The following is a 56,071-nucleotide window of genomic DNA, read 5'->3' on the forward strand; positions in this document are numbered from 1 at the left end:
CCCCCCGCTTCGACCTCACCCCCGGCACCCCGGACGTCTCCGCCTTCCCCCGCGCCGCCTGGCTCGCCGCCGCCCGCCGCGCGCTGCACGCCGCCCCGAACGACGCGCTCGGCTACGGCACCCCGCAGGGCCGCCCCGAACTGCGCGCGGTCCTCGCCGACTACCTCGCCCGGGTCCGCGGCGTCCGCGCCGACCCGGACCGCATCGTGATCTGCGCCGGATTCATGCAGGGCCTCGCCCTCGTCGCCCGCGCCCTGACCGCCGTCGCCGGAAGCCCGACCACCGTCGCCACCGAGGGCTACGGCCTCGACCTCCACCGCGGCGTCCTCGCCCGCGCCGGACTGCGCACCGTCCCCCTCACCGTCGACGCCCTCGGCGCCCGCACCGCCGAACTCCGGTCGTACGACGGGGTGTCGGCGGCGCTGCTCACCCCGGCGCACCAGTTCCCCACCGGCGTCCCGCTCCACCCCGACCGCCGCGCCGCCGCCCTCGACTGGGCCGTGGCGCAGGACGGCTGGATCCTGGAGGACGACTACGACGGCGAGTTCCGCTACGACCGGCAGCCGGTCGGCGCGCTCCAGGGCCTCGACCCGGACCGGGTGGTCTATCTGGGCACCGCCAGCAAGAGCCTCGTCCCGGCGCTGCGGCTGGCGTGGCTGGTGCTGCCCGACCGCCTCGTCGACCCCGTCCTCGCGGTCAAGAGCGGCGGCGAGTGGCAGTCCGGCGCCCTCGACCAGCTCACCCTCGCGGAGTTCCTGACCGGCGGCGGGTACGACCGCCATGTCCGCGGATCGCGGCAGCGCTACCGGCGGCGCCGCGACCGGCTGGTGGCCGCCCTCGCCGAGCACGCCCCGCACATCGAGGTCTCCGGCATCGCCGCCGGGCTCCACGCCGTCCTCGAACTCCCGCCCGGCACCGAGCAGTCCCTTGTGGAGGCGGCCCGCTGGCAGGGCCTGGCGCTCAACGGGCTGCACGCCTTCCGCGATCCGGCGGCCCGCACGATGCCCGCCCGCGACGGCCTCGTCGTCCCGTACGGCAGGCCCCCGGAACACGCCTTCGGCGGCGCCCTGGAGGCCCTGCTGCGGGCCCTGCCCCCTGACCCCGGCGCGGCCACCGTCTAGGGTTGGCACATTCATACGACTGCTCCACGGGGGAGACGGAAGATGGCTGAAAAAGCACGCCGACGGCTGCGCTCGGGCACGGTGGTCCTCGGCGGGATGGGCGTCCTCGCGGCGACGCTGACCGCCTGCGGCTCGGAGCCCGACAAGCGCTGCGTGGACCGCAACAGCTACGACGCCGCCCGCGGCTACCGCGTCGTCGACGCCAAGTTCTGCCGCTCCGGCAGCGAGACCTCGTCCCACTACGGCACCGGCAACCGCCGCACCGGCAAGCAGTCCGTCAAGGGCCAGTGGTACTACGGCCCCGGCAAGTCCGGCTCGTACGCCGACGGCGGCTCCTTCAGCAAGGGCGGCTCGGTCAGCCGCGGCGGCTTCGGTCACTCCGGCTCCAGCGGCGGGTGAGCGCAGCGTGGAGCGCCACACCCTCACCCCGCGCCCCGGCTGGCAGCAGACCGTCGAGGCGCAGGGGCTGATCTATCCGCTCACCCGCCACCCGGACGGTGAGCTGCGCCCGTACTGGGACGAGAGCGCGTACTACTCCTTCACGCTGCCCGAGGTCGAGGCGCTGGAGGAGACCGTCGAGGAGCTGCACACGATGTGCCTGGCCGCCGCCGAGCACCTCGTCACCCACGACCGCCTCGCCGACCTCGGCATCCACGACCCGCGCGTCGCCGAACTGATCCGCGAGTCCTGGCACCGCCGCGCCGAACTCCCGTCCCTCTACGGCCGGTTCGACCTGCACTACGACGGCACCGGCCCGGCGAAGATGCTGGAGTACAACGCCGACACGCCGACCTCGCTGGTGGAGGCGGCGAGCCCGCAGTGGTTCTGGATGGAGGAGCGCTTCCCCGGCGCCGACCAGTGGAACTCCCTCCACGAACGCCTCGTCGCCGCCTGGAAACGGCAGGCTCCGCTGCTGCCGCCCGGCGCCCCGCTGCACTTCGCGCACTCCGCCGGGGACGAGTTGGGCGAGGACCTGATGACCGTCGCCTACCTGGAGGAGACCGCGCGCCAGGCGGGTCTGGAGACCGTCGCGATCCCCGTCGAGGAGATCGGCTGGGACGATCTGAGCGGCCGCTTCGTCGACCAGCGGCTCCGCTTCCTCCGCGCCTGCTTCAAGCTCTACCCCTGGGAGTGGCTGACCACCGACGCCTTCGGTCCGCACGTCCTGGACACCCTCGACAACGGCGGCGGCACCGGCACCACGCTCTGGATCGAACCGGTCTGGAAGATGCTGCTCTCCAACAAGGCGCTGCTGGCCGTCCTCTGGGAGCTGTACCCGGACCACCCGAACCTCCTCCCCGCCCACCTCGACGGTCCCCGCGAGCTGGCCGACACGACCGGCTACGCCGCCAAGCCGCTGCTGGGCCGCGAGGGCGAGGGCGTCACCCTCCACCCGCCGGGCACCCCGGCGCCGCCGCGCGACCCCCAGGACCCGTGCTGCTACCAGGCGTTGGCGCCGCTCCCGGACTTCGACGGCAACCGCACCGTCCTCGGCGCCTGGGTCGTCGAGAACGAGGCGGCGGGCCTGGGCATCCGCGAATCCTCCGGGTTGATCACGGACGAGTACGCGCGGTTCCTGCCGCATGTGATCCTCTGAGCCGCACCGGCGACGCGCGGGGGAGCGGGACCGGGGCGGGGCGCCGCACGGCGCCGGGCCCGCCCCACCCCGCCGCGCTCCCGGGCGCGCCCCGCGGTCACCGGGGTGCGCCCCCGCGCCCGCCGTCCGGAGCCGCGCGCCCCGGGTGCCGCCGCCCGCCGCCGACCTCGCGCGGGAGAGTTTCCCGGACCTGAGACAATCGACGGCATGGCTCACGATCTCCCGCGGGTGCTCTCCGGCATCCAGCCCACCGCAGGCTCGTTCCACCTCGGCAACTACCTCGGTGCCGTCCGCCAGTGGGTGGCGCTCCAGGAGTCCCACGACGCCTTCTACATGGTCGTCGACCTGCACGCGATCACCGTCCCGCAGGACCCCGCCACGCTGCGGCAGAACACCCGCGTCGCGGTGGCGCAGCTGCTCGCCGCCGGGCTCGACCCCGAGAAGTGCACCCTCTTCGTGCAGAGCCATGTCCCCGAGCACGCCCAGCTCGGCTGGGTGATGAACTGCGTCACCGGCTTCGGTGAGGCGTCCCGGATGACGCAGTTCAAGGACAAGTCCGCCAAGCAGGGCCAGGACCGCACCACCGTCGGTCTCTTCACCTACCCCGTGCTGATGGTCGCCGACATCCTGCTCTACCAGGCCGACCAGGTCCCGGTCGGCGAGGACCAGCGCCAGCACCTGGAGCTGACCCGCGACCTCGCGGACCGCTTCAACACCCGCTTCGGCGACACCTTCACGGTCCCCAACCCGTACATCGTCAAGGAGACCGCGAAGATCTTCGATCTTCAGGACCCGGCGGTGAAGATGAGCAAGTCGGCGTCGTCGCCCAAGGGCATCGTCGACCTGCTCGACGACCCGAAGGCCACCGCGAAGAAGATCAAGAGCGCCGTGACGGACACCGACACCGTCATCCGCTTCGACCGCGAGGCCAAGCCCGGCGTCTCCAACCTCCTCACCATCCTCTCCACCCTCACCGGCACCGGCATCCCCGAGCTGGAGAAGGAGTACGAGGGCAAGATGTACGGCGCCCTCAAGACCGACCTGGCGGGTGTCATGGTCGACTTCGTCACACCCTTCCGGGACCGTACGCAGTCCTACCTCGACGACCCGGCGACGCTCGACGCGATCCTCGCCAAGGGCGCCGAGAAGGCCCGCGCGGTGGCCGCCGAGACCCTGGCCACCACCTATGACCGGCTGGGATTCCTCCCCGCCGCTCGCTGACCGGCACCCCGCCGGGCCGGTCACACCCCGGCCCGGCGGGCCCCCGGACGGACCACCGAAGCGGCCCCGCCGGGCCGCCCCGCCCCGCCTGCCCGGGGCCCGCACCGCCGCCGGGCGGTGCCCACACGCGTCACACTGGTAACGGTGCGACGCCTCGGACGAAGCGGCGCACCCCGTCGTGCGGCCCCCTGCGGGGCGGCCGTCGGCACAGCGCACACAGTGGAGGGAGAACACAGTGGGGACCGTAACGCTGGGCGTTTCGATCGCGGTCCCGGAGCCTTACGGCAGCTACCTCCAAAGGCAGCGCGAGGGCTTCGGCGACAGCGCCGCACAGGGCATCCCCACCCACATCACCCTGCTGCCACCGACCGAGGTCGACCGGGACGCGCTGCCCGCCGTCGAACGCCACCTCGCCGAGGTCGCCGCGGGCTGCCGCCCCTTCCCGCTCCGCCTGGAGGGCACCGACACCTTCCGCCCGCTGTCGCCCGTCGTCTTCGTGAAGGTCGCCGAGGGCGAGGAGGGCTGCGCCGCCCTCCAGGCCCGCGTCCGCGCCGCCGACGGCCCCTGCGCCCGTGAGCTGCAGTTCCCGTACCACCCGCACGTCACCGTCGCCCACCACCTCGACGACGCCGCGATGGACCGCGCCCAGCACGCCCTGCGCGACTTCCGCGCCACCTGGACCATCGGCGGCTTCGCCCTCTACGAACAGGGCGCCGACGCCGTCTGGCGCCTGGAGCGCGAGTACCCCTTCGGCCCCCGCACCGCGACCGTCCCCCGCCAGGCGGACCTGACCCGCCCCCCGGCCCCGTCCTGCTGAGAGGCCGTACGGCGCCCGTACGGGGGCGCGGGCGCGGGCCCATGATCATTTCCCCGCGCCGGGCCCGTACGGGCCGGAGAGCCGCGTTCCGGGCCCGCGGCGGCTACAGCGCCAGCCGCCGGAACGTCCGCCGCGGCACATGCCGCAGCGCCGCCATCACATACCGCAGCTTCCCCGGCACCCACACCACCTCCGAGCGGCGGCGCAGCCCCTCCTCGACCGCCTCGGCGACCTCCTCCGGCGTGGTCACCAGCGGCGCCGCCGCCAGCTCCGGCGTCATCCGCGTCCGCACCCGGCCCGGCCGCACCACCATGACGTGCACCCCCGACCCGTGCAGCGCGTCGCCGAGCCCCTGCGCGAACGCGTCCAACCCCGCCTTGCTCGACCCGTAGAGGAAGTCCGAACGCCGGGCCCGCTCGGACGACGCCGACGACAGCACGACCAGGGAGCCGCCCCGCTGGTGGCGCAGCTCCTGACCGCAGATGAGGGCGGCGGAGACGGCGCCGGTGTAGTTGGTCTGCGCGAGCCGGACCGCGTGCCGGGTGTCGCGTTCGTCGCGCGGCTGGTCCCCGAGCACCCCGAACGCCAGCAGCACCATGTCCAGCTCACCCTCGGCGAAGACCGCCTCCAGCGTCTCCCGGTGGCTCCCCGTCTCCAGCGCGTCGAACGCGACGGTCCGCACCTCCGCGCCGTACGCCCGCAGCCGCTCCGCCGCCTCCTCCAGGCCCGGTGACGGCCGTCCGGCCAGCCAGATCGTCCGGGTGCGGCGGGCGGCCAGCCGCTCCGCGGTGGCCAGGGCGATCTCGGAGGTCCCGCCGAGCACCAGCAGCGACCGCGGGCTCCCACACGCGTCGTCCATGCCGCGACCGTAGACGGTGTGACATCCCTACTAGTCGTCCGAACCGCCCGCCCCGACCGCGTCTCGCCCGAACGGGTGGCCGCCTCCGTACGACGGGCCGGAACCGGCAGCCGTACCCACCGGATTCCGGGGTACGCGGAGGCTAAGGTTCCGGATCACCCGGCCTGACGACGTGCGACGAGGGGAACGCCATGGACTGGCTGAGCAGGCTGCCGCTGATCGGACCGGCGGTGACCTGGCTGATGACCACTCACCTGTGGCGCGCCTGGACCCGGATACAGCGGGTGCACTGGACCCGGCTGGCCGCCGCGATCACCTTCACCAGCTTCGTCGCGCTCTTCCCGCTGATCACCGTCGGCGCCGCGATCGGCGCCACCGTCCTCAGCAAGAGCCAACTCCACTCCCTGGAGACCCGGCTCGCCGCCCAGATCCCCGGCATCTCCGGCCAACTCGACCTGGGCGCCCTGGTCGACAACGCCGGAACCGTCGGCCTCATCGCGGGCGCCGCCCTGCTCTTCACCGGTATCGGCTGGATCCAGGCGCTCCGCGACTGCCTGCGCGCCGTCTGGGAGCGGGCGGACGACGAGACCAACTTCTTCCTCGGCAAGCTCCGCGACGGCGCCGTCCTCATCGGGCTCGGCGGCGTCGCCCTGCTCTCCGTCGCCTGCTCCGTCTTCGCCACCGCCGCCGTCGGCCGCGCCGCCGACACCGTGGGCCTGGGCGGGGGCGGCGTCGGCGGCGCCCTGCTGACCGCCGCCGGCTTCTGCATCGCCGTCCTGGCCGACTTCCTGCTGCTGGTCTACGTCCTGACCCGGCTGCCCGGCGTCCACCCCCCGCGCCGCGCCGTCGTGCTCGCCGGCCTCATCGGCGCCGTCGGCTTCGAACTGCTGAAACTCCTGCTCAGCGGCTACCTCAAGGGCGTCGCCGCCAAGAGCATGTACGGCGCCTTCGGCACCCCCATCGCCCTCCTCCTCTGGATCAACTTCACCGCGAAGCTCCTGGTCTTCTGCGCGGCATGGACGGCCACCCAGGAATCGACGGCGGGAGCCGAGAAGGACGAGGCCCCGGAGACGGACCCGAAACCGAAACCGGGAAACCCCCTCGGCCCGCCCCCGGGGAAGCGTTGAATCCGCCCCTCCGACGGGTAGTTGGCCCGCAAGGGGGCCACTGAACCCCTACGGGATCCTCCGTACGGGATTCGCCCTACGGGGCCGCCCTTACGGGTTCAGCGGGTACGGGCGCGCCCCTACGGGTTCAGCCGTACGGGCCCGCCCCTACGGGATCAGCGGTACGGACTCGCCCCCACGGGATCAGCCGTACGGACTCGCCCCTACGGGACCAGCCCTACGGGCCCGCCCTCACAGGGTCGGGCCCGTACCGGCTCACAGGGGCGGCCCCACGTCACCGGCGCCGCCGCGACCCCCGCCGTACCGCCTCCGGCAGCGGCCGACGGCGGCGTACGAAGAGGGCCACCGCCCCCACCACGACCAGCGCCCCACCGGCCACCCCGACCGCGGTCCACGCCCCGCTCGACGTATCCGTCGCGTTCAGCGCGGACGGGTCCTGGCCCTTCCCGGGCTTGGCGTCGTCACCGGCGGCGCCGTGGTGCCCGGCGGCCGTCGCGTCCCCCTCCTCGCTCCGCGGCCCGACCAGCCGCCCGACCGGCGCGACCTTGCCCGCCGCCGAGAACCCCCAGTCGAAGAGCGCCGCGGTCTCCTTGTACGCCTCGTTGTGCTCCTTCTTCTCCGGGTTCATCACGGTGACCAGCAACTTGCGCTCACCGCGCTGGGCGACCCCGGTGAACGTCGACCCGGCGTTCGTCGTCGACCCGTTCTTCACCCCGGCGATCCCCGGATACGGCTTGATGTCGTAATCGCCGCTCAGCAGCCGGTTGGTGTTCTGAATGCCGAACGACTCCCGCTTGCCGTTCTTGCCCTTGTCCCCCGGGAACTGCGCGTTCGCCGTCGAGCAGTACTCCCGGAAGTCGGCGTTCTGCAGCCCGGCGCGCGCGAAGAGGCTCAGGTCGTACGCGCTGGAGACCTGGCCCGGCGCGTCGTAGCCGTCCGGGGTGACGACATGGGTGTCGACGGCGTTGAGGTCCTTGGCCCGCTGCCGCATCTCCGCGACCGTCGCCGCGGTGCCGCCGTTCATCGCCGAGAGCGTGTGCACCGCGTCGTTCCCGGACCGCAGGAAGACCCCGAGCCACAGATCGTGGACGGTGTACGTCAGGTTCTCCTTTATCCCCACCAGGCTGCTGCCCTCGCCCATGCCCTGCAGGTCCGCCGGCTTGACCGTGTACTTCTCGCCCTTGGGGAACTTCGGCAGAACCGTATCGGCGAACAGCATCTTCAACGTGCTGGCGGGCGGCAGCTGCCAGTGCGGGTTCTTCGCCGCCAGCACCTCACCCGTCTCCGCGTCCGACACGATCCACGACCGCGCCGTGATGTCCCGCGGCACCTTCGGCGCCCCGTCCTTCAGCTGCACCTGCACCCCCGGCACACCCAGCCGCTCACCCCCGACCCGCGACATCACCGCGGGCGGCACGGGCTCCTTCGCCCGCTCCTCCCCGCCACCGTCCGCGGCATACGCGCCACCACCGGCCACCACGGGCGGCACCAACAGCGCGGACAGCACAAACACGGAAACGGCACGACGCCCACGGGGGGCGGGGGGCGCCGTACGGGGGCCTGGGACGTGGGAGGCGGCGGGTGCTGTACGGGCACCCGGGACGTTGGACGCGGCGCCCCGGCGGGAGGCCCCTCGGGGCGCGGGCGGGGGGAGCGGGGAGGAGGACATCATCGACACGCCCGCGAACGTACCCGCCGCCCCTGTGCCACCGCCCGCCACCCTGCGAATTCTTGCCCCCGCCGCCCGCTTCCCGACCGCCCCGCCCATACTGGAAGCCATGAAGCTCTCTCGCCCCGTCTCCTGGTTCCTGCTCGCCTTCGGGGTCTGGAGCTGGTTCATCTGGATCACTTTCGTCAAGAATCTCTGGCAGGACGGCAGCGGCCTCGCCTTCAACGACATGGGCGACCCGACCCCCTACTTCTGGATCCACCTCCTGCTGGCGGTGGCCTCCTTTCTCCTGGGGACGGCAATCGGCGTACTCGGGTTCCGCTCCGTCCGCACCCTCCACCGCGAACGGACGAAGGGGGACGGCTCCGGCCCGACCTCGGCGGAGTAACGGACTCTCCAGGCATTTCTCAGAAATGCTGTTGCTCGGCCCCGGGCGGGAGAAAACATGGGGTGCTCACCGAGAACCGGAGGAGATTCGGCGGTTTCACGGAGTCGGCGATGAGACTGAATCGCTCCTTTTCGTGGTACCCGTACAGCAGCACCTCAGGGCGCGCGGGCCGTTCCTCGTAGCTCGTGATTTTTACGGCATGCTCCTCCAGAGCATGCCGCACCTTCCGCACCGCTTCGATGTGCTTCCCCTGCGGTAGGTGCGCGTAGACGGTGTAACTAAGGGTGAAACGACCGTCGTCGGCCACCTCGTCGTTCTGCCCGACACAGTCCTCGAAAGACTCCAACGGTGGCGGCGCATCGGCGACGGAAACCCCCGCGTAATGCGCCATGACATTCGTGTACTGCTTTGCCCAACTCAACGCGGCCGTGCGAATTTTACGTGGCAGTGGCTTATTGAGAGCGGCATCATTCTGAGACATACAGCCTCCGGTGAAGAGCGTGACCGAGAAGGTCAGCAGTAGCGCGAACGAGCGAGACGGACGCAGTCGGGACATAAAATTCTCACTGGGCGAATGCGGGCCCACCGGGCGCGACTGGCACCACGGGGGTCACGGGGTGGTCCTGGCGTTTGGAGGGGAATCGACAGACTGGCTGGGGCGTGACCTTGATGGGAAGCGCGAATCCCATGAGCGAACTGCCGTAGATCCGGCCGGCATCTCCTGCACACCCTTTAATCGCGACGCCCAGATTTCCGGCTTCCGATCCAGGAATCTCCGGAGCGTCGCAGCCGAGCCAGTAGATCATTGAAGTGTCTGCCCATGGGTCGGCCCTCTGCACTGCCCACCCCGTAATGACCTGTCCAGTCTGAGTTACTTACGCATCGAACAAGTCAAATATCTGCTTTCTGGTGATTGGGGTGACCAGTGACCGCTCGGCGGTGTGCCCCAGTTGTGCGACTTGGTCGCCGTGGGTGGACGAGGCTTTGAAGGGAAGGGTTGCCTCGGGTTGGTAACAACAGGTCTACGGAGCGTGGCGCAATCTGCTGCTAAATCGGACACATCAGGACTTTCGATGTTGCCCTGGCAGGACCTAACTCCCTAGTATTGACACTCTTTGACGCTGCTCTGGCTGGACGCTCGCCGGGGCGCGGAGGGCAGGGCAACGGGGGTAGTGATGACTGAAAAGTTCAAGGTCGATCTCGATGAACTGGATGACGTGGTGCGCCAGCTCAAGCGTCTCCGGAAAGAGATGGACGAACCCAGTCAGAAGGTGAAGTTCAGCACGCACATCCCGGATTCGGCCTTCGGCGGGGACTTCATCGAGCGCGGAAAGCTCGCCGGTGCGCACGACCGCATGCAGGGCTACATGACGGATGTGATCGACGCGCTCCAGGACGTGATCCACGAATTCGGCGAGAAGACCGAGGCCAGCCGTGGCGGCTACGAGGACCAGGAGCACAGGACCAAGACCTCGATGAACGGCTGACCAGGAAGGTCGAGCAAGGACGTATTCACGCGACGTTGACGAGGGGGAGTCTGCATGGTTGACGCGGCAGAGGAGCACAGGAACGCCCAGGCGATGGAGAGAAACCGGAAGGCTGAGGAGCGGTCGGACCGCCTCAAGTCCTTCCAGGGACATCGGCTCACGCCGACCTCTCCGTCGGACTTTCACCACCGAGGTATCAACGAGCTTCGTTCGCTGGTCGAGCATGCCAAGCCGGGTGCCATCGAGTCGTCCGGCGAGCACTGGCGGGCTTCCGCGGACCGGCTGGCGGGGCATGACGGCACGGGCGGCATCCGCAAGGCGTTCATGGCCGCTGTCGACCACGCTTCGGAGCATTGGGAGGGCACGGCGGCCAACGCGTTCCGCCGTGAAGCCGCCAAGGTCCTGAAGAAGATCGACAAGACGTACCAGCACGCGCGTGTGGTGGAGCGCACCCTCATCGGCACGCGCGGGACCGGGCCGGAAATAGGGGTGGCGCACAGCCTCCGTAAAGCCCAGCAGGCCATGGCCAAGATCAAGGATCCCGGAAAGGTCGAGAGCGCCTTCAACGCCTCCGGGGACGACGCCCAGTTCCACAAGGACATGGCGAATCCCAAGATGGATGCGCGCATGGCGCTGGAGCTCAACCGCGATGAGCTTTCCCTGAGCAAGGAGCGTCAGGTGGAGGCCGTCATCGTCATGGACGAGTTGGCCGCCAACTACGACGCTCACTCAAAGGTGTTGGAAGAGAGCGTCGACCCGGGGGGCGTGCACGGAGACTGGCCGAAGGAGCCTTCCACCAGGCATTCTCCGCCGCCGGTCAACATGCCGGACACCGGCGGCCACCGGCCCACCCCGTCCGTGGTGCAGCCGAACATGCCGAACGGCGGAGGCGGACACGCCGTCCCCCCTGGCTTCGACGGCCCCACGATCAAGCGTCCGGAAATCCCTGTGCAGACCGGTCTGGACGGTCTGCAGGGCGGAACTCTCACTCCTCCGCCGGTCGCTGGAGGCACCATCGGAGGCGGCGGCGTCCCGGGCGGACATTCGACCGGGACGCCCGGGGGGACCTCGGGTGGCATGGTCCCGCCGGGCTTCATCGGCATGCCGGGCGGCCGTGGTGCCTCCGGCGGTGGCCGGGGCGCGAGTGTGCCCGGCGGCATGGGACGTCCGGGCGGAGCCGGAGGTCTTGGAGCCGGAGGCAAGGGCGCGGCCGCGGGGGCTCGCGGCGGAGCGCAGGCCCGTACGCGGGGCGGAGTGGTCGGCAAGCCGGGCGGTCCCGCAGGCGGAGCGAAGCAGGGCGGCTCCGGTCTGCATCGCAGTCGAGGCGGCTCCCAGGCGGGCAAGGGTATGGCCGGTGCTGGAGCCGGTGGGAAAGACAAGGGCAAGCGGAAGAACGAGGGTCCCACCAACCAGCGTCCCGACTACCTTGTCGAGGACGAAGAGACGTGGAATTCGCAGCGTAAGGTGGCGCCTCGCGTCATCGAGTGAGTCCAAGTCCCGGTTGTAAACGTGACGGTCGGGCTCGAAGCTCCGCATGTGGGGATCGAGCCCGACCGGTGTTGCCGTCCAGACAGCAGAGCGAGAGGGAGCGAAGATGAGGGTCACCCGGACATTGCGCGCCACGGTGGGCGCCGCGTTGACGGGAGCGCTGCTGCTGTCCGCCGGCGGAGCCGCGTACGCGGACTCCGTTCGGAGCAACCAGTGGCCGCTGACGGCCTTCGGCGCGGAGAAGCTGTGGGAGTCGGCCACCGGCAAGGGGGTCACCGTCGCCGTCCTCGACGGAGGGTTCCGGGAGAGCCACCAGGACCTGACCGGTCAGTTCGTCACCGGGAAGAACTTCGCGAACACCTCGCAGGGGGACGGCTCCGACTCCCTGGCCGACGGGGAGGACATCCGCGACCACGGCACGGCGATGGCCGGGATCATCGCGGGCCACGGGCACGGGCCCGGTGGCTCCCAGGGCGTGAAGGGGTTGGCGCCGGGGTCCAAGATCATGCCGGTGCCGACGTACAAGAACGCCGCGGCGGCGGTCCGGTGGGCGGCCGAGCACGGCGCGGGCGTCATCAACATGTCCTTCATCGAGACGCAGTCGACGGACATCTGCCCGGCGATCCATTACGCCCTGGAGAAGGGCGCGGTGGTGGTGGCCGGTGTCGGCAACGACGCCGTGGCGGACAAGGAGTATCCGGCCGCATGCCCGGGGGCGATCGGCGTCGGGGCGGTGGACGAATACGGTGAGGCGTCCGACTCGAACAACTACAACGCCACCCTCGACCTGCTCGCTCCCGGGGTGAAGATCCCCGTCGCCATGGGCAAGAGCGACACCGACTACCGCACCGCGGACGGCAGCTCGGCGGCCACCGCCTACGTCTCCGCCGCCGCCGCTCTGCTCAAGGAGAAGTTTCCGGACCTCACGCCCGGGCAGATTGCGAACCGGCTGGTGAAGACCGCCGGGCTGGCGCAGGCGGAGAAGGACAGGAGTCTCAAGCTTCCCGACGACCACTACGGTTACGGGTACATCCAGCCGGGGCCGGCGCTGCGGCGGGACATTCCCGCCGGGCCTGTGGCCGGGCCGTTGCCGATGCCGGCGGGGAAGGCGTCGAAGACGCCGGTCGTGGCCGGTGCGGACAAGGGGCAGGACCCCGATCCGCCGATGGGTGGGAAGCAGGCGGTGCTGCTGTACGGCGGTATCGGGCTGGGCGTGGTCCTCGTGCTCGGCGTGATCATCGGCGGGGTGGCCCTTGTGCGCCGTAAGGGGAATGCGGGCAGCCAGTCCTGGGGCTGATCCCGGAGCGCCCCCCCCGCGAACACACGAATACGGCTGAGGCCGCCGCCCGACACCGGGCGGCGGCCTCAGCCGTTGTGCGGGGCACAGGCACGGGCACGCGCCCACGCACCCACGCACAGAAAAACCCGGACGACACGCCCAGGCTGTCGCTGTTACGTTCCTGGTCATGGAGCCCGTAGGTGAAAAAGAGATCCGTGCGTCCTTCGTGAACTGTTCGAAGGGGGAGGCGAGCAGGATCGCTCTGCCCCGGGAGAGGGAGGAACTGCCCTGGGCGGACCTCGACTTTCTCGGATGGCGGGACCAGGGGGCGCCGGACCGGAGTTATCTGGTGGTGCCGCGGGCGGACGGGCTGGTCGGGGTGACGCTGCGGGTGCCGCAGGGGGTGCGGCGGAGTTTCACGAAGACGACGGTCTGCTCGGTGTGCCTCACGGGGCACCCCGGCTCCGGCGTCAGTCTGCTCGCCGCCCGCCGTGCGGGCGCCTCCGGTCGCGAGGGGAACACCGTGGGCGCGTATTTCTGCGCCGATCTCGCCTGTTCGCTGTACGTCCGGGGGAAGAAGCGGTCGCAGCTCGCCGCCCGGTACGAGGAGACGCTGCCGGTCGAGGAGCGGATCGCCCGGATGAAGGGGAATCTGGACGAGTTCCTGGAGAAGGTGACGGCGAGGAAGTGAGGGGAGCGTCCCCGCCCCGCACGCAAGAGGCCCCATATGCGAGAAGCCCGCATGCAAGAGGCCCCGCACGCAAGAGGCCCCGCACCCATCGAGTGGGTGCGGGGCCTCTTGCGTAAGCCGTGAGCCCGAGACCTGCCGTCACCGGGTGACGGCAGGCCCGTAGGGGGTCAGAAGCGCCGGGTGATCAGCGCGCGCTTGACCTCCTGGATGGCCTTGGTGACCTCGATACCGCGCGGGCAGGCGTCCGTGCAGTTGAAGGTCGTACGGCAGCGCCAGACGCCGTCCTTGTCGTTGAGGATTTCGAGACGCTGCTCGCCACCCTCGTCGCGGCTGTCGAAGATGAAGCGGTGCGCGTTGACGATCGCGGCGGGGCCGAAGTACTGACCGTCGTTCCAGAACACCGGGCAGGACGACGTGCACGCGGCGCACAGGATGCACTTGGTGGTGTCGTCGAACCGCTCGCGGTCCTCGGGGGACTGCAGGCGCTCGCGGGTCGGCTCGTTGCCCTTGGTGATCAGGAAGGGCATCACATCGCGGTACGCCTGGAAGAACGGCTCCATGTCCACGACCAGGTCCTTGAGGACCGTCAGGCCCTTGATGGCCTCGATCGTGATCGGCTTCTGCGGGTTGATGTCCTTGATCAGCGTCTTGCACGCCAGACGGTTCTTACCGTTGATGCGCATGGCGTCGCTGCCGCAGATGCCGTGGGCGCAGGAGCGGCGGAACGTCAGGGTGCCGTCCTGGTCCCACTTGATCTTGTGGAGGGCGTCGAGGACACGCTCCTTCGGGTCGATGTCGAGCTCGAAGTCCTGCCAGCTCGCCTCCTCCGAGACCTCCGGGTTGAACCGGCGGATCCGGAAGGTGACCTTGATCGTGTGGGAAGCGGTGTTCTCGGCCGCGTCCAGTGCCGCGGAGTGCTTGTCGAGAGTCGGGGTGCTCATCAGTACTTACGCTCCATCGGCTGGTAGCGGGTCTGGACGACCGGCTTGTAGTCGAGACGGATCGACTCCTTGCCGTCCGCGCCGACCTCGCGGTACGCCATGGTGTGCCGCATGAAGTTGACGTCGTCGCGGTTCGGGAAGTCCTCGCGGTAGTGACCGCCGCGGGACTCCTTACGGGCCAGGGCGGAGACCGCCATGACCTCGGCCAGGTCGAGGAGGTTGCCCAGCTCGATGGCCTCCAGCAGGTCGGTGTTGAACCGCTTGCCCTTGTCCTGGATGGACACGTTCAGGTAGCGCTCGCGCAGCTCGCCGATCTTCTCGACCGCGGTCTTGATCGTCTGCTCGGTGCGGAACACCATCACATTGGCGTCCATGCACTCCTGCAGCTCCTTGCGGAGCTCGGTGACGCGCTCGGTGCCGGTGGAGTTGCGCAGCCGCTCGACCTGGTCGATGACCTGCTGCGCCGGGTCCTCGGGCAGCTCGACGAAGTCGTGGTCCGCGCAGTACTCGGCGGCGGCGATGCCCGCACGACGCCCGAAGACGTTGATGTCGAGCAGCGAGTTGGTGCCGAGGCGGTTGGCGCCGTGCACGGAGACGCAGGCGACCTCACCGGCGGCGTACAGACCCGGGACGACGGTGGTGTTGTCCGAGAGGACCTCACCCTCGACGTTGGTCGGGATGCCGCCCATGGCGTAGTGCGCGGTCGGCTGGATCGGGATCGGGTCCGTGTAGGGCTCGATACCGAGGTAGGTGCGCGCGAACTCCGTGATGTCCGGGAGCTTGGCGTCCAGCTGCTCCGGCGGCAGGTGCGTGAGGTCGAGGTAGACGTGGTCGCCCTCGGGACCGCAGCCGCGGCCCTCACGGATCTCCGTGTAGATGGAGCGGGACACGACGTCACGGGACGCGAGGTCCTTCATGACCGGCGCGTACTTCTCCATGAAGCGCTCGCCGTCCTTGTTGCGGAGGATGCCGCCCTCACCACGGGCGCCCTCCGTCAGCAGGATGCCCATCCGCCAGATGCCGGTCGGGTGGAACTGGAAGAACTCCATGTCCTCCAGCGGCAGACCCCGGCGGTAGCAGGCGGCCTGGCCGTCACCGGTCAGGGTGTGGGCGTTCGACGTCACCTTGAAGAACTTGCCGGTGCCGCCCGAGGCGTAGATCACCGACTTCGCCTGGAAGACGTGGATCTCGCCGGTGGCCAGCTCGTAGGCGACGACGCCGGCGGACTTCTTGACGCCGTCCTCCTCGACGACCAGCTGGTCCAGGACGTAGAACTCGTTGAAGAACTCCACGCCCTCCTTGACGCAGTTCTGGTAGAGCGTCTGGAGGATCATGTGGCCGGTGCGGTCGCCCGAGTAGCAGGCACGGCGGACCGGGGCCTCACCGTGGTTGCGGGAGTGACCGCCGAACCGGCGCTGGTCGATCTCGCCCTTGGGCGTACGGCCGAACGGCAGGCCCATCTTCTCCAGGTCGAGAACGGCGTCGATGGCCTCCTTCGCCAGGATCTCGGCGGCGTCCTGGTCGACCAGGTAGTCGCCGCCCTTGATCGTGTCGAAGGTGTGCCACTCCCAGTTGTCCTCCTCGACGTTGGCCAGGGCGGCGGCCATGCCGCCCTGCGCCGCGCCGGTGTGGGAGCGGGTCGGGTAGAGCTTCGTCAGGACCGCGGTGCGGCTGCGCTTCGTCGACTCGATCGCCGCGCGCATGCCCGCGCCACCGGCGCCGACGATGACGGTGTCGTACTTGTGGATCTTCATAGGTCTCGTCAGCCCCGGCGTTAGCGGATGTTCGGGTCGAAGGTGAAGATCACCAGCGTGCCCAGGAGGACGGTGAACACCGTGGCGGTGTACAGCAGCATCTTCAGCCAGAAGCGGGTGTTGTCCCGCTGGGCGTAGTCGTTGATGACCGTACGCAGGCCGTTGGCGCCGTGCAGCATCGCGAGCCACAGCATCAGCAGGTCCCAGACCTGCCAGAACGGCGAGGCCCAGCGGCCGGCCACGAAGGCGAAGCCGATCTTGGAGACGCCGCCGTCCAGCACCAGCTGGATCAGCAGGTGGCCGAGGACCAGGACGACCAGCACGATGCCGGACAGCCGCATGAAGAGCCAGCCGTACAGCTCGAAGTTGGTCCGCGTCGACTTCGGGGTCTTCTCGGTGCGCTTGCGGGGCGGCTCGATGACGGGCGCGGGGTTGTCGACGTCGTAGAGGGTGACGTCGGACGCGCCGGCGGGGGAGGTCGTTTCAGCAGACATCTCGCGTCATCAGCTCCCGAACAGCGTGCGCAGGGTGTGCTGCAGCACGGGGTAGAAGGCACCGGCCATCAGTACGACCCAGACGCCCACAACGGTCCACAGCATCTGCTTCTGGTACTTCGGGCCCTTGGACCAGAAGTCCACGGCGATGACGCGGAGACCGTTGAGTGCGTGGAAGAGGATCGCGGCGACGAGGCCGTACTCCAGCACGTTGACGATGGGTGTCTTGTACGTCGCGACGACGTCGTCGTAGGCCTCGGGCGAGACGCGGACGAGAGCGGTGTCGAGGACGTGCACGAACAGGAAGAAGAAGATGAGGACGCCAGTGACTCGGTGAGCCACCCAGGACCACATGCCTTCCCGGCCGCGGTACAGCGTTCCAGCCGGCACGGAAAAACCCTCCGGGAGCGGGGATTGGGGCCTGCCGGCTTCTCTGTCGGTCTGGCCCGGCCGGATACGGTCCACCGGCCCTGGTCATCGTAGCGACGCCTTGTCGGTTCATTGCCCCGGGGCCCTACAGGTGTGATCAAACAGCCACCAACGGGCTATCACACAAGAGCAAAACGGGATGTTATGCGCATCCCGTGATAAAGCGCGCCAAACGCCCGCGAACGGTGCGGCGCAGCTCATCTGCGGCGACCGCCCGCTCTTCGTCCGGGTCGTGGCCCAGCCGGGTGCGGATACCGGCCAGCATCTGGTCCAGGACCTCGTCCTCGCCGTAGCCGTCGAGGCAGATCACGAAGGCGTGGCGGAAGCGGCGCTCGTACTCGGCGTGGGCGGCGCGCAGCGCGGTGTGCGCGGCGAGGGTGCCCGGGCCGCGGGCGCCGAGCGGCGGCATGGGGGAGGCCGACTCGGCGGCCAGCGCCTCGTCCAGATCGGCGGCGGCGAGGTCGTAGCAGCCCTCGTCGGAGGCGGCGAGCAGCGCGCCGAGGTCCGGATACGGGCGGTGCCGGGCCAGCCGCTGGGCCCAGCGGAGGCTTCCGCAGCAGGTCAGCAGCGCGGCCCGGGCTTCCTCGGGCGGCAGCGCGTTGAAGGCGGTGGGCACGACGGTGTCCGAAAGCGGGGGCCGGGCGCCGTGGCTCTGCGAGGGTATGCCGCGCCAGGGGGCGCACGACGGGCGCAGCATCGTCGGCCGGGCGGCCGGGGTGTCACCGGACAGCGGAGGCTCCTCGGGAGGATCGGACGAGCGGGGTGGTGCGGGCGGGCCGGGGTACGGCGGCTGACGGAGGCGGTGCGGGCTTCGGATCGCTGGCGCGGCGGCCGGGGCGTGTCATGGCGACGGAGGCGTCGGCCGGGGCCGTCCGGAGATCCGGACACCCTGCGCGCGGTGTGATGAACCGAAACGCCACCGTAACGACGCCGGGTGGCCCCTGTCCGACGGATGCGCGAATTTCACCCGGATGAGAGAGGTTTTCCCTAGGGCATGTCCCTGATCTTCCGCCGGGTCCACGACGGGATGTCAGGGACACACCCCAGGGACCGCCTCCGGCGCGACGGTGCCCGCCCGCGGGCCGGTGCGCCGGGGGCGGCCCGCCGCGCCGGGCGGGCGCCGCCGCCGGGGTCCGCCCCCGGGAGCGGCGCCCCGGGACGCGGCGGGACCCGCGCTCCCCGTACCGGCGCGTCCGGCCGCGGGGAGCCGCGGTACAGCGAGCAGAGAACCGAGCAGCAGAGGAGCGCGCGATGCCCTACCCGAGTCGGTCCGGACGCCCCGAACGGCCGAAGGCGGCACCGGAGAATGCGCCGCCGGGCGAGTGGCCCGGGCGGCGGCCCGGGAAGCAGCCGGTGCGGCGGTCCGGCGGCCGGTCGCCGGTGGCCCGGGCGGCGCTGCCCGCCGCGCTGGTGGCCGCCGCGCTCACGCTCTCCGCCTGCTCCGACGCGGCGGACTCCCGGGCGCCGGGCGCTACCGGCCGCGGCGCCTCGCCGCTGCCCACCCCCACCTGGCAGAAGGTCACCGGCACCCCGCGCACGGTCCCCGCCGTACGGGACTTCCGGCCGGCCGACGGGCAGGGCTGGCGGCCGTCCAAGGGCGCCCGGATCGTGGTGCCCGCCGGGGAGAAGAGCAGCGTCGCCGACGAGGCGCGGCTGCTCGGCCAGGATCTGGGCGGGATGCCCGTCGTCTGGGGCGACGAGCCGGTGCGCCCCGGGGACGTCGAGGTGAAGCTGGCCGGGACGAACGGCAAGGGGCTGCCGGAACGGCCGAACAACGCGCCCACGGGCGACACCGCCGACGAGGCGTACACGGTGACCGCCCGCGGCTCCCGGCTCACCCTCGCCGCCCCCACCGACGCCGGGGTCTTCTACGCCACCCGGACCGTCAAGCAGGCGGTCCGCGCGGCCGGCGGGCTGCCGGAGGGCACGATCGAGGACCGGCCGGACCGGGCGCAGCGCGGGATGCTGCTGGACAACGCCCGTAAGCCGTTCACCGCCAGCTGGATCGAGGACCGGGTCCGGGAGCTGGGCGATCTCAAGCTCAACCAGCTCCAGCTGCACTTCTCCGACGACCAGGGCTTCCGCATCGAGAGCGAGAGTCACCCGGAGATCGTCTCCAAGGACCATCTGTCGAAGGACGAGGTCCGCCGCATCCTGCGGCTGGCGCACTCCCGCCACATCAGCGTGATCCCCGAGATCGACTCGCCGGGCCACCTCGGCGCCGTCCTCGACCACCACCCCGACCTCCAGCTGCGCAACGCGGGCGGGACGGTGCTGCGCGGCGCGATCGACATCTCCAAGCCCGCCGCCGGGAAGCTCATCGACGACCTGATCGGCGAGTACGGCAAGCTCTTCGAGGTGCCCAAGGGCGCCGCCGCCTACTGGCACCTGGGCGGCGACGAGTACCAGGCGCTGACGGTCGCGAACCCGGCCGCGTCCTACCCGGGTCTGGCCCAGGCGGCCCGGAAGAAGTACGGGGCGAACGGCACCATCGAGGACCTGGCGACCGGCTGGCTCAACGACCGGCAGCGCGCCGCCGAGAAGGCCGGGCGCGACCGGATCGAGGCGTGGAACGACGGCTTCTTCAAGGACACCCACGTCCAGGCGGACAAGAACCGCACCGTCGGCTACTGGACCGGCAAGGAGATCGGCGCCAACGACCCGGCCCGCTTCCTGCGCGAGGGCCGCAAGGTGGTCAACCTCAACGACGAGTACCTCTACTACGTCCTCGGCGAGCCGAATCAGTTCACCTATCCGACCGGTGAGCGGATCTTCCGCGAGTGGACGCCCGCGGTGCTGCGTCACACCTCGCCCGTCGACGTCCCGGCGAGCATGACCACCCCGGACCGCATCCCGGGCGCCCGCTTCGCGATCTGGTGCGATCTGGCGCACGCCCAGACGCCGCAGCAGATCGCCCAGGGCATCCGGATGCCGCTGGCGGCGCTGTCGCAGAAGGTGTGGGACCCGCGGAAGCCCGCGATGAGCTGGACGGACTTCAAGGAGCTGGCGACGAAGGTGTCCGGCAAGAGCTGAGACGGAGGGGGCGGAAAGGCCCCGGGCGAGCCCGCCGACCGGGCGCGAGGGACGGCCGAGGCCGCCACCCCCCACAGGAGAGGCCCCGGCCGTCGTTCGCGGGAGAGGTCGTGGACCCCTCAACCGATACAGCGCCGTACGCGCCAAAAGCGTCACAGGGGGTGTGGAAGGCCGCACCCCAGCGGTCTGGACGGCGGCCGTGCGGGGCCCGTAACGTGCCACTTCGCGCCGGTCGGCGCGCTTGTCGTACGTCTGCCGCGGCCGGAGTCGGGCCGCCGTCAACGGGGGGTTCGATGGATCGATGCGCGCGATACGCGCGGTACGTCCCGGGCCGCCCGTGGCGGATTCCGGGCCCGGGGACCGCCGCGGTGATCAGCCGGTATACCGTCTGCGGAACCATCGGGGTCACCGGGGGTTTCGCGGCTGTCGCCAGAGGCGGCGGCCGGTAGCGGGCAGTGGGGCAGCAGCAAGGACCGGGCAGCGGAGATTCCGCACGTGACAGGAATGGACCCGTGCGAGGGGACGACACTCAGCCGGACGACACTCGGCTGACCGCTGCGGTGCAGGCGGCACAGGACGGCGACGAGACGGCGTTCCGCGCGGTCTACCGTGCGGTGCACCCCCGGCTCCTGGGCTATGTGCGGACGCTGGTGGGCGAGGCGGACGCGGAGGACGTGGCGTCGGAGTCCTGGCTCCAGATCACCCGGGACCTGGGCCGGTTCAAGGGGGACGCCGACCGGTTCCGCGGCTGGGCGGCCCGGATCGCCCGTAACCGTGCCCTGGACCACATCCGGATGCGTGGCCGCCGCCCGGTGAGCGGCGGCGACGAGAGCGAACTCGTCGACACCCCGGCGCTCTCCGACACCGAGGGCGAGGCGCTCGCCGCCCTCGGCACCGGCCGCACGCTGCGGCTGATCGCCACGCTCCCGCAGGACCAGGCGGAGGCGGTGGTGCTGCGGGTCGTCGTCGGACTGGACGCCAAGAGCACCGCGAAGGTCCTCGGCAAGCGGCCCGGCGCGGTCCGTACCGCCGCCCACCGCGGGCTGCGCCGCCTCGCCGAACTCCTCGGCGACCGGGCGGAGGACGAGGACGGGGCGGACGCCGGACCCGTCACCGAGGGCGACGGCGCGGCGGACGGTGCCCCCGGCCGCCGGGCGCGCGGCGGGCCGCGCGGGGGTGGTGGAACGATGGGCGGGGTCCCCGTACAGGGGCGAAGACGCCGTGACGGCGTGGCGGAATCGTACGTACCGGGTGTGACGGAAACGGCCGCGCGAACGCAGAAGGACATGTGATGGCCGACGACCGGTACAACTGGCTCGACAACGATGCCGCGGAGCGCCTGCTGCGCGGCGAGCCGGTCGGCACCACCGCAGACGGCGCGCGGGAACTCGCCCTGCTGCTGGAGGGTGCGGCCCCCGCCGAGCCCGCCGCCGGTCCGCTGCCCGGCGAGGAGTCCGCCGTCGCCGCCTTCCGCCGGGCCCACCCCGCCGCACCGTCCCGCCCGGTGGCGCGCGCCGGTCTCGCCCGGCCCTTCCGGCGCGGTTTCGCGGTGGCGCTGGCGGCCTGCGCGCTCGGCGGGGTGGCGGTGGCCGCCGGTACGGGCGTGCTGCCCAGCCCCTTCCGGCCCGGCCCCGATCCGGCCTCCAGCGTCTCCACGGACGTCAGCCCCGGCACTCTCGAAACCCCGGACCCCGGCACCACCGCGCCCGGTTCGCCGGACGCGACGGCGGGGGAGCGGCCGACCGACGACGCGACGGTCTCCCCGACCCCGGACGCCTCGCACACCACCACCACCCCGCCGCCCTCCGCCACCACCCGGGCCCCCGGCCGCGGGGTGCCCGGCGTGCCCGGCAACGGCAACGGCAAGAACGGTTCGGCGGACCGTCGCGAGGTGGTGCTGGCGCTCTGCCGCGACTACGAGGCGGGCAAGCGCGGCGACATGGACCGCGACACCCTCCAGCGGCTGGAGCGCGCCGCCGGGGGCCCGGCGAAGATCCACGCGTTCTGCCGCCGCTATCTCCAGCAGCAGGGCAACGGGAACGGCAACGGCGGCGGGGACGGCAAGGGCGACGGCGGGGGCAACGGCGACGGCAACGGCAACGGTGACGGCGGCGCGGGCGGCGGTCAGGGCGGCGGCCACGGCGGCGACGACGACGGTGACGGACAACCGTCCACCGCGCCCGAGCCCCCCGAGTCCGGCGACCCGGACCCCGTCCCCACGTCCCCCGAGCCCTCGGACACGGTGACGCCGACGCCCACCACCAGCACGGACGACACGGCTCCCGCCCCGGTGTGACGTTTTTGCGGCGCCCGGCGCAGTACTGAGTGAGCCGACTGGTCATCGGCGGCGCGCGGGCCGGGTTCCCCCCGTACCCAGGCACCTCGCGCACCTGGCGCGGGCGGGGCACGTTCCCCCGGCCCTGCCCGCGCCCCCCACTTCCCCGCGCCCCGCGGGTCCCGCCGCCTCGTGTCCGGTGGCGCCGTTCCCGCGGCGCCCGGTGGGGGACGGTCCGGCCGCCGGGCGGGGCGTGCGGGGGCTACGTCACACTGGTGGCATGTCGTCACCCCGCCGCGCGTGCCCCGTCTGCACCCGAGAGATCGCCGTCGTCGGCGGCCGCTTCGCCCGCCACGACCCGCCCGGGCGGCGCACGGTGCTGGAGCTGGTCTCCTGCCCGGGGTCGCGGCGGATCGCCCCGATGATGGCACCGGCGGAGAAGCTCTTCGACCCGGAGGAGCCGCCGTTCCCCGGCCAGCAACCGCTGTTCTGAGCGGTACGCGCCGGAGCCGTCAGGGCGCCAGTACGTCCAGTTCGGCCATGGCGCCGACGGTGATCTGACGCGTCAGCTCCTCGGCGCGCGCCGCGTCCCCGACCCGTACCGCCTCGGCGACCTGGACGTGCAGCGAGACCGCCGCCGGGTCCGGGTCGGTGAACATCACATGGTGGGCGGTGCGGCCGGTCAGGACGGCGGCGACGACATCGCCGAGCCGGGCGAACATCTCGTTGCCGGAGGCGGTCAGCACCACGCGGTGGAACGCGGTGTCGTGCACCAGGTACGCGTCGAGCTGCTGGCCGCGGGAGGTGGCGACCATGCCCATGGCGTGTTCGGTGAGCGCGGCGCACTGGGCGGGGTCGGCGTGGACGGCGGCGAGCCCCGCGGCGACCGGTTCCACGGCGGAGCGCAGCACGGTCAGCGAGCGCAGCTGCCGGGGGCGGTCGCGTCCGGCCAGCCGCCAGCTGATGACCCGTGGGTCGTAGACGTTCCACTCCTCGGTCGGCAGGACCGTGACGCCGACGCGGCGGCGGGAGGTCACCAGCCGCATGGATTCCAGGACCCGGATCACCTCGCGGACGACGGTGCGGGAGACGTCGAACTCCGCCGCCAGCTCCTCGGTGCGCAGGACCGTGCCCGGCGGATGATCGCCCGCGGTGATCGCCGGACCGAGGGCTTCGAGCACCCGTGTGTGCGGCCCCTGCCCCTGGTTCTCCATGGGGATCACCCTACGTTCCGCCCGACTGCCACTTTAAGTATGACGTTTGCGCCACACTCTCTTGAATAAGTCGTACGTAATGGGTTTCAGTGGGGTGTCCTACCGAGGTCGAAGAAGACAGCGAGGTACCCGGGAATGAGCACGCCCCACGTCATCGTCGTGATGGGAGTTGCCGGCACCGGCAAGACGACGATCGGCCCGCTGGTCGCCGAGGCGCTCGGTGTGCCGTACGCCGAGGGCGACGACTTCCACCCACCGGCCAACATCGCCAAGATGACCGCCGGGACCCCGCTGGACGACGCCGACCGCGGCCCATGGCTGGATGCCATCGGTGCCTGGGCCCATGAGCGGGCCGGGCACGGCGGCGTGGTCAGCTGCTCCGCCCTCAAGCGCGGCTACCGCGACCGGCTGCGCGCCGCCGCCCCCGAGGTGGTCTTCCTCCACCTCACCGGCGACCGCGCGCTGATCGAGCGTCGGATGGCCGAGCGCAAGGGCCACTTCATGCCGACCGCGCTGCTCGACTCGCAGTTCGCCACCCTCGAACCCCTCGGCGCCGACGAACGCGGCGTCGCGGTGGACGTCTCGGGCACCCCCGAGGAGATCGCCGCCCGCGCCGCCGACGCGCTCCGCGCCCCGGCCGTCTGACCCCTGGGCCCCCGGGCCCGCCCCTCCCTCCCCTCCTCTTCCTCCTAGGAATCGCCGTGACTCATCTCAGCGTCGAGATGCTCGCAGCGGACGCGGTCGAGCCGATCACCTCGGCCGGTCATGCGCAGCTGGGCATCGCCGTTCTGGCGGGCATCGCCGTCATCGTTGTGCTCATCACCAAGTTCAAGCTGCATGCCTTCCTGTCGCTGATCATCGGTTCGCTGGTGCTCGGTGCGGCCGCCGGGGCGCCGCTCGATGCGGCCATCGCCAGCTTCTCCGCCGGACTGGGCTCGACGGTCGCCGGTACGGGCGTGCTCATCGCCCTCGGCGCGATCCTCGGCAAGCTGCTCGCGGACTCCGGGGGCGCCGACGAGATCGTCGACACGATCCTGGCGAAGGCGAAGCGGCGGTCGATGCCCTGGGCGATGGTGCTGATCGCCTGCGTCGTCGGGCTGCCGATCTTCTTCGAGGTCGGCATCGTGCTGCTGATCCCGGTGGTCCTGCTCGTCGCCAAGCGCGGCAACTTCTCCCTGATGCGCATCGGCATCCCGGCGCTGGCCGGACTCTCCGTCATGCACGGCCTGATCCCGCCGCACCCCGGGCCGCTCGTCGCGATCGACGCGGTCGGCGCCAACCTCGGCATCACCCTCGCCCTCGGCGTCGTCGTGGCGATCCCCACCGCGATCGTCGCCGGGCCGCTCTTCTCCCGCTACGCCGCCCGCTGGGTCGACATCGAGCCGCCCGAGAACATGGTCCCCGAGCGCGCCTCGGCGGAGCTGGCGAAGCGTCCGCGGTTCGGTGTCACCGTCGCCACCGTGCTGCTGCCGGTCGTGATGATGCTGGCCAAGGCGCTGGTGGACATCGTCGTCGACGATCCGAAGGACTCCGTGCAGCGGGTCTTCGACGTGATCGGCTCCCCGATGATCGCGCTGCTGGCCGGTGTCGTCGTCGCGATGTTCACACTGGGCCGCGCGGCCGGATTCACCAAGGGGCGGATCGCCACCACCGTCGAGTCGTCGCTCGGCCCGATCGCCGGGGTGCTGCTGATCGTCGGCGCCGGTGGCGGCTTCAAGCAGACGCTGGTGGACGCGGGCGTCGGCCAGATGATCCTGGACATCTCCAAGGGCTGGAACATCTCCGCGCTGCTGCTGGCCTGGCTGATCGCCGTCGCCATCCGCCTGGCGACCGGCTCCGCGACGGTGGCCACCATCTCCGCGGCGGGCCTGGTCGCCCCGCTCGCCGCCGATATGAGCAGCACCCATGTCGCCCTGCTGGTCCTCGCCATCGGCACCGGCTCGCTGTTCTTCAGCCACGTCAACGACGCCGGATTCTGGATGGTCAAGGAGTACTTCGGCATGAACGTCGGCCAGACCCTCAAGACCTGGTCGGTGATGGAGACGCTGATCTCGGTGGTCGGCATCGCCTGCGTGCTGCTGCTGTCGCTGGTGGTCTAGCGGACAGGCGCTTCTCCCGAGGGGCCGTACGGGCGGATCGCCGCCGGTACGGCCCCGTCGTATGTCCGCGTAATCGCAGGTCAGGCCGTGGTCGACGGCCGTTTCAGGAGGACGATGCCGTCCTGGTCGGTGATCTGGCGGTAGCCGTGGGCGCGGTAGAGGTCGAGCATGCGGGCCGTGCCGGCCGCCGGGCAGGGTGTCTTGACGGTGGGGTCGTGCCGGTCGGAGATCACCCAGTCCGGCAGCCGGGCGGGCAGCCCGGTGGGCGCCGCGGGGTCCGGGCCGGTGCCGAAGCAGACCAGGCTGACGGTGGTGCGGCCGGTCAGGAACGGCGCCAGCCGGTTGGACGAGGCGACCCGCGCACCGTCCGGGATCCGCGCCGCCACCTCCTCGGCGGTGCGGACGTGCGCCGGGGTGCGCCAGGCCGAGGGGAGCACCAGGTCGTGGAAGGGGTAGACGGCCGCGGCGATCAGCGTGAACGTCGCGGAGAAGGCCAGCACCCGGCGGCGCCGACGGGCCGGGAACAGCTCCGGCCTGCGGTGCAGCACATCGATCAGACCGGCGAAGACGAGCGGCATCAGCACGGCGTTGTAGTGGAAGTTCGGCTGCCAGTAGTGCTCGTTCCCGGCCACCAGCCGCCAGCCGAGGGTGGGCAGACAGAGCAGCGTCAGCGGGGAGCGCAGCCCGAAGAAGGCGGTGGGCGCGGCCAGCATGAACAGCAGCAGCCACTTCATCGGCGGCCAGAAGAGGTGCAGCGCCGCCGACACGAGGCCGGTCCCGCCGCCGGACGGCGCCCCGCCCGGCAGCTGCTGCCAGTAGTCGAAACCGCCGTGCGGATTCATCGCGGGCAGCAGGACCAGCATCTCCACCGCGGTGCCCGCCACCCCGACCACGACGGCGGCGAGCCCGAGCCACCACGGTCCGCGCGACCGCTCCCCGGGGCGGGCGCGCCGTTCGCGCCCCGTCTGCCACATCACATAGCCGCCGACCGCGGCCAGGGTGAGCCCGAGGTCCTCCTTGACCAGCAACAGCGGGAGGGACCAGGCCAGCGCCGCCCGCCACCGGCGTTCGCCGAGCGCCGTGACGGCGAAGGCCAGCAGCGGGACGGCGAAGCAGATCTCGTGGAAGTCCTTGGTGACCGCCGTGGCGATGCCCCACGAGGCGCCCATGCCGCAGCCGATGACGAGCCCCGCGACCGGCCCGGCCGCGCGGTGCGCCCACCGGGTGAGCGGATAGCACGCCGCCGCCATCAGGGCGGCCTGGACGACGAGCAGGGTGGTGGCGTCGGGGAAGAGCCGGTAGACGGGGGCGACGAGGACCAGGATCGGGTGGAAGTGGTCCCCGAGGAGGTTGAAGCCGGGGCCCTTCAACTCCACGACCGGCGCCCGGCCGTGGGCGTAGGCGCGGATCGCCTGCTCGAATATCCCCAGGTCGTAGCCTGCGTTGAGCATCTGGCCGTGGCGCAGCAGCGAGACGACGGTGTAGAGGACGAAACAGGCCACGGAGAGCGACCAGGCCAGGGCCCGCGGGCCGGGGATGCGGTCGCGCAGCGCCGGGAGGAGACGCCCGGGGAGACGGGCGAGGCGCCCGCCGGATCCGTCGTCCCCCGGCGGCCGTTGCGCGGCGGCGTCCGCCGGTTTCCGGGCCCCCGGTAGGCGGCCGGTGTCCGCCGCGTCCCGGGCGGTGCGCCCGGTCGTCACGGGTATGCCGTCGCTCCGCTCCGCCGACTGTGTCATCGCCCCACCTGTGCTCGGCCCGCCGGACGCCGCCCCGCCGCGGGCGGGCGGAAGGTGCGGCGCGCGGCGGGGACGCCGGGCGCCCGGGCGGCCACGGGAGTGTAGACCGGGCGGTGCGCCCGGCGGCCCGGCCGCGGCGCGTCGGGGAACCGGTGGCGCCCGCCCGCCCGCTGACGGGCCGGTGGCACCCTCAGCCGCTCAGCTCCACCCGGGCGAGGACGTTCACCCCGTCCGCCCACCGTGTCGAGGCGTTGGCGCAGCGCACCGGCAGGCCCCGGTCGGGGAAGTCCGGGTCGGGGAGGGCGAGTCCGAGGTGGTGGACGCCGCGGGTGCCGCGGGGGACGGGGAGGCGGGCGCGGAGGGTGGTGGGCGCCGGGACGCCGTGGTCGTCGTCGGTCTCCGTACGGCCCCGCGGCTGCCAGCCGCGCCAGTCGGCCCGGGTGTCCACCGCGGACACCGGCCGCCCGGCCGCGTCCAGGAGCAGCAGCCGGACCGGCCGCGGATGCTTGGGCGGGGCGAAGCCGCGGTTGACGACGTCGACCTCCACCGGCAGCCGCCCGTCCCGGCCCACGCCCGCGGCGGCGTACCGGGCCTCGCGTATCTCGATCCGGTAGCCGAGGTGGTCGCGGAGGTACTCGAAGGCGGTACGGGGCACCGCGCGGCCCGCGCGGTCGCGGAAGTAGCCGTCCGAGAGCGGTAGGTGGGCCTCGCCGATCTGCGTCTCGGTGAGGTCCGTGGTCCGCCAGGCGGGGAGGGTCACGGTGGCGTTGTGGACCAGCGACAGGCTGTCGAAGCGGAGCGTCTGCAACCGCCGCGCCGCGGTGAGCGGCGGGATGACGGTGCTCCAGGCGTACGGATCGGTGCTCTGTCCCTTGTCCCAGGGCATCTCGCCGTCGGTCATCCGGTCCCGGGTGACGTCGAGATAGGTCGGCCAGCCGGGATTGCCGGGGACGTAGTAGTCCCATTCGCCCTCGCCCAGCGTCACATAGTCGTTGTGGAAGCCGATCCGGTCCAGGAGCGCCGTGTCGGTGATCAGTTCGCGGTGGGCGGCCTGCCGGAGCTGGGTGTGCAGACCCGGCGGCAACGCGTTGACCAGCGTCGTCATGATCGCGGTGACGGCGTCGGGGTAGGTCTCGTGGGCGTGGTAACTGCCGTGCCACTCGCCCCAGTCGCCGAGGAAGCCCGCCTGCCAGACGGCGACGGCGTCGCTGTTGCGGGCGATCACGGGCGCCAGCTGTCCGATGTGGCGCCGGATGTCCTGCACGGTGTAGCGGCGCTGCTCGCGGACGCCGTCGTCGTAGGCGAAGCGGAGGACCGCCGCGTACCCCCTGCCGCGGAGTGCGCGCAGGACGCGTTCGATGTTGTCGAGCGCGCTCCGCGGGATCTCGGAGGTCGCGAAGTCCCAGAGGTAGAAGTAGAGCTGGGTGAGGTGGGCGCCCCGCCCGTACCGGCGTTCCAGCAGGTCGAGGGTGCGGGCGGCGTCGGGGGAGTGGTCCTGTTCGTTCTCCCAGGGGCTGGTGAGATCCACGGCGTTGTACGACATCTCGTAGCGGAAGCCGCGCCGTGGATTGGTGAGCGGGGCGCGGCCGTCCGGGTCGTCGGGCCGGATGCCGCGGTGCGGGACGCGGTGCCAGACGGTCCCGGTGCGCGCCGGGACCGCGAGAGCCGGGGAGACGCCGAGCGGCACGGCGGCTGCCGCGCCCAGCGCGGTCGTCAGCAGGTGGCGGCGCGGCAGCGGCATGGGGGTCTCCCTACGGGCGGGGGCGGACGGTGGCGCCGAGTGTCGCGGCCGTCCGCCCGGCGGGCCATGGACGGAACGCGGCGGCGGCTGGACTTTTCCCGCCTCCGGGCGCCCGCGGTCCCCGCGTTCCGCCGGACGTCCCTACCGCAGCTGGGCGAGGAGACCGTCCAGAGCCTCCTTGAGGGCCGCGGTGTTGGCGGGGTCGAACCAGGTGGTGCGGATGCGCTCGTTGTTCCCCCGGGGCGTCTCGTGGTCGGCGGCGAGTTGGTGGAGGGGGCGGGTCTCGTCGCTCAGGGAGCGGCCGACGTTCCGGAACAGGCTGCGTACATACCGGTCGGCGGCGTCGGAGGCGATGCCGTGGTCGGTGGCCCAGGAGGTGAGCGTGGCGAGGTAGGCGTAGTGGGCGGTGAGCGTCCCGGTCAGGGCGGAGAAGACGTTGAAGGTGTCCTCGTCCGGGACGGGGAGTGCCCCGCCCAGCCGCTCGAAGAGGGAGTCCACCACCGGGTGCGAGGGGCAGGTCACGGTGGTGGAGCGGCGCTCGCGCACCGCGGGCAGCGGGATGGCGCGGATGATCGGGGCGCCGGTGCCGAGGGTCCGGCGCAGGTCGTCGGTGGCGACACCGGCCATCAGGCTGATCACGATCTTGTCGTCGTCCCACCGCAGCCCGGCGAGGGCTCCGTGGTGGTCCTGGCGGCGCACGGCGATGATCACCACCTCGGAACGGTCCACCACCTCCTGGTTGTCGGCGCACACCCGCACGCCCTCGAAACGCTCGGACAGCCCGGCCGCGGTGCGCGCCCCTCGGGGCGAGAGGAAGACCTCCGGTGCCGCACCGCCCCCGCTGCGCAGGCCCTCGACGACGGCCTGGCCGATCTCGCCCACTCCGATGATGCCGATGCTCTGCACTCTGTCTCCTCCATGGTGTGCGGTGGTCGTGAACCGTCTCGGCACGGATCCGTACGGTCGCCGTCGGCTCCTCGTACGCGGATTCGTCGGGAGCCGGTCGTGTCGGTTTGCGGTCGTGCTCGTGCAGGTGGGGCCGGGGCGGGAGGCCGCTCGGCCGTGGGGCCCGAGGGCGGGGTGCGTCGCTCTCCGTCAACTCGCCAGGGCCGCGCGGAGGAACTGGCAGATCTCCGCCCGCGCGGCCTCGGCCTGCGGTTCCACACCGGGCAGGGTGAGGAACGCGTGCCTTGCGCCCGGGTACGTGGAGAGCCGTGTGGGTGTCCCGGCGGCGCGCAGCCGCTCGGCGTAGCGGCGGCCGTGGTCGGCGACCGCGTCCTGGGTGGGCACCACCACGAGCGCCGGGGCGAGCCCGCTCAGATCGTCCGCGTACAGCGGCGAGACGGCGCGGGCGTCGGCGCCGGGCGGCACGGCGAGCCGCTGGAAGAGCCGCAGTTGCGGCAGGGCCCGGGTGGGGCGGTACGCGTACTCGGTGACCGAGGCGTGGTCGAACATCGTCCCGGTCACCTCGACCGCGGGGTTGACCAGTATCTGCGCGGCCAGCCCCAGGCCGGTGTCCCGGGCCCGAAGGGCCGTCAGGGCGGTGATCAGCGCGCCGCAGCTCTCGCCGAAGACGGCGGTGCGCGCCGGGTCGACGCCCCACCGCGGGGCGTGCCGGAGCACCTGGGCGAGCGCGTCCCAGCCGTCGTCGGCGGCGTCCGCGAGCGGGCTGTCCGGGGCGAGGAGGCGGTGCTCGACCGAGACGACGACGGCGGGCAGCCGGGCGGCGAGGTGGCTGTTGGCCCAGTCGCACTGCGCCGCCGTGCCCACGAAGCCGCCGCCGTGGACATGGAGGACGAGCGGCAGGCCGTCCCGGGCCGCGGCCCCGCCGTCTCCTGCCCGGGTCGACCGGTACACCCGGACCGGGAGGTCGCGGCCGGGCAGGGCGATCTTCCGCCAGTCGATCGCGGCTCCGGGATCCGGCTCTCCGAGGATCGCGCGGGCCGCGCCGGAGGACCGGAAGCGGTTCTCCGCGTCGCGGTAGGCGAGCAGTTCCGCAGTCGTGATCGCCGAGAAGTCCGGCTCCGGCGGCCGGGTGGCGGCGGTGGTCTCGCTCATGTCTCCCCTTCTCCCCGCCCGGCCGGATGCCGGGCGTGCGGTGCGGTCGGAAAGCGCCTTGCCCGCATTATGCACGCACCGCGTGCATCGGCGAGTGCATAGAATGAGGCGGAGTGCGGACGAGAGGGGCGAGATGACGGGCCGAAGGCGATGGTCGACCGAGGAGATCCTGGACGCGGCGGCGGAACTGCTGCGCACCGGCGACGCCGAGTCGTTCAGCGTGCGCAGACTCGCCGCGGCGCTCGGGACCGACTCCTCCAGCCTCTACCGGCACTTCCGCAACAAGACCGAGCTGCTGCGTGCCGTCGCCGACCGGATCCTCCTGGCCGCCATGGACGGCCACCGCCCCGAGGGTGACTGGAAACAGCGCATCACCGCCCTGGCCCTGCGTCTGCGCGGGGCCTTCGGTGAGCAGCCCCAACTCGCCGCGGTGTGGGGGCGCCACGCCTCCGGCGGCACCGGATCCCGCCTGGTCATGGAGGAGTTGCTACAGGCCCTGCGCGCGTCCGGCCTGCCCGACGAGGAAGTCCCGGTGCGCTACCACCGCATCGTGATCCTCCTCGCCGCGCTGATCGCCTCCGAGGCCGGTATCAGCACCCTCACCCCCAAGGAGTACGAACAGGGCATGGAGCAGTTCCGCGTCGCGGTGCTCGGCGCCGACCCCGAACGCTTCCCCGCCCTGTCCCACTTCGCCCGCGACATCCGCCCCCTCGGAGCGGACCGCGGCGCCGCCTTCGAGGAGATCCTCGCCGCCCACCTCGCCCATATCGAGGCCCGGATCCCCTGACGTCCACGGATCACGGGAGCGATGCGGCCGGGCCGCGCCGCTGCCGCAGGCGCGGGCGGGAGCCGCCACCGGCCCCGCCCGTGCCGATCCCCGCTCAGCCCACCGGTCGGAGCGCCCCGTCGCCCAGGAACGGTCGCAGGGCTTCCGCCACGCGCCCCGGTGCGCCCTCCGCCGGTGCCGCCCAGGTGATGTAGCCGTCCGGGCGTATCAGATAGAGCGCGGCGTCCGGGCCGTAGGCGTCCCGGAGATGGCCGTGTGGGTCGAGGAGATCGGGGGACGGGCCCGCGGCGCGGACGGTGCGGAGGAGGGTCGGGTCGGCCGGGAGTGCGGCGGTGTCCAGCTCGACGTCGCCCAGTGCCAGCAGCGTGAAGTGCGGGCCCCGCAGCAGGTCGAAGAGGCGGACGGGGGCGCCGTCGGGGGTGGTGCAGGGGGCGTCCGGGGCGCGGTCACCGGCGTGCGGGACGGACTCGGGGACGTGCGGGCGCAGCTCCTGGGTGAGGGGGCTGTCCGGGTAGCCGATGCCGAGTTGGTGGAGGTCGCGGCTGCGGCGCCAGTTGCGGTCGCGGTGGAGGCGGGTGCTGGTGTCGAGGATGTGGTCGGCGATCGGCAGGCGCTCGGCCTCGTAGCTGTCGAGGAGGGTGTCGGGGGCGCCGTGGCGGAGCACCTGGCCGAGCTTCCAGCCGAGGTTGTAGGCGTCCTGCACACCGGTGTTGAGGCCCTGACCACCGGCGGGGGAGTGGATGTGCGCGGCGTCACCGGTGAGGAAGACACGGCCGGAGCGGAAGGTGTCGGCGCGGGCGGCCCGGGGGCGGTAGACGGAGGTCCACCGCACCTCGCGGATCTGCTCGGGGGTGAGATGGGTGTGGCGGGCGAGGGCGGCGCGGGTGCCTTCCTCGCTGGGGTCGGGGGTCTCGTCCGGGGCGATGACGAACACCTGGAAGAGGTCGGTGCGGGCCAGCGGGAGCATCATCACCCCGCCGAACTCGCCGGGCAGCACCCAGCGGTGCCAGTGGTCGCGGTCGAGCCCCTCGACGCGGACGTCGGCGAGGAGCGCCGCGCCCTCCTCCAGGGACGGCCCGCTCATGGTGATGCCCAGGGCGCGGCGGACGGTGCTGCGGCCGCCGTCGGCGGCGACCAGATAGCGGGCGCGCACCGGCCGTGAGACGCCGTCGGGCCCGCGGAGGGTGGCGGTCACCCCCTCCGTGTCCTGGGAGAACGTGGTGAGTTCGGTGCCGAAGCGGACCTCGCCGCCCAGCTCCCGCAGCCGGTCGTGGAAGAGCTTGACGGTGCGGAAGAGCGGCACCATCAGGATGTTGGCGTACGGGGTGGCGGGCGTCGGCTCGTAGCGCTCGACGGCGGTGAGGGATTCGACGAGGCGGCCGTCGCGCCAGACGCCGATCTCCGGGTAGGGACCGCCCCCCGCCTGCATGGCGTCCAGGAGCCCGAGGTCGTCGTAGACCTCCAGGGAGCGCGGCTGGTGGCCGGTGCCGCGGGCGCCGGGGGAGAGGGTCTGCTGCCGCTCGACGACGAGGGCGCGCAGTCCGCGGCGGGTCAGGTCGATGGCGAGGGCGAGGCCGGTCGGGCCCGCTCCGGCGATGAGGACGTCGACCGCGTCGCCGGGGTCCTCGGAGGTGGGCAGGGCTGCGGCGGTGGCCGCGACGGAGGTGTCCTTAACGTTGTTAAGTGCCATGCTTCCGAGACTGCGCTTAACGGTGTTAAGTTGTCAACATGGTTTCGCGCATCGACCGGAAAAAGATGGTGGACACCGCCCTCCGGCTGCTCAACGAGGTCGGTCTCGACAGGCTCACCGTCCGCCGCATCGCCACGGAGCTGAACGTCCAGGCACCCGCGCTCTACTGGCACGTCCGCAACAAGCAGGAGCTGCTCGACGAGATGGCCACCGAGATGATGCGCCGGATGTCCACCCCGCTGCTGGCGGAGCCCGAGTCCGCCGCCCCGTGGCAGGAGCAGCTGGCCGAGACCTGCCGCGGGATGCGCCACGGACTGCTCGGCTACCGCGACGGCGCCAAGGTCTTCAGCGGCACCCGGATGGTCGGCCACGGATACGCCGAGCCCTACGACGTCTTCCTGCGGCGGCTCGTCGGGGCGGGCTTCGCCTTCCCGGACGCGGTCCGGGCGTGGTGGACGGCGTACAACTTCACCGTCGGTCTGGTCATCGAGGAGCAGTCGGTCCACCCGGATCCGGCCCACCCGGAGTTCCGCGACCCGGCGTACGACGACGCGGACCGCACCGCGCGGCTCGGCGACCGCTATCCGTACGCGGCGCGCGCCGGTGCCGAGCTGTTCGGCGACATCGAGCGGAACTTCGAGGCGGGGCTGCGGATCATCATCGCCGGGATCGAGGCGACGACGGAGATACGGCCGACCGCGGGCTGACGGTGCCTTTTCGGCCGGGGCGCGCCACGCAAGCGCTTCCGGTCGGCCGCGCGCATACTGGCCGACATGCCTTTGGCGCCGCACCACATCGTCATCGACACCCATGATCTGCCCGCCCTGGCCCGGTTCTGGGCCGCGGTCCTGCGGTGGCGGATCCTGTCCGAGCGGGAGCGGGAGGTGGTGATCGGGCCGGACGAGAACGCCCCGGTGGGCATCTGCTTCATGCCGGTGACCGACCGCAAGACCGGCAAGAACCGTCTGCACCTGGATCTGACCACCACCGCGGAGGACCGGGAGGACGAGATCGCGCGCGTCCTCGCCCTCGGCGCCCGCCGGGTGGACGTCGGCCAGCGCGGCGACGAGTCGTGGACCGTCCTCGCCGACCCGGAGGGGAACGAATTCTGCGTGGTCCGGCCGAAGCGGACCCTCATCGGCTGAGGGCGCCCGCGCGCCGCGCGGGCGCCCCGGCCCCTCACCGCCTGGGGTCGATCGCCCGTTTCAGCAGCGGTGTCAGCGGGCGTTCCACCAGGCGGTGCAGGAGCCACGCCAGCAGCAGCATGGCGGTGACGGTCAGCGCCAGCGTCGCGGACGACGGCAGTCCGGCGCCGACGTGCAGGGCGTGCACGACGACCCAGCCCAGATGCTCGTGGACGAGGTAGAAGGGGTAGGTCAGCGCACCGGCGACGGTCAGCCAGCGCCAGTCCGCCCAGCGGAGGTGGCCCAGCGCGATGGCCCCGACGAGGACGAAACCGGCGGTGACGACGGCGACGATGCCGAACTGCGAGCGGTAGGAGAAGCCGCCCGCGGACGCCGGGTGCCAGAGTCCGGCCACCGCGAAATGCTGGCCGATCAACCAGCTGACCAGCACGATCGACCAGGCGATCGGATCGCGGGCGCCGTAGCGGTGCAGCAGGTACAGCCCGATGCCGCCGATGAAGAACGGTGCGTACTCCGGCATCAGCACGGTGTCCAGCAGCGGTTCATGGGCCGCCTGCGCCAGCGCGGCGGCCAGCGTCCAGCCCGCGCAGAACAGCACCACCCGGCGCCGGGTCGCCCCCGGCAGCACCACACAGAGCGCGAAGAGCGCGTAGAACCGCATCTCCGCCCAGAGCGTCCAGCACACCCCCAGCACCCGGTGGGCGCCGAGCGGCATCTGGAGCATCGTCAGATTGGTCAGCACCTCGCTGGGCTGCACGGTCTTGTACACCACGCCCGGCAGCGCGAAGACCGCCGTGACCAGCAGCACCGCGACCCAGTACGCCGGATACAGCCGCGAGATCCGGGAGGCGATGAACGCCCGCAGGGTGCGCCCCCAGCCGCTGAGACAGATCACGAAACCGCTGATCACGAAGAAGATCTGCACGCCCAGACAGCCGTACGCGAAGAAGCCCGAGGCGGTCGGGAACTGCGCGGCGGGCGAGGAGCCCCACGCCGTGCCGATCTCCCCGTCGCGTCCGCCGTAGTGGTACGCGGCGACCATCAGCGCGGCCAGCAGCCGCAGCCCGTCCAGCGCCCGCAGCCGGGACGGCGCACGGCGCGTCCGCTCCGGGGCGGCGGGCGGTGCGTCCGCCCCGGCTGCGGGCGCCGGGGCGGTCAGCTGCCCGGTCATCCGGTCGCGACCCGCTTCTTCAGCCGCCGCTGCACCGCCCGCGCCCGCCGCGCCACCCGCAGCACCGCCGGGTTGCGCGGCAGGAACGCCAGCTGCGACGGGATCGCGCCGGGCAGCGCCAGCGCGGTCAGCCGCCGCCGCTTGAAGTAGCGGCGGGTGTACGGCGTCAGATGAGCGCTCAGATACCGCTCGGCGGCCGGGCGCAGCTGCGGGTAGATCTGGTGCTGCATCGCATAGCCGACCGCCTCGACCAGACCCGGCGGCACCGGCTTGACCGCGGTGGCCGCCGGATCGTCGAGGTCCGGCACCGTCGCGTCCACGAGCGTCACCGGGATGCGGTTGCTGTTCTGGTACGGCGTGAGCCGCTCCAGCAGCATCCTGGTGCCGGTGCGGGCGACCGGCAGCCCGTAGAACGCGGACGCCGTCAGCAGCGCCGTGGAGAAGCAGCCGACGACGAGATCCGGCCGCATCCGGGCGTAGACGACCTCGGCGAGCACCGGGGTGTCCAGCACCGTCAGCGTCACATCGAGCTGCTCCGCCTCCCGCTCCAGGAGTCGCGACCAGCGCGCGGGGGCCGACGGATGCGGTTTGAAGACCAGTGTGCGGTGGCCGCGCGCGACCGCGCCGCGCACCATCCGTACGTGCAGGTCCTCCTCCTCCTGCGGGGTGAGGATGGCGAGCGCGGAGAGGTACTGGCCCAGCAGCAGCGCCCCGCCCTCCGGCAGCTCCAACGCGCCCGCCGCCTCGTCGAGTTCACCGAGCACCTTGGTGAACGCCGCCGTCGGCACGGTCTCCGCCGCCACCCCGAACTCGGTGAGCAGCAGCGGGACGAGCCCCGGCACCAGGTCCAGGTGGAGGAGCCGGTCGATGCGGGTGCCGACCAGCGGGTCGAGCTTGTTGCGGGTCGGGCCGTAGCTCATCAGCCCGTCCGCGTAGACGTCGACCGGCGCGTCCGGGAAGAGCTGCGCCACCGCCAGCGCCGGGTTGACCTGGATGGACTCCACGACCAGCGCCACGCGGTCGTCGCCCAGCCCCCACTCCTTGCGCAGATACCGCTCCCACAGCGGGACGTCGTCCGGGCGCGGGGACCAGCCGCCGGGGTGGAAGGGGTGGATGGTCTCGTTCCAGGACAGCACCCCGTCGAAGCGGGCGCGCAGCTTCGCGAAGCCGGGCGCCGCGTCCAGCGCCGGGGTGGTCTCCGGGGTCGCCGCGTTGTTGCAGATCAGCAGCAGATTGCGGTCGGCGGGGGAGAAGGCGCCGCTGTCCAGGGCGGCGGCGAGGGTCGCCGTGCCGTACAGGGTCGACGCCAGGAAGATGCGGGTCAGTGGCCGGGTACCCATCAGGCGGCGACCCCCGAGGTGACGGGTCGGCGGCGCAGCCGCCGCAGCCGGGACGCACGCTGCACATCCATGGAATCCAACGCTTCCTTCAGTACGTCCTGCGGCATACGCTTCAGCGCCGCCGCACTCAATTCCCGCAGTGCGCGCGCCACCTGCGGCTCAAAACGTTCCAGGGAGCCGAGATGGTGGGAAATGATCGCGCAATACGTCCGGACCGCTTTCGGAAGCAGTTTGTCCGCGTCCCGGTCCTGTGCGGTTTCCTCGATGACCTGATCGAATGCGCGCAGGAAATCCAATTGCCGTACATCGCCGATCTGGGTGAGCGACGAGGCGACCCCGCGCCGGTAGAACACCCCGAGCAGTCCGACCACCGCCATCGATTCCGCCTCGCGGTGCAGCCGCCAGATCCACGGTCGGTCCTCCGCCGTCCGCAGCCCGTCGCGGAACCGCAGCACCCCGCTGTCCAGCAGCCGCCGGTGGTAGACGCCCGCCCAGGCGTACGCGTAGTCGACGGAGGTGGAGCGGTCGGCGGGCAGGATCACGTCCCGCGGGTTCATCACCACCCCGCGCCGCCCGTGCGGCACCCGGCTGATGGTGCGGGCGCGCGCGGTGCACTGGACGTGGTCGGTGCGGACGAAGTCGCACCCCAACTCCTCGATGGCGCCCAGCAGATCGCTCAGATACCCGGGCGCCAGCCAGTCGTCGCCGTCCAGGAAGGTGAGGTACTCGCCGCGCGCCGCGTCGAGCCCGGTGTTGCGGGCGGTGGCGAGTCCGCCGTTCTTCTCGTGCCGCAGCAGCCGGGCGCCCGGCAGCTCCCGCTCGGCACGCTCCAGGATCTGCGGTGTCTCATCGCGCGAGCAGTCGTCGACGAGCAGGAATTCGAAGTCCTCCCGGGCGTTCGCCGCCAGGCTCTTGAGGGTGTCGGGCGCGTATGTCTGCACGTTGTAGAACGGCACGATGACGGAGAGCTTAACCACCCGGGTGACGTTAGGGGCGGCGCCGCCATTCGTCTTTACCGCGGGCGGGCGGCACGGTGAACGAAGAATGTCGGGACGGTTAACCGGCCCGAATCGGGGGCCGGTTCGCCATTCGGCGACCCGCTGTTAACCCTTTGTTGCGCGGTGGTTGGCCCGCCGAACCGAATCGATTCCTAGCGTCATCGACGTGCCCTCACCTACCCCTTCTACGCCGCGGGTCGCCGTACTCGCCGACTCGGACACCCGGTGGAAATGGGGCGCTTCGACAGCGTACCGAATCCATCCGGAGGCCCGGCTCGACGGCTACCTCCTGCGCGGTCGCGCCACTCCCACGGTCCGCCAGCTCACCGAGATCGGCGCCCGTGCGCAGACGCTGCGCGAGATCCGCGGGATCGACTTCCTCGACCTGATGCGCGCCGACGCCGGATCCGCCGAGCCCTACGACACCGTCGTCCTGTCGCTGGTCGGCGGCGGTGTCCAGGCGATGCTGCACGGACTGGCCCGCGCCTGGGAGGGCACCGACCGCCGCCCCGCCGTCGTCACCGGCTACGTCGGCGTGGTCTACGAGAAGCTCGCCGACGGACTGCTGCTCCGCCACGGCGCGGACGTCGTCCTCGCCAACTCCCGGCACGACGCGGACCGCTTCCGCGAGGTCTACCGCGGCGTCGGCGCCGACGACTCGGCCGTCACCGAATGCGCCCTGCCGTTCCTCGGCGGTGACCGCTACACCGGGGAACACGCCCCGTACACCGTGGTGTTCGCCGCCCAGCCGTCCGTGCCCGACAACCGCGCCGACCGCGCCTACCTGCTGCGCCGCGCCGTCGAGCACGCCCGCACCCACCCCGGGCGGGAGGTGCTGATCAAGCTCCGCAGCAAGCCGGGCGAGCACACCACACACATCGAGGAGCTGCCGTACCAGAAGCTGGCGGCGAAGCTCCCCGGCGGACTGCCCGCCAACTGCCGTCTGGTCTACGGCAACATGGGCGAGGTCCTGGACCGTACCGACCTGATGGTCACGGTCTCCTCGACCGCCGCGCTGGAGTCGCTGCACCGCGGGGTGCCCACCGCCGTCCTCACCGACCTCGGCATCCGCGAGGTCCTCGGCAACCACCACTTCCTCGGCTCCGGCTGCCTCGCCTCCTGGGACGACCTCGACGCCGGACACCGGCCGGCGCCCGACCCCGCATGGCTCGCCCGTCAGGGCGTCTGTGCCGACGGCAGCTATCCGCACGCCTTCGACGCGGTCCGCGAGAAGGTCGCCGCCCTGCGCTCCGCCGGTCCGCTGCCGCCGCTCACGCCGTACTACACACCGCGCACCGCCCCCGGCTACCTCCCCGGCATCCTCGCCCGCTACGGACTGGACAGCCGCGGTGTGCCCGTCGCCGGTTACGGGCCGGAGGGCGGCGAGGCGCCCGGCGGGCTGCGCCGGGTCGCCCGCGACGCGGTCCGCGACGCCGCCCGCGGCGCCTACCGCCACGGCGTCCAGCGCGTCGCCCCCGTCATCCGCCGCTGGGGGCAGCTGTGACCGTTCCGTCCGCCCGTCAGGGGAGCCCGCGCGGCCCCCGGAAGGAGCCCGCCATGCCGCACCGCCCGCCCGTCACCCCGCCCGTCGTGGTGGCCGTCATCCCCGCGCGCGGCGGCTCCAAGGGCGTGCCCGCCAAGAACCTCGCGGCCGTCGGCGGCGTCCCGCTGGTCGCCCGCGCGGTCCGCGCCTGCCGCGCCGGTCGGCTGATCACCGATGTCGTGGTCTCCACCGACGACGACGCCATCGCGGCGGTCGCCCGCGGCGCCGGAGCCGTCGTCGTCCGCCGCCCCGGCGACATCGCCGGGGACACCGCCACCAGCGAAGCCGCCGTACGGCACGCCATGGACGCGTACGAGGCCGAGCACGCGGCCACCGTCGACGCGGTGCTGCTGGTCCAGTGCACCAGCCCGTTCCTCACCCCCGAGGACGTCGACGGGGTCGCCGCCGCCGTCGTCGAGGGCGGCGCCGACACCGCGCTGACCGTCGCCCCCTTCCACGGCTTCGTCTGGCGGGACGCCGACACCATGGCGGAGGCCGCCGGAGCGCTGGACGACGGCGCCCTGGAGACGGCCGTGGACGCCGCCCCGGCCACCGCCCGCCGCGCCACCGCGACCGCCGTCGCCCCCTCCGGCGGCTACGGCGTCAACCACGACAAGTCCTTCCGCCCGCGCCGCCAGGACCGCCCCCAGGACCTGCTGGAGACCGGCGCCGCCTACGCCATGGACAGCGCAGGCTTCCGCGCCGTCGGCCACCGCTTCTTCGGCCGCACCGAGCCGGTCCGCACCGACCCGGCGCGCGTCCTGGAGATCGACGACCCGCACGATCTGGCCCGCGCCCGCGCCCTCGCGCCGCTCCTCGACGGGGCGCAGCCCGCCGCGCTGCCCGGCGCGGACGACATCGACGCGGTCGTCATGGACTTCGACGGCACCCAGACCGACGACCGGGTGCTGATCGACGCGGACGGGCGGGAGTTCGTCTCCGTCCACCGCGGTGACGGCCTCGGCATCGCCGCGCTCCGCCGGGCGGGCCTGAAGCTGCTGATCCTCTCCTCGGAGCAGAACCCGGTGGTCGCCGCGCGCGCCCGCAAGCTCCGTATCCCCGTCCTGCACGGCATCGACCGCAAGGACCTCGCCCTCAAGCAGTGGTGCGAGGAGTCCGGCGTCGCGCCCGAGCGGGTGCTCTACGTCGGCAACGACGTCAACGACCTGCTCTGTTTCGACGTCGTCGGCTGGCCCGTCGCCGTCGCCGGGGCGCACGACGTGGTGCGCGGCGCGGCCCGCGCCGTCACCGCCACACCCGGAGGCAGCGGCGCCGTCCGCGAGATCGCCTCCTGGCTCCTGGGCCCGTCCCTCTGACCACCCGTACCGATCCGCACCGCCGGGCACCGCGCCCGGCACCCACCCACACATGAAGGACCTCCCCATGAGCGGCAACTCCCGCATCCGCACCCTCGGCAACCGCGAGGCCGGTCCCGGCCGTCCCGTCTACGTCACCGGCGAGATCGGCATCAACCACAACGGCGACCTGGAGAACGCGTTCGCGCTGATCGACGCCGCCGCCGACGCCGGCTGCGACGCCGTGAAGTTCCAGAAGCGGACCCCGGAGATCTGCACCCCGCGCGACCAGTGGGACATCGAGCGCGACACCCCCTGGGGCCGGATGACGTACATCGACTACCGCCACCGCGTCGAGTTCGACGAGGAGGGCTACCGCGCGATCGACGAGTACTGCAAGAAGCGGAACATCGCGTGGTTCGCCTCCCCCTGGGACGTGGAGTCCGTCGCCTTCCTGGAGAAGTTCGACGTCCCCTGCTACAAGGTCGCCTCCGCCTCCCTCACCGACGACGAGCTGCTGCGCGCCATGCGCGCCACCGGCCGCACCGTCATCCTGTCGACGGGCATGTCCACCCCGAAGCAGATCCGCCACGCCGTCGAGGTCCTGGGCAGCGACAACATCCTGCTCTGCCACGCCACCTCGACCTACCCGGCGAAGGCGGAGGAGCTGAACCTCCGGATGATCAACACCCTCCAGGACGAGTTCCCGAACGTCCCGATCGGCTACTCCGGCCACGAGACCGGTCTGCAGACCACCCTCGCCGCCGTCGCCCTCGGCGCCACCTTCGTCGAGCGCCACATCACCCTCGACCGCGCCATGTGGGGCTCCGACCAGGCCGCCTCCGTCGAGCCGCAGGGCCTGTCCCGCCTCGTCCGCGACATCCGCACCATCGAGGAGTCCCTCGGCGACGGCGTGAAGAAGGTCTACGAGAGCGAGCTGGGCCCGATGAAGAAGCTCCGCCGCCACGCCGGTGTCGTCGCCGAGGCGGAGGCCGCGGCCCCCGCCGCGGTCTGACCGGCCCAGGGAAAGGGCGGACACCCCCGTGACCGCATCCGACGGCCGCCCCGCCGAGCCGCCCGCGCCCGGCGCGGCGGCCCCGCCCCAGGAGGCGGCGGGCACCCCCCGCCGCCTCCCGGGGGTGCCCCGCCCCCGCGACCGCGCCGCCACCGGCGCCACCGCCCTGCCCCCGGCCACCCTCGCCTTCGTCGAAAGCCCGGTTCAGCTGCTCAACGTGCTGGAGTGGGCCTACGAAGAAGGGGGCACGGGCGGCCCGGACGGCGCCGGGACGCCGGACGCCCCGGCGCGCGCCGCCGCGCCCCCGGTCGCCCCCGGACACGTCTGCGGCCCGCGGACCACCGCCGCCCCGGGGAGCCCGCCCGCCACCGCCCTCACCATCGTCGTCCTCTCCCCGCACGACCCGATGACCCGCGGCCAGCTGCGCCGGATGGCCGAACTCGCCCGCGAGGAGGGGCACTCCGTGCGCTGGGAGGACGCCCGCGGCGGCGCGACCGCCCCGATGCGCACCATCGGCGGCCTCACCCCGCTGCTGCGCCGCGCCCGGCGCATCGTCATCGGCGACCCGTTCTCCCGCTACGTCCAGCTGCTGCTCACCCTCGCCCCCGCCCGCGACCTGGTCGTCGTCGACGACGGCACCGCGACGATGGAGTTCATCGCCCAACTGGCGCGCGGCGAACGGCTGGTGCGCTGGCACCGGCACGGCAGCGGCCGGGGGGCGCGCGATCTGCTCTTCGCGCCGTTCGCCCGGGCCGCGCGCCGCCGCCTCACCCCGGCGCCGGACGGTGGCCGCCGCACCGTCGGCGTCTTCAGCTCCATGCCGGTCGAGGCGCCGCCCGGCGTCCGCATCGCCACCAACGCCTTCGCCTGGACCCGCCGCCGCTTCGGCCCGCCGCGGCTGACCCGCGCCGCCGACATCGTCGGCACCTCCCTCGTCGAGACCGGCGTCGTCGACACCGACCGCTATCTGGCCGCCGTCGCCCGGCTGGCCCGTACGCACGGCGCCACCCGCTACTTCGCCCACCGCCGCGAGCACACCGACAAGCTGCACCGTCTCGCCACCGAGACCGGTCTGGAGGTGGTCCGCCCCGATCTGCCGCTGGAGCTGATCGCCCGCCGCGGACCCATCGGCCGACTGATCGTCAGTTTCCCCTCGACGGTGGTGCACACCCTGCCGCTCGCCCTCGTCGGCACCGGCGTCCGCGTCGCGGTCTGCGACGTCGACCCGACCTGGCTCACCAGCCGCGCCTCGCCCCGCGCCCAGGGCTTCCTGGACGACGTCACCGGCACCGCCCGCGGCGTCGACCGGCTGCCGCCGGGATCCGCCACGGAGGAGCCGCCCCCGGGTGCGGGGTGAGGCGGCGGCCCCGGGGTGCGCGGGCGCTCGGGGCGCGGGCGCGCACGGCGCGAAAACCAAAGGAAATACCCCGCCCCGCGACCATCCATGCGGCGTACCGCTCGAAAATCTTCCCCTGACGGGCTGAACTTTTGTTGATCCAGGGACAGTTGCCCCTTCCGGGACCGTAACCTTCCCGGGGTGAGCCAACTGATGTATCCTGCCGCCGCCCCTGACCCGACCGACCCGCAGGACCTGCTCCCCGGAGCCCTGTCCGAGGCGTTGCACACCGAACTCATCGCCTTCCGCCGCGACCTGCACATGCACCCCGAGCTGGGTAATCAGGAGTTCCGCACCACCGAGGCGCTCCGCAGCCGTCTGGAGGCGGCCGGTCTGCGACCCCGCGTCCTCACCGTCGGCACCGGCCTGATCTGCGACATCGGCACCGACCCGGCGGACATCACCCGCGTCGACGACCCGGCGGACGACGACCCCGACGCCCGCCCGCTGCTGGCCCTGCGCGCCGACATCGACGCCCTGCCCATCCCGGACACCAAGACCGTCGCCTACCGCTCCACCATCCCCGACCGCGCCCACGCCTGCGGCCACGACGTCCACACCACCGTCGTCCTCGGCGCCGGGCTGGTCCTCGCCGAGCTGGCCCGCCGCGGTCAGCTGCCCTACCCGGTCCGGCTGCTCTTCCAGCCCGCCGAGGAGGTGCTGCCCGGCGGCGCCCCCGACACCATCGAGTCCGGTGTGCTGGAGGGCGTCGGCCGGATCCTCGCCGTCCACTGCGACCCGCGCGTCGACGCCGGCCGGATCGGCCTGCGCACCGGCCCGATCACCTCCGCCTGCGACCGCCTGGAGGTCGCCCTCGACGGTCCCGGCGGCCACACCGCGCGCCCGCACCTCACCACCGACCTGGTCACCGCCGCCGCCCGGGTCGCCGTCGACGTCCCCGCCCTCGTCGCCCGCCGCGTCGACGCCCGCTCCGGCCTCGCCGTCACCTGGGGCCGCCTCGACGCCGGGCACGCCTGCAACGTCATCCCGCAGCACGCCGAGATGTCCGGCACGGTCCGCTGCCTCGATCTGGACGCCTGGCGCCGCGCCCCCGACCTCGTCCACGCCGCCATCGACGAGGTCGCCACCCTGCACGGCGCGAAGTCGCAGATCACCTACGTCCGCGGGGTCCCGCCGGTGGTCAACGACGCGGCCTGCGCACAGCTGCTGCACGACGCGATGACCGCCCGCTGCGGCCCCGCCGCCGTCGAGACCACCGAACAGTCCCTGGGCGGCGAGGACTTCTCGTGGTACCTGGAGCACGTCCCCGGCGCCATGGCCCGCCTCGGCGTCCGCCCGCCCGGCAGCAACGACCGCCTCGACCTGCACCGCGGCGACTTCGACGTCGACGAGTCCGCGATCCGCACCGGCGTCGAGCTGTTCACGGCGGCGGCACTCCTGTCCGGGGCGGCCCCGGTCTTCTGAGCCCGCGCCCGCACCGGCCCCCGACGGCTCCCGCACCCCGGGAGCGGCGGGGGCCGTCGCGTTCAGCCCCGCCGGGCGCGCTCCTGGTGGCGGCGGGCCTTGAGCCGGTTGCCGCAGGTCTTCATCGAGCACCGGCGGGCGGTGTTGGCGCGGCTGCGGTCGAGGAGGAAGAGACGGCACTCGTCGTTGCCGCACGGCCGCAGCCGCCCGGGCCGGTGCTCCCGGACGTCGTACCAGGCGAGCACCAACTCCACCGCGAGCCGCCGCTCGGGCGGCAGTACTGCTCCACGGCTTCCCCACCAGCTCCCGCATGTTTCCGACGGCTGATCCCCGAACTCGCCGACCGCTTCCATGTGATCGCCCCCGACCACCTCGGCTTCTGGGCCCCCGTCTGGACCTACGCCCACGCCCCGGGCCCCGCCACCGAACCCGCCGTCCGCGCCGCCCTCGGCCTCGACGCCATCCGCCGGCAGTACCTCCACGGCGTCGACCGGCCCGAACTCGTCGACCCCGACACCTGGACCGCCGACCACCGCGACCTCTCCCGCCCCGGCAACGACCTCGTCCAGCTCGCCCTCTTCCGCGACCACGCCACCCACCCGCCGCTCTCCCCGCAGGTCCACGCCTACTTCCGGCGGAGCCACGTCCCGCTGCTCGCGGTCTGGGGCGCGAACGACGAGATCTTCGGCCCGGACGGCGCCCGCGCCTTCGCCCGGGACCTGCCGGACGCCGAGACCCCTCTCGTCCCCGGCGGCGGCCACTTCCTGCTGGAGAGCCACCCGGACAGCACCGCCGCCACCGTCCGGGGCTTCCTGACCCGAACGGTGGCGGCGGCGCGGTCCTGAGACGGTCTACGGGCCCTGGGCCCGGACCACGGGACCCTGAGCCCGGACGGTCCGGACTACGGGTGGTACTTCTCCGCGACGACCTCCGCGCCGCCGGAGCCGGTGTCCATGGTGACGCGGACGGTCACGCTGTCGGTCTTGGCGGCGGTCTCCAGCTGGTCCACGGTGCAGCGGCGGGTGCCGAAGCCCTCGTTGTCGATGGCGACATTGCCCTCGGAGTCCCCGCAGATGGCCGCCGCGCCGAGGATCTTCGTCGCGTTGGCGACCAGGAACGCCTGGTCCATGCCGCCGCTCTCCGGCTTGACGATCAGCTTGCCGGGCGCGAGGTAGGACAACTTCCCGACCAGCGTCTTCTCACCCGTGTCGGGCTGCTGGTCCGGGGCGGAGTTCCCGTTGTCCGTGGACCCGCCGTTACCGCCCCCGGTCGACCCGCCACCGTTGTCGCCCCCGGTGGCCCCGCCCTCGGCGCCCTCCGGCGTGTGGTGCTCCCCGGCGCCCGCGCTCTTCGGCGTCCCCTGCCCGGCGGACTGCCCCTGCCCCTCGCCCTGCGTCGCCGTCGAGGCGTTCACCTTGCCCGCCCCGGTGTCGCTCTGCCCGCAGGCGGTGACCCCCATCCCGAGCGCCGCCGCGGCGGCCACGGCGAGGGCGATACGGCGGCCGGCGCGGCCACGGAAGCGGTGGGCGGTGGCGGTGATCATCATGAGCTCCGTTGCGGTGTCGTTCGTCTCGCTCCTGGACAACCACCACTTTGGGAGACGGGCTTGGCGTTCCGCTAACAGCTCACTAATACGACGGAGCCGTCCGGCTCACCCTCGGAACTCCCCGCCCTTGACCCCCGCGACGAAGCGCACGAACGCGCTGGTGGGAACGGCCAGAGACGGCCCGTCCGGGTCCTTGGAATCCCGTACGGGGACGACGCCACGGGAGGGGACGAGGTTGGCGGCGATCTCGATGCAGGAGCCTCCGCTCCCGCTGTACGAGGACTTGAACCAGCGCGGCATTGCGTTCGTCACGACGTGCCCCTTCGCTGCTTGTCGGCGTGCTCATGGCTCCGTCTGAGGTTAGGGACCCGACGGCGCCACCGCGAGAGGGCGAACGAAAGCCCCGCCCGGCGCCCTCTGGTCAGAAGGGCCGAACGGGGCTTTCGCCGTACGGGATCCGGCTCAGGCGCGGAACTCTCCGGCCTTGACGCCCGCCACGAAGGACGCGAACGCGGCGGCGGGGACGGCGAGCGACGGGCCCTGCGGAGCCTTCGAGTCGCGGAGGGGAACTATGCCGGTGGCCGCCGCGTGCGCCGGGGCCCACTCGATGCAGGAGCCACCGTTGCCGCTGTAGGAGGACTTGATCCAGGTCAGGGGGAGGGAGTCGGTCGTCACGGGGTGCCCTTTCGCAACTGCTCGATCATGGCCACGGATTCCGCCTGGGAAAGCGCTTCCGCCTGCAGCTGATGGTAGGCCCTCACCAGCGGCAGCACGGACGTGATTTCCCTGTCCAGATGCCCGTTGGTCTGGGACTCCACATAGGACATGACGGAACGGTCGGGCAGCGTCAGCAGGTTCACCAGCTGGTTGAACGGGCGCCGCTCGCCTATGGCATACGGGGCCATCTGGAGCACGGAGTTCGATTGTTCAGCGAACTCAACCAGGCGAGCAAGCTGGCGTTCCATGACCTTCGGCCCGCCGATCAGCCGCCGGACACAGCTCTCGTCCAGCACCACGATCACCATGGGCGGGACGCGCCGAACCAGGGCCGATTGCCGTTCGAGCAGGAATTCCACTCGCTCAGAGGCTTGTTCGGGGGTGAGAGTGCCCCGCCTCACGTTGCCCTCTTCCAGGGCTCTTGCGTACTCCGGCGTCTGGAGCAGTCCAGGGATCGCCCCCACGTCGAACAGCCGTATCTCCGACGCACGCGCCTCGTGAGTGACGTACTCCGGAAAACCCTCCAGCAGGCTGCCGTTGCGGATCTCGCCCCATCCGCGCTCGAACGACTCCGGGGTCCCCGTGAGGCCCAGCGCCGCGTCAAGACTGCGCGAAAACCGCAGAGTCGGAGGCTTGCGACCGGTTTCGATCGCCGAGATGTGCCTCCCCGAGTAACCGACGACCTCGGCGAGATCGTCCTGCTTCCAGCCGCGTGCTTCGCGAGCACTGCGGACGCGTGCGCCGAAGGCCGCTTGCGGGCTTGCCTCGGGATTCAGAGCCTTGATGTTGACCAACGTGCTCTCCGTTTCCGGAACGTTGAAGACGACCAGCCGCTAGGCCACTCTAAGTCCCTCCAGTAGCGGAACGGCTACGGAGAGGAGCGGCTATGCCTGTCAGGATTGTCGGGATTACCGGACGCGGCTTCATGGAGTACGAGGGCCTCGCCAGGGCCCGCGCCACCCCGCGCTCCGGGGGTGACCTGCGATGACGGGCGGCGGTGCCGAAATCCGGTGCGAGAGACGCCCATTCGGCCCCGACGTCACCGCGTCACACGTCCCGGGCACCGTTCGAACGATCTCGCCCCCGCTCGCCGAAGATCCCTGGAGCTAGCCATGCACGGAACCCCCGCGGACCGGTCCGCGGCCACCTCGCACCTCACCGACACCGACCCGGCCCACCACGTCCGCATCCTGCCGTGGACCGCCGACGGCAAACTCTGTGTCCTCAGCACCAGCGGCCCGGGCAGCTTCCTCTCCCGCCTAGCCGACAGCCTCGAAGAGACCCAACTAGCAGCCGGTCGCCAGACGTTGGACCAGGCACACGCCGTACTCTCCGACCCGATGTCCCCCTACGGAGAGTTGCGCTACGCCGGTATCCGCCTAGCCGAATGCCTACGAGACGCCTTGTACGTCGCCGAGTCCCGAGGACTACGAATGACGGACCCGGACGAGGAAGACCCGGACAGCGAAGAACCGGCGGATCCGACCGACCCGCCGGTGTGACCTGCGGGGCGAGCCTCCGGTTCTCACTCCCTCATTTGTCCGGAAAAGGGGGAGGAAGGGGAGTGATCGTCAGAGATGCATATGATCACGCCGGGCGTGGTTCCGGGTGGCCGCGACGGTGACGGGCGCGCCCCTCATGTCCTTGCCGTGTCGCAGGACGACGCGGTGGAGCTGACCTTCGGTCCCGTCGGGAAGCCCGGCGCGCCGTTCTGTCGTCGGTCACACGCAAGGAATCATGAACCACCGCTGGAAAACCAGAGCCGCGGCCTTTCTGCTGGCATTGTCCGTTCTCTTCACGGGAGCCATGGGGCAGGCGGCGGCAGCCGAACCGAAGCCCACCCGCTCGGTGCTGGAGAAATGTGAAGGTCTGCCCCTCCGGGAGAAGCTGTCCTGTCTGAAGGATCAGGTCAAGGGCGACCTCTCCAGGAAGGCGGGACTCCTGGAGATTTATCTGCTCGTGCTCGCGGAGCACGAATGGCACACGGAGTCCAAGAAAGCCTTCCCGGAGCTTTACGAGAAGTCGCAGCAGCTGAAAAAGCTCACGGCGTCCCTCGTCAAGGTGAAGGCCGAAGATTTCGAGGACCCGGAGGTCGGGGCTCTGCTGGTTGCCACTCAACAGCAATCCGTCAAGAGCCTGCAGATCACGTTCGAAGCCTTCACCGATATCGCCTACACCTCGGCGCAGCTGGTGAAGGCGATGTCCGACCTCATGGTCCTGATGGCGCCGGTGGTCAAGGGTGCCGCGGACATTGTCACCGACCCGGAGGTGAACGCGGCACTCGGCCAGATCAATTCCGGTTTCGACCGGATGGATCATGCCCTGGACGGGCTGAATGCTGATGTCGGCCGCATGAACAAGGCCGTGAATCAGATGAATGTCGCCCTGGACCAGGCGAATTCGGCCGTCGCCGAGATGAACCGCGGACTGGATCAGATGAACCAGGGCGTGGACCGGATGAATGCCGGCCTGGGGCGGATGAACAAGGCCATCGACCAGGCGAACGCCGCGATGGACCAGATCAACCACGCCCTTTCCGGCGCCAACGACGGCGTCGGGCAGGCCAACGAGGGCGTCACGGGAATGGGTAAGGCCCTCGACGGTCTGCACAAGGCGCTCAAGGGCGTCGGCGGCGGCGTCTTCAAGGATCTGGACCTCTCCGGCGTCGGCGACTACGTCCGGGGCGGGCCCAAGGCACAGGACGACAAGGTCAGGCAGGCCGTCGTCTCCGCGGTCGCGAACCTGATCCCCGGCGTGGGCGACGCGAAGGGTGTCATGGAAGCCCTGACCGGCAAGGACACGGTGACCGGCGACGCCCTGTCGCCCGCCGACCGGGTTCTCGGGGCGGTCATTCTTCTGCGCTGGGTGAAGGCGGGGAAGACGGGCGTCAAGGTCGAAGAACTGCTCAAGGCCGTAAAGAACGAGAAGTCGTTCAACCGGATCGGGAACGTCCGGTGGGGGAGAGGCGGGGGCGGTACGACCGTTCTCGGGGATTCCTACAAGACGCCGGTGACGGACGATCTGCGGGAGCTGGTGAACCCCGGAGGCGGAAAGGCGAATTGCCGCGCCTGCGTCCTCGGCGTTGAAAGGGCCCTGGACGGTGCTCCTGCCGCGGCCCTCCCGGAGCTGGGGCGTGGCTCTCTCGCCTCGGTCGAGAAGTATTTTCCGGGAAAGCGATTCGTCAACCGGTCGCTTTCCAATATCGTCAAGGACATCAAGGGTGCGGGCGACGGTGCGCGCGGCATCGTCTACGGCGCGGATCCGGACGGCGGCCATGTTTTCAACGTGATCAATCGCGGCGGTGACGTGGTATTTTTGGACGCCCAGAGCGGACATGCCGCCCCCGCGGGTTACAGCAACTACCAGTTCATGAGGACGAAATGACGAGCAGAGCCGAAGCGCTGAAGGCGGCGGAGCAGCTCCTCGCGCGGGAAACGGGACCTTATGATCCGGTCCTCGTGATCGACGGTGAGCGGGTGCGGGAAAAGGACGGGACTCTCATCGTTCCTTTCAACGGCGAGGAATACCTGAAGACCCGTAACCCCCGGGACATGCTGCTCGACTGCTGGCCGATCCTGGTGGACCTCACCACCGGTCGGGCCCGTATGGGGACCATCGGGGAAAGGGATTTCTGGCGGGAGTGAGCGCTCCCCGGGAGGCGGCCCGCCGACCCGCGGACCCGTCGGCGGGCCGATGTGCGAGGAGTACCGCCCACCCGCGGCACTCCTCGCGGCCGTTCCGCGCCGCCTCCCCGCCGGACGCCGCCCCGGCCCTCCGCCCCCTGGCCGCCGCCCCGCGCCACCCCTTCACGACGAATCGATAACGGCACCGCCGTAGAGGGTTTTGCGCCATGTCTACGCGCGTTAATCTCCCGCTAAGCCGGAGCCACAGGGGGCTCCGGGAGCGAAGGGAAGGCCCCGTGCGTCGGGTCACCAGGATTGCCGCCGCGGCCAGCGCCACCGTGGTTCTCGCGCTCACCGCCACCGCGTGCGGGCAGAGCTTCGCCGAGGCGAATCGCGCCAAGCACGCGGGCGTCGGGCTCGCCTTCGACATCGGTGGCCGGGACGACCACTCGTTCAACGAGGCGGCCGCGCGGGGCACGGAGAACGCCCGGAAGGATCTCGGCGTCAACGTCAAGATGCTGACCGCGAAGAACGGTGAGACCGAGGCCGACCGCGAGCAGCGGCTCTCGTCGTTCGCGGAGGCCGGGTACAACCCCGTCATCGGCGTCGGCTTCGCGTACAGCCAGTCGGTGCAGAACGTCGCGAAGGACTTCCCGGAGACGACGTTCGGCGTGGTCGACGCGGTGCCGACGGGCAAGAACGTCGACGCGATGGTCTTCGCCGAGCACGAGGGCTCGTATCTGGCGGGCGTCGCCGCGGCGCTGAAGAGCAAGTCCCACAAGGTCGGCTTCATCGGCGGCGTCAACAACGCGCTGATCCAGAAGTTCCAGGCCGGATTCGAGCAGGGGGTGCGCGCCACCGACCCGAAGGCCAAGGTCGTCTCGCAGTACCTCTACCCGAACAACGACAAGGGCTTCAACGACCCGGCGGCGGCGAAGGCCAAGGCTTCCGGGATGCTCGACAGCGGCATCGACGTGATCTACTCCGCGGCCGGTCAGTCCGGCGCCGGGTCCATCGAGGCGATCAGCAAGCGCAAGGGCGCCTGGGCGATCGGGGTCGACTCCGACCAGTACCAGCAGGCGGGCCTCGCGAAGTACCGCGACTGCATCCTCACGTCCGTCGTGAAGAACGTCGACGTGGCCGTGTACGACCTGATCAAGAGCGTCGAGGACGGGAAGCCGCTGACCGGCATCCACGCCTACGACCTCAAGAAGAACGGCGTCAAGCTCGCCACGTCCGGCGGCTTCATCAAGGACATCCAGCCGCAGATCGACGCGGCCCGGAAGAAGATCGTCGAGGGCAAGGTGAAGGTCAAGGAGACGCCGTAGCCCGGGACGGCACCGTCCCGGCGGCCCGGCCAGGGCCCCGGGGGCTGAGCCGCGCCCCTTCGTGACCCTCGCGCGTCACACCCGCCCCTTCCGCTCCTTCATCCCCGAGGGGAGTGCGCCATCAACGCAGCACCCACGAGCAGCGCCCCGGCCCGGCCGGACGCCCCTGCCGTAGAACTCCGCGGAATCACCAAACGGTTCCCGGGCGTCGTCGCCAACCACGACATCCACCTCACCGTCCGCCGCGGCACCGTCCACGCCCTCTGCGGCGAGAACGGCGCCGGGAAGTCCACCCTGATGAAGATCCTCTACGGCATGCAGAAGCCGGACGAGGGCACCATCGCGCTGGACGGCACCGAGACCGCGCTGAACACCCCGGGCGACGCCATCGCCCACGGCATCGGCATGGTCCACCAGCACTTCATGCTCGCCGACAACCTCACCGTCCTGGAGAACACCGTCCTGGGCGCCGAGAAGCTGCACGGCATCGGCGGGCGCGCCCGCACGAAGATCATGGAGATCTCCGACGCGTACGGCCTCGCCGTCCGGCCCGACGTCCTCGTCGAGGACCTCGGCGTCGCCGACCGGCAGCGCGTGGAGATCCTCAAGGTCCTCTACCGCGGCGCCCGCACCCTCATCCTCGACGAGCCGACCGCGGTCCTCGTCCCGCAGGAGGTCGACGCGCTCTTCGCCAACCTGCGGGAGCTGAAGTCCGAGGGCCTGACCGTCATCTTTATCTCGCACAAGCTGGGCGAGGTGCTGTCGGTCGCCGACGACATCACCGTCATCCGCCGCGGCACCACCGTCGCCTCCGTCGCACCGGACGAGACCACGCCCAAGCAGCTCGCCGAGCTGATGGTCGGCAGCGAACTGCCCTCGCCCGAGACCCGCGAGTCGACCGTCACCGACGAGCCGATGCTCCAGGTCGACGGGTTGCACCTGTCGGCCACCGACTCCGACGGCGTGGTCCGTACCGTCCTCGACGGCATCGGCCTCACCATCCACAAGGGCGAAGTCCTCGGCGTCGCCGGGGTGGAGGGCAACGGCCAGGCCGAACTGGTCGAGGCGATCATGGGGACCCGCACCCCCGACCGCGGCACCGTCACCCTCGACGGCGCCGATCTGTCGGGCACCTCCACCCGCCGCCGCCGCGAGGGCGGCATCGGCTACGTCCCCGAGGACCGCCACCGCCACGGTCTGCTGCTCGAGGCGCCGCTGTGGGAGAACCGTATCCTCGGCCATGTCACCGAACGCCCCAACAGCAAGGGCAAGCTCCTCGACCCGGCCGGTGCCCGCAAGGACACCGCGCGGATCGTCGAGGAGTACGACGTGCGCACCCCCGGCATCGAGGTCACCGCCGCCTCGCTCTCCGGCGGCAACCAGCAGAAGCTGATCGTCGGCCGCGAGATGAGCCACCACCCCAAGCTCCTGATCGCCGCGCACCCCACCCGAGGGGTCGACGTCGGCGCGCAGGCGCAGATCTGGGAGCAGATCCGCACGGCCCGCCGTGAGGGCCTGGCCGTGCTGTTGATCTCCGCCGATCTGGACGAGCTGATCGGCCTGTCCGACACCCTGCGGGTGATGTACCGGGGCCGGCTGGTCGCGGACGCGGATCCCGCCGTGATCACCCCGGAGGAGTTGGGCTCCGCCATGACCGGTGCCGCCAGCGGCCACCTCACCGCGGACGGGGACGCCGACACCGGCCGTCCGGCGTCCGCCGAGACCGAGCCGAACGGCGGTGACCAGGCATGACCGCCGCCAAGCTGCCCGCAGCGGGCGGTGCGCGGAGCGCCACCCGCGACAAGGTGATCCTCGCCCTCGCCGCCCCGCTGCTCGCCGTCGTCGCCGCGATAGTGATCAGCTCGCTGGTCTTCCTGGCGTCCGGCGAGAACCCGTTCCGCGCGTACGGGATCATGGCCGATTACGGCCACTACAGCGACAGCCAGGTCTGGATCGTCAACAAGGCGGTCCCGTACTACCTGTCGGCGCTCGCGGTCGCCATCGGCTTCCGGATGAACCTCTTCAACATCGGCGTCGACGGCCAGTACCGCCTCGCGGCGTTCGCCGCCGCGGCGGTCGGCGGTTCGCTGGTGCTGCCCGGCGCGCTCCAGATCGTGCTGCTCATCCTGATCGCGATGCTGGTCGGCGCCGTCTGGTCCGGGATCGCCGGACTGCTGAAGACCACCCGCGGGGTCAGCGAGGTGATCACCACGATCATGCTGAACTCCATCGCGGCGTCGGTCATCGGCTACTTCCTCCAGGACGGCCGTCTCGCGATCAAGGACGGCAACCTCCTGCACACCAAGTTCCTGCCGGAGTCCAGCCACTTCTTCTCCTTCCCGACCCACCCCAAGCCGGTCTACGGCTTCGTGGTGATCGCGGTGATCGCCGGAGCCCTCTACTGGTTCCTGCTCTCCCGCACCCGCTTCGGCTTCGACCTGCGGGCCGTCGGCGCCTCCGAACCGGCCGCCGAGGCCAGCGGCGTCAGCGTCAAGCGGATGATCGTCATCTCGATGCTGCTCTCCGGCGCCGCCGCCGGTCTGGTCGGCATGCCCACCCTGCTCGGCGAGTCCTTCCAGTACGGCACCGACTTCCCGGCGGGCATCGGCTTCACCGGCATCGCCATCGCCCTGCTCGGCCGCAACCACCCGGTCGGCATGGCCTTCGGCGCGCTGCTCTGGGCCTTCCTCGACCGCACCGGCTCCCGCCTGGAGTTCGAGGGCTACGCCCAGGAGATCGTCGGCGTCATCCAGGGCGTCATCGTGCTCTGCGTCGTCATCGCGTACGAGCTGGTGCGCCGCTACGGGCTCCGGCTCCAGCAGCGCAAGGTCGGCGAGGAACTGGCCGCGGCGGCCCGGGCGACGGGCGGGGCGACCGGCAACAACGACAAGTCGGAGGTGTCGGCGTGAGCGCGGACCTCAAGCCCGCGGCGCAGCCCGCCGCGGCCACCGCGAAGGGCGGGCGGCGCAAGCTGACCTACCCCTGGATCCTGCTGATCCTCGCGGTCGCCCTGCTCGCCGTCTCCGGGCTGCGGGCCCTGACCGGCACCGCGGACCTCACCTCCACCGGCCAGTTCGGCGCCGCGCTCTCCGCCGCCGTACCGATCGGCCTCGCCGGTCTGGGCGGCCTCTGGTCGGAGCGGGCCGGGGTGGTCAACATCGGCCTCGAAGGCATGATGATGCTCGGCTCGTTCGCCGCCGGGTGGATCGGCTGGCAGCACGGGCCGTGGGCGGCGGCCGCCGCGGGCATCGTCGGCGGCGCGCTCGGCGGACTGGTCCACGCGGTCGCCACCGTCACCTTCGGCGTCGACCACATCGTCTCCGGTGTCGCCATCAACATCCTGGCGCTGGGGGCCACCCAGTACCTCGCCACCCTCTGGTTCGGCCAGGAGGGCAGCGCGGCGCAGGCGGCGGGCGGCAACGACAAGCAGTCGCCGCCGATGCCCGACATGCCGACGTTCACCGTCCCGGGGCTCTCCGACTGGCTGAACTCGATCGAGGCGCACCACTGGTTCTTCGTCTCCGACCTCGCCGG

At 71.8% G+C, this 56,071-nt stretch carries 53 protein-coding genes and 2 pseudogenes (1 of these 55 cut by a window edge); 33 read left to right on the plus strand and 22 right to left on the minus strand.

Annotated elements, in window-relative coordinates; all coding sequences use genetic code 11:
* The 5 genes from IF23_RS0117220 to IF23_RS0117240 all read left to right on the plus strand — a co-directional run.
* A partial coding sequence (locus IF23_RS0117220; RefSeq protein ID WP_030284574.1) for an aminotransferase-like domain-containing protein occupies positions 1-1,121 on the plus strand: 1,121 nt, incomplete at its 5' end.
* Positions 1,122-1,163: 42 nt separating this feature from the next.
* Positions 1,164-1,520, plus strand: coding sequence for a hypothetical protein (locus IF23_RS0117225; RefSeq protein WP_030284577.1), 357 nt, complete (start codon positions 1,164-1,166; stop codon positions 1,518-1,520).
* A gap of 7 nt (positions 1,521-1,527) precedes the next feature.
* Entirely contained in the window at positions 1,528-2,718 is a 1,191-nt protein-coding gene (locus tag IF23_RS0117230; protein ID WP_030284579.1) for a glutathionylspermidine synthase family protein, read from the plus strand.
* 207 nt (positions 2,719-2,925) lie between these two features.
* Positions 2,926-3,939 carry a tryptophan--tRNA ligase gene (trpS, locus tag IF23_RS0117235; protein WP_030284581.1) on the plus strand — a complete coding sequence of 338 codons (1,014 nt, stop codon included), beginning with the start codon at positions 2,926-2,928 and terminating at the stop codon, positions 3,937-3,939.
* Positions 3,940-4,174: 235 nt separating this feature from the next.
* On the plus strand, positions 4,175-4,756 hold the full coding sequence (locus tag IF23_RS0117240; protein WP_030284583.1) for a 2'-5' RNA ligase family protein: 582 nt from the start codon (positions 4,175-4,177) through the stop codon (positions 4,754-4,756).
* Positions 4,757-4,859: 103 nt separating this feature from the next.
* Here the strand turns inward: IF23_RS0117240 and dprE2 are convergent, their stop codons facing one another.
* A complete protein-coding gene (dprE2, locus tag IF23_RS0117245; protein WP_030284584.1) occupies positions 4,860-5,615 on the minus strand; it encodes a decaprenylphospho-beta-D-erythro-pentofuranosid-2-ulose 2-reductase in 756 nt (251 codons plus the stop codon).
* A gap of 191 nt (positions 5,616-5,806) precedes the next feature.
* On the opposite strand from dprE2, the gene IF23_RS0117250 reads away from it, so the two are divergent.
* The gene (locus tag IF23_RS0117250) at positions 5,807-6,742 is read left to right on the plus strand and encodes a YihY/virulence factor BrkB family protein (RefSeq protein WP_051739657.1); all 936 of its coding nucleotides are present in this window, start codon (positions 5,807-5,809) and stop codon (positions 6,740-6,742) included.
* A 274-nt stretch (positions 6,743-7,016) separates the two neighbouring features.
* Here the strand turns inward: IF23_RS0117250 and IF23_RS0117255 are convergent, their stop codons facing one another.
* Positions 7,017-8,219: a D-alanyl-D-alanine carboxypeptidase family protein gene (locus IF23_RS0117255; RefSeq protein WP_483855136.1), complete on the minus strand. Its 1,203-nt coding sequence runs from the start codon at positions 8,217-8,219 to the stop codon at positions 7,017-7,019.
* Positions 8,220-8,520: 301 nt separating this feature from the next.
* Between IF23_RS0117255 and IF23_RS0117260 the strand changes: the two genes are divergently transcribed.
* The gene (locus IF23_RS0117260) at positions 8,521-8,799 is read left to right on the plus strand and encodes an SCO4848 family membrane protein (protein ID WP_030284590.1); all 279 of its coding nucleotides are present in this window, start codon (positions 8,521-8,523) and stop codon (positions 8,797-8,799) included.
* Positions 8,800-8,818: 19 nt separating this feature from the next.
* Here IF23_RS0117260 and IF23_RS0117265 read toward each other — a convergent pair whose 3' ends face one another.
* A complete protein-coding gene (locus IF23_RS0117265) occupies positions 8,819-9,355 on the minus strand; it encodes a hypothetical protein (protein WP_157848024.1) in 537 nt (178 codons plus the stop codon).
* Positions 9,356-9,914: 559 nt separating this feature from the next.
* Here IF23_RS0117265 and IF23_RS0117270 point away from each other — a divergent pair.
* The 4 genes from IF23_RS0117270 to IF23_RS0117285 all read left to right on the plus strand — a co-directional run bounded on the left by IF23_RS0117270 (position 9,915) and on the right by IF23_RS0117285 (position 13,744).
* Positions 9,915-10,286, plus strand: coding sequence for a hypothetical protein (locus tag IF23_RS0117270; RefSeq protein ID WP_245655010.1), 372 nt, complete (start codon positions 9,915-9,917; stop codon positions 10,284-10,286).
* Between the two features lie 54 nt (positions 10,287-10,340).
* On the plus strand, positions 10,341-11,774 hold the full coding sequence (locus tag IF23_RS0117275; protein WP_030284596.1) for a hypothetical protein: 1,434 nt from the start codon (positions 10,341-10,343) through the stop codon (positions 11,772-11,774).
* 106 nt (positions 11,775-11,880) lie between these two features.
* Entirely contained in the window at positions 11,881-13,071 is a 1,191-nt protein-coding gene (locus tag IF23_RS0117280; RefSeq protein WP_030284598.1) for a S8 family peptidase, read from the plus strand.
* 169 nt (positions 13,072-13,240) lie between these two features.
* A complete protein-coding gene (locus IF23_RS0117285; protein ID WP_030284599.1) occupies positions 13,241-13,744 on the plus strand; it encodes an FBP domain-containing protein in 504 nt (167 codons plus the stop codon).
* Between the two features lie 167 nt (positions 13,745-13,911).
* On the opposite strand, the gene IF23_RS0117290 is transcribed toward IF23_RS0117285, so the two are convergent.
* The 5 genes from IF23_RS0117290 to IF23_RS0117310 all read right to left on the minus strand — a co-directional run bounded on the left by IF23_RS0117290 (position 13,912) and on the right by IF23_RS0117310 (position 17,978).
* The gene (locus tag IF23_RS0117290) at positions 13,912-14,685 is read right to left on the minus strand and encodes a succinate dehydrogenase iron-sulfur subunit (RefSeq protein WP_030284601.1); all 774 of its coding nucleotides are present in this window, start codon (positions 14,683-14,685) and stop codon (positions 13,912-13,914) included.
* Positions 14,685-16,439 carry a succinate dehydrogenase flavoprotein subunit gene (gene sdhA / locus IF23_RS0117295; protein ID WP_030284603.1) on the minus strand — a complete coding sequence of 585 codons (1,755 nt, stop codon included), beginning with the start codon at positions 16,437-16,439 and terminating at the stop codon, positions 14,685-14,687. Before sdhA ends, IF23_RS0117290 begins: the two co-directional genes overlap by 1 nt.
* Positions 16,440-16,459: 20 nt before the next feature.
* Positions 16,460-16,933, minus strand: coding sequence for a succinate dehydrogenase hydrophobic membrane anchor subunit (locus IF23_RS0117300; protein WP_030284606.1), 474 nt, complete (start codon positions 16,931-16,933; stop codon positions 16,460-16,462).
* A gap of 9 nt (positions 16,934-16,942) precedes the next feature.
* Positions 16,943-17,323 (minus strand): succinate dehydrogenase, cytochrome b556 subunit, encoded by a 381-nt coding sequence (gene sdhC / locus IF23_RS0117305; protein ID WP_037678497.1) that lies wholly within the window; start codon positions 17,321-17,323, stop codon positions 16,943-16,945.
* A gap of 181 nt (positions 17,324-17,504) precedes the next feature.
* Positions 17,505-17,978, minus strand: a complete 474-nt coding sequence (locus IF23_RS0117310) for a 2-oxo-4-hydroxy-4-carboxy-5-ureidoimidazoline decarboxylase (RefSeq protein WP_051739670.1) — start codon at positions 17,976-17,978, stop codon at positions 17,505-17,507.
* 635 nt (positions 17,979-18,613) lie between these two features.
* On the opposite strand from IF23_RS0117310, the gene IF23_RS0117315 reads away from it, so the two are divergent.
* From IF23_RS0117315 to IF23_RS0117330, 4 genes are all read left to right on the plus strand, one after another.
* A complete protein-coding gene (locus IF23_RS0117315) occupies positions 18,614-20,395 on the plus strand; it encodes a beta-N-acetylhexosaminidase (RefSeq protein WP_078654044.1) in 1,782 nt (593 codons plus the stop codon).
* A 512-nt stretch (positions 20,396-20,907) separates the two neighbouring features.
* Positions 20,908-21,687 carry an RNA polymerase sigma factor gene (locus tag IF23_RS0117320; RefSeq protein WP_030284614.1) on the plus strand — a complete coding sequence of 260 codons (780 nt, stop codon included), beginning with the start codon at positions 20,908-20,910 and terminating at the stop codon, positions 21,685-21,687.
* Positions 21,687-22,691, plus strand: a complete 1,005-nt coding sequence (locus IF23_RS31320; RefSeq protein WP_037678499.1) for a hypothetical protein — start codon at positions 21,687-21,689, stop codon at positions 22,689-22,691. Before IF23_RS0117320 ends, IF23_RS31320 begins: the two co-directional genes overlap by 1 nt.
* A gap of 259 nt (positions 22,692-22,950) precedes the next feature.
* Positions 22,951-23,163, plus strand: a complete 213-nt coding sequence (locus IF23_RS0117330) for a hypothetical protein (RefSeq protein WP_030284618.1) — start codon at positions 22,951-22,953, stop codon at positions 23,161-23,163.
* Between the two features lie 19 nt (positions 23,164-23,182).
* Here IF23_RS0117330 and IF23_RS0117335 read toward each other — a convergent pair whose 3' ends face one another.
* Positions 23,183-23,884, minus strand: coding sequence for a FadR/GntR family transcriptional regulator (locus tag IF23_RS0117335; protein WP_030284620.1), 702 nt, complete (start codon positions 23,882-23,884; stop codon positions 23,183-23,185).
* 135 nt (positions 23,885-24,019) lie between these two features.
* On the opposite strand from IF23_RS0117335, the gene IF23_RS0117340 reads away from it, so the two are divergent.
* Complete coding sequence (locus tag IF23_RS0117340) at positions 24,020-24,529, plus strand: gluconokinase (RefSeq protein WP_030284622.1); 510 nt, start codon at positions 24,020-24,022, stop codon at positions 24,527-24,529.
* Positions 24,530-24,585: 56 nt separating this feature from the next.
* Complete coding sequence (locus tag IF23_RS0117345) at positions 24,586-25,983, plus strand: GntT/GntP/DsdX family permease (protein ID WP_030284624.1); 1,398 nt, start codon at positions 24,586-24,588, stop codon at positions 25,981-25,983.
* An 80-nt stretch (positions 25,984-26,063) separates the two neighbouring features.
* Here IF23_RS0117345 and IF23_RS0117350 read toward each other — a convergent pair whose 3' ends face one another.
* The 4 genes from IF23_RS0117350 to IF23_RS0117365 form a co-directional block, all read right to left on the minus strand.
* A complete protein-coding gene (locus IF23_RS0117350; protein ID WP_078654046.1) occupies positions 26,064-27,719 on the minus strand; it encodes a DUF2079 domain-containing protein in 1,656 nt (551 codons plus the stop codon).
* Between the two features lie 190 nt (positions 27,720-27,909).
* On the minus strand, positions 27,910-29,460 hold the full coding sequence (locus tag IF23_RS0117355; protein ID WP_030284628.1) for a DUF4874 domain-containing protein: 1,551 nt from the start codon (positions 29,458-29,460) through the stop codon (positions 27,910-27,912).
* Between the two features lie 141 nt (positions 29,461-29,601).
* Positions 29,602-30,366: an NAD(P)-binding domain-containing protein gene (locus IF23_RS0117360; protein ID WP_030284630.1), complete on the minus strand. Its 765-nt coding sequence runs from the start codon at positions 30,364-30,366 to the stop codon at positions 29,602-29,604.
* A 189-nt stretch (positions 30,367-30,555) separates the two neighbouring features.
* Positions 30,556-31,518, minus strand: coding sequence for an alpha/beta hydrolase fold domain-containing protein (locus IF23_RS0117365; protein WP_030284632.1), 963 nt, complete (start codon positions 31,516-31,518; stop codon positions 30,556-30,558).
* A gap of 133 nt (positions 31,519-31,651) precedes the next feature.
* Here IF23_RS0117365 and IF23_RS0117370 point away from each other — a divergent pair, with 133 nt between their 5' ends.
* Positions 31,652-32,305, plus strand: coding sequence for a TetR/AcrR family transcriptional regulator (locus tag IF23_RS0117370; protein ID WP_030284635.1), 654 nt, complete (start codon positions 31,652-31,654; stop codon positions 32,303-32,305).
* 94 nt (positions 32,306-32,399) lie between these two features.
* Here IF23_RS0117370 and IF23_RS0117375 read toward each other — a convergent pair whose 3' ends face one another.
* Positions 32,400-33,995 carry an FAD-dependent monooxygenase gene (locus IF23_RS0117375; RefSeq protein WP_078654047.1) on the minus strand — a complete coding sequence of 532 codons (1,596 nt, stop codon included), beginning with the start codon at positions 33,993-33,995 and terminating at the stop codon, positions 32,400-32,402.
* Between the two features lie 38 nt (positions 33,996-34,033).
* On the opposite strand from IF23_RS0117375, the gene IF23_RS0117380 reads away from it, so the two are divergent.
* On the plus strand, positions 34,034-34,702 hold the full coding sequence (locus IF23_RS0117380; protein WP_030284638.1) for a TetR/AcrR family transcriptional regulator C-terminal domain-containing protein: 669 nt from the start codon (positions 34,034-34,036) through the stop codon (positions 34,700-34,702).
* 66 nt (positions 34,703-34,768) lie between these two features.
* Positions 34,769-35,140, plus strand: a complete 372-nt coding sequence (locus IF23_RS0117385) for a VOC family protein (RefSeq protein ID WP_030284640.1) — start codon at positions 34,769-34,771, stop codon at positions 35,138-35,140.
* A 34-nt stretch (positions 35,141-35,174) separates the two neighbouring features.
* Here IF23_RS0117385 and IF23_RS0117390 read toward each other — a convergent pair whose 3' ends face one another.
* From IF23_RS0117390 to IF23_RS0117400, 3 genes are read right to left on the minus strand one after another with little or no spacing between them, the layout of a single operon-like run.
* The gene (locus IF23_RS0117390; protein ID WP_030284642.1) at positions 35,175-36,311 is read right to left on the minus strand and encodes an acyltransferase family protein; all 1,137 of its coding nucleotides are present in this window, start codon (positions 36,309-36,311) and stop codon (positions 35,175-35,177) included.
* Positions 36,308-37,651: a polysialyltransferase family glycosyltransferase gene (locus IF23_RS0117395; RefSeq protein ID WP_030284644.1), complete on the minus strand. Its 1,344-nt coding sequence runs from the start codon at positions 37,649-37,651 to the stop codon at positions 36,308-36,310. Before IF23_RS0117395 ends, IF23_RS0117390 begins: the two co-directional genes overlap by 4 nt.
* Entirely contained in the window at positions 37,651-38,628 is a 978-nt protein-coding gene (locus IF23_RS0117400; protein WP_030284645.1) for a glycosyltransferase family 2 protein, read from the minus strand. Before IF23_RS0117400 ends, IF23_RS0117395 begins: the two co-directional genes overlap by 1 nt.
* Positions 38,629-38,815: 187 nt before the next feature.
* On the opposite strand from IF23_RS0117400, the gene IF23_RS0117405 reads away from it, so the two are divergent.
* From IF23_RS0117405 to IF23_RS0117425, 5 genes are all read left to right on the plus strand, one after another.
* The gene (locus IF23_RS0117405) at positions 38,816-40,153 is read left to right on the plus strand and encodes a DUF6716 putative glycosyltransferase (protein WP_030284647.1); all 1,338 of its coding nucleotides are present in this window, start codon (positions 38,816-38,818) and stop codon (positions 40,151-40,153) included.
* Between the two features lie 53 nt (positions 40,154-40,206).
* Positions 40,207-41,508 carry an acylneuraminate cytidylyltransferase gene (locus IF23_RS0117410; protein ID WP_030284649.1) on the plus strand — a complete coding sequence of 434 codons (1,302 nt, stop codon included), beginning with the start codon at positions 40,207-40,209 and terminating at the stop codon, positions 41,506-41,508.
* A gap of 67 nt (positions 41,509-41,575) precedes the next feature.
* On the plus strand, positions 41,576-42,502 hold the full coding sequence (locus IF23_RS0117415; RefSeq protein WP_030284651.1) for an N-acetylneuraminate synthase family protein: 927 nt from the start codon (positions 41,576-41,578) through the stop codon (positions 42,500-42,502).
* A gap of 28 nt (positions 42,503-42,530) precedes the next feature.
* Positions 42,531-43,859, plus strand: a complete 1,329-nt coding sequence (locus IF23_RS0117420) for a hypothetical protein (protein WP_425423848.1) — start codon at positions 42,531-42,533, stop codon at positions 43,857-43,859.
* Between the two features lie 192 nt (positions 43,860-44,051).
* Positions 44,052-45,323, plus strand: coding sequence for an amidohydrolase (locus IF23_RS0117425; protein ID WP_030284655.1), 1,272 nt, complete (start codon positions 44,052-44,054; stop codon positions 45,321-45,323).
* A 62-nt stretch (positions 45,324-45,385) separates the two neighbouring features.
* Here IF23_RS0117425 and IF23_RS0117430 read toward each other — a convergent pair.
* Positions 45,386-45,598, minus strand: a pseudogene (locus tag IF23_RS0117430) (CGNR zinc finger domain-containing protein); the annotation flags it as partial.
* Between IF23_RS0117430 and IF23_RS31325 the strand changes: the two are divergent.
* Positions 45,583-46,168: pseudogene (locus IF23_RS31325) on the plus strand (alpha/beta fold hydrolase); the annotation flags it as partial. The pseudogenes IF23_RS0117430 and IF23_RS31325 overlap by 16 nt on opposite strands.
* A 56-nt stretch (positions 46,169-46,224) precedes the next feature.
* Here IF23_RS31325 and IF23_RS0117440 read toward each other — a convergent pair.
* The 4 genes from IF23_RS0117440 to IF23_RS0117455 all read right to left on the minus strand — a co-directional run bounded on the left by IF23_RS0117440 (position 46,225) and on the right by IF23_RS0117455 (position 48,380).
* Entirely contained in the window at positions 46,225-46,866 is a 642-nt protein-coding gene (locus IF23_RS0117440; RefSeq protein WP_030284658.1) for a hypothetical protein, read from the minus strand.
* Positions 46,867-46,974: 108 nt separating this feature from the next.
* Entirely contained in the window at positions 46,975-47,181 is a 207-nt protein-coding gene (locus IF23_RS0117445) for a DUF397 domain-containing protein (RefSeq protein WP_030284660.1), read from the minus strand.
* A gap of 150 nt (positions 47,182-47,331) precedes the next feature.
* Positions 47,332-47,544, minus strand: a complete 213-nt coding sequence (locus IF23_RS0117450) for a DUF397 domain-containing protein (RefSeq protein WP_030284662.1) — start codon at positions 47,542-47,544, stop codon at positions 47,332-47,334.
* The gene (locus IF23_RS0117455) at positions 47,541-48,380 is read right to left on the minus strand and encodes a helix-turn-helix domain-containing protein (protein WP_030284664.1); all 840 of its coding nucleotides are present in this window, start codon (positions 48,378-48,380) and stop codon (positions 47,541-47,543) included. The genes IF23_RS0117450 and IF23_RS0117455 overlap by 4 nt, the downstream gene beginning before the upstream one ends.
* Before the next feature lie 318 nt (positions 48,381-48,698).
* Between IF23_RS0117455 and IF23_RS0117465 the strand changes: the two genes are divergently transcribed.
* The 7 genes from IF23_RS0117465 to IF23_RS0117495 form a co-directional block, all read left to right on the plus strand.
* Positions 48,699-49,088, plus strand: coding sequence for a hypothetical protein (locus IF23_RS0117465; RefSeq protein WP_245655011.1), 390 nt, complete (start codon positions 48,699-48,701; stop codon positions 49,086-49,088).
* A 235-nt stretch (positions 49,089-49,323) separates the two neighbouring features.
* Complete coding sequence (locus tag IF23_RS0117470; protein ID WP_078654048.1) at positions 49,324-50,970, plus strand: toxin glutamine deamidase domain-containing protein; 1,647 nt, start codon at positions 49,324-49,326, stop codon at positions 50,968-50,970.
* On the plus strand, positions 50,967-51,230 hold the full coding sequence (locus tag IF23_RS0117475; RefSeq protein WP_030284670.1) for a YrhB domain-containing protein: 264 nt from the start codon (positions 50,967-50,969) through the stop codon (positions 51,228-51,230). Before IF23_RS0117470 ends, IF23_RS0117475 begins: the two co-directional genes overlap by 4 nt.
* 275 nt (positions 51,231-51,505) lie before the next feature.
* On the plus strand, positions 51,506-52,537 hold the full coding sequence (locus IF23_RS0117480; RefSeq protein WP_030284672.1) for a BMP family lipoprotein: 1,032 nt from the start codon (positions 51,506-51,508) through the stop codon (positions 52,535-52,537).
* Between the two features lie 120 nt (positions 52,538-52,657).
* Complete coding sequence (locus IF23_RS0117485) at positions 52,658-54,289, plus strand: ABC transporter ATP-binding protein (RefSeq protein WP_078654049.1); 1,632 nt, start codon at positions 52,658-52,660, stop codon at positions 54,287-54,289.
* Positions 54,286-55,446, plus strand: a complete 1,161-nt coding sequence (locus IF23_RS0117490; RefSeq protein WP_030284676.1) for an ABC transporter permease — start codon at positions 54,286-54,288, stop codon at positions 55,444-55,446. The genes IF23_RS0117485 and IF23_RS0117490 overlap by 4 nt, the downstream gene beginning before the upstream one ends.
* Positions 55,443-56,071, plus strand: partial view of an ABC transporter permease gene (locus IF23_RS0117495; RefSeq protein WP_030284678.1) — the 5' portion only. The gene runs 655 nt beyond the window's last position; 629 of the gene's 1,284 nt are visible here — the first part of the coding sequence; the start codon lies at positions 55,443-55,445; its stop codon lies off the right edge, out of view. Before IF23_RS0117490 ends, IF23_RS0117495 begins: the two co-directional genes overlap by 4 nt.

The organism is Streptomyces catenulae, assembly GCF_000718015.1.
Classification (GTDB): domain Bacteria; phylum Actinomycetota; class Actinomycetes; order Streptomycetales; family Streptomycetaceae; genus Streptomyces; species Streptomyces catenulae.

Excerpts from the sequence above, each read along its gene's own strand:
- IF23_RS0117390 (WP_030284642.1), bottom strand. The coding sequence starts at position 36,311 with ATGACCGGGCAGCTGACCGCCCCGGCGCCCGCAGCCGGGGCGGACGCA.
- IF23_RS0117340 (WP_030284622.1), top strand. The coding sequence starts at position 24,020 with ATGAGCACGCCCCACGTCATCGTCGTGATGGGAGTTGCCGGCACCGGC.
- IF23_RS0117475 (WP_030284670.1), top strand. The coding sequence starts at position 50,967 with ATGACGAGCAGAGCCGAAGCGCTGAAGGCGGCGGAGCAGCTCCTCGCG.
- trpS (WP_030284581.1), top strand. The coding sequence starts at position 2,926 with ATGGCTCACGATCTCCCGCGGGTGCTCTCCGGCATCCAGCCCACCGCA.
- IF23_RS31320 (WP_037678499.1), top strand. The coding sequence starts at position 21,687 with ATGGCCGACGACCGGTACAACTGGCTCGACAACGATGCCGCGGAGCGC.
- dprE2 (WP_030284584.1), bottom strand. The coding sequence starts at position 5,615 with ATGGACGACGCGTGTGGGAGCCCGCGGTCGCTGCTGGTGCTCGGCGGG.
- IF23_RS0117275 (WP_030284596.1), top strand. The coding sequence starts at position 10,341 with ATGGTTGACGCGGCAGAGGAGCACAGGAACGCCCAGGCGATGGAGAGA.
- IF23_RS0117285 (WP_030284599.1), top strand. The coding sequence starts at position 13,241 with ATGGAGCCCGTAGGTGAAAAAGAGATCCGTGCGTCCTTCGTGAACTGT.
- IF23_RS0117335 (WP_030284620.1), bottom strand. The coding sequence starts at position 23,884 with ATGGAGAACCAGGGGCAGGGGCCGCACACACGGGTGCTCGAAGCCCTC.
- IF23_RS0117370 (WP_030284635.1), top strand. The coding sequence starts at position 31,652 with ATGACGGGCCGAAGGCGATGGTCGACCGAGGAGATCCTGGACGCGGCG.
- IF23_RS0117290 (WP_030284601.1), bottom strand. The coding sequence starts at position 14,685 with ATGAGCACCCCGACTCTCGACAAGCACTCCGCGGCACTGGACGCGGCC.
- IF23_RS0117280 (WP_030284598.1), top strand. The coding sequence starts at position 11,881 with ATGAGGGTCACCCGGACATTGCGCGCCACGGTGGGCGCCGCGTTGACG.
- IF23_RS0117350 (WP_078654046.1), bottom strand. The coding sequence starts at position 27,719 with ATGACACAGTCGGCGGAGCGGAGCGACGGCATACCCGTGACGACCGGG.
- IF23_RS0117355 (WP_030284628.1), bottom strand. The coding sequence starts at position 29,460 with ATGCCGCTGCCGCGCCGCCACCTGCTGACGACCGCGCTGGGCGCGGCA.
- IF23_RS0117375 (WP_078654047.1), bottom strand. The coding sequence starts at position 33,995 with ATGGCACTTAACAACGTTAAGGACACCTCCGTCGCGGCCACCGCCGCA.
- IF23_RS0117425 (WP_030284655.1), top strand. The coding sequence starts at position 44,052 with ATGTATCCTGCCGCCGCCCCTGACCCGACCGACCCGCAGGACCTGCTC.
- IF23_RS0117490 (WP_030284676.1), top strand. The coding sequence starts at position 54,286 with ATGACCGCCGCCAAGCTGCCCGCAGCGGGCGGTGCGCGGAGCGCCACC.
- IF23_RS0117260 (WP_030284590.1), top strand. The coding sequence starts at position 8,521 with ATGAAGCTCTCTCGCCCCGTCTCCTGGTTCCTGCTCGCCTTCGGGGTC.
- IF23_RS0117365 (WP_030284632.1), bottom strand. The coding sequence starts at position 31,518 with ATGAGCGAGACCACCGCCGCCACCCGGCCGCCGGAGCCGGACTTCTCG.
- IF23_RS0117315 (WP_078654044.1), top strand. The coding sequence starts at position 18,614 with ATGCCCTACCCGAGTCGGTCCGGACGCCCCGAACGGCCGAAGGCGGCA.
- IF23_RS0117265 (WP_157848024.1), bottom strand. The coding sequence starts at position 9,355 with ATGTCCCGACTGCGTCCGTCTCGCTCGTTCGCGCTACTGCTGACCTTC.
- sdhA (WP_030284603.1), bottom strand. The coding sequence starts at position 16,439 with ATGAAGATCCACAAGTACGACACCGTCATCGTCGGCGCCGGTGGCGCG.
- IF23_RS0117330 (WP_030284618.1), top strand. The coding sequence starts at position 22,951 with ATGTCGTCACCCCGCCGCGCGTGCCCCGTCTGCACCCGAGAGATCGCC.
- IF23_RS0117380 (WP_030284638.1), top strand. The coding sequence starts at position 34,034 with ATGGTTTCGCGCATCGACCGGAAAAAGATGGTGGACACCGCCCTCCGG.
- IF23_RS0117250 (WP_051739657.1), top strand. The coding sequence starts at position 5,807 with ATGGACTGGCTGAGCAGGCTGCCGCTGATCGGACCGGCGGTGACCTGG.
- IF23_RS0117395 (WP_030284644.1), bottom strand. The coding sequence starts at position 37,651 with ATGGGTACCCGGCCACTGACCCGCATCTTCCTGGCGTCGACCCTGTAC.
- IF23_RS0117465 (WP_245655011.1), top strand. The coding sequence starts at position 48,699 with ATGCACGGAACCCCCGCGGACCGGTCCGCGGCCACCTCGCACCTCACC.
- IF23_RS0117410 (WP_030284649.1), top strand. The coding sequence starts at position 40,207 with ATGCCGCACCGCCCGCCCGTCACCCCGCCCGTCGTGGTGGCCGTCATC.
- IF23_RS0117300 (WP_030284606.1), bottom strand. The coding sequence starts at position 16,933 with ATGTCTGCTGAAACGACCTCCCCCGCCGGCGCGTCCGACGTCACCCTC.
- IF23_RS0117440 (WP_030284658.1), bottom strand. The coding sequence starts at position 46,866 with ATGATCACCGCCACCGCCCACCGCTTCCGTGGCCGCGCCGGCCGCCGT.
- IF23_RS0117470 (WP_078654048.1), top strand. The coding sequence starts at position 49,324 with ATGAACCACCGCTGGAAAACCAGAGCCGCGGCCTTTCTGCTGGCATTG.
- IF23_RS0117385 (WP_030284640.1), top strand. The coding sequence starts at position 34,769 with ATGCCTTTGGCGCCGCACCACATCGTCATCGACACCCATGATCTGCCC.
- IF23_RS0117225 (WP_030284577.1), top strand. The coding sequence starts at position 1,164 with ATGGCTGAAAAAGCACGCCGACGGCTGCGCTCGGGCACGGTGGTCCTC.
- IF23_RS0117415 (WP_030284651.1), top strand. The coding sequence starts at position 41,576 with ATGAGCGGCAACTCCCGCATCCGCACCCTCGGCAACCGCGAGGCCGGT.